At 45.3% G+C, this 53,197-nt stretch carries 47 protein-coding genes; 31 read left to right on the plus strand and 16 right to left on the minus strand.

The window, feature by feature from the left end; translation table 11 throughout:
• Nucleotides 1-107: 107 nt before the first annotated feature.
• The 6 genes from L2755_RS14430 to L2755_RS14455 all read right to left on the minus strand — a co-directional run bounded on the left by L2755_RS14430 (nt 108) and on the right by L2755_RS14455 (nt 5,782).
• Entirely contained in the window at nt 108-1,553 is a 1,446-nt protein-coding gene (locus L2755_RS14430) for a DNA primase family protein (RefSeq protein WP_248981389.1), read from the minus strand.
• A complete protein-coding gene (locus tag L2755_RS14435) occupies nt 1,550-2,563 on the minus strand; it encodes a primase-helicase zinc-binding domain-containing protein (RefSeq protein ID WP_248981390.1) in 1,014 nt (337 codons plus the stop codon). The genes L2755_RS14430 and L2755_RS14435 overlap by 4 nt, the downstream gene beginning before the upstream one ends.
• Nucleotides 2,564-2,565: 2 nt before the next feature.
• Complete coding sequence (locus L2755_RS14440) at nt 2,566-2,796, minus strand: helix-turn-helix transcriptional regulator (RefSeq protein WP_248981391.1); 231 nt, start codon at nt 2,794-2,796, stop codon at nt 2,566-2,568.
• Between the two features lie 101 nt (nt 2,797-2,897).
• On the minus strand, nt 2,898-3,470 hold the full coding sequence (locus L2755_RS14445) for a hypothetical protein (protein WP_248981392.1): 573 nt from the start codon (nt 3,468-3,470) through the stop codon (nt 2,898-2,900).
• A gap of 28 nt (nt 3,471-3,498) precedes the next feature.
• Entirely contained in the window at nt 3,499-4,728 is a 1,230-nt protein-coding gene (locus L2755_RS14450) for a tyrosine-type recombinase/integrase (RefSeq protein ID WP_248981393.1), read from the minus strand.
• A gap of 190 nt (nt 4,729-4,918) precedes the next feature.
• Nucleotides 4,919-5,782, minus strand: coding sequence for a YicC/YloC family endoribonuclease (locus tag L2755_RS14455; protein ID WP_248981394.1), 864 nt, complete (start codon nt 5,780-5,782; stop codon nt 4,919-4,921).
• A 192-nt stretch (nt 5,783-5,974) separates the two neighbouring features.
• Between L2755_RS14455 and rph the strand changes: the two genes are divergently transcribed.
• A complete protein-coding gene (gene rph / locus L2755_RS14460; protein ID WP_202286892.1) occupies nt 5,975-6,688 on the plus strand; it encodes a ribonuclease PH in 714 nt (237 codons plus the stop codon).
• 122 nt (nt 6,689-6,810) lie between these two features.
• Nucleotides 6,811-7,452, plus strand: coding sequence for an orotate phosphoribosyltransferase (gene pyrE / locus L2755_RS14465; protein ID WP_248981395.1), 642 nt, complete (start codon nt 6,811-6,813; stop codon nt 7,450-7,452).
• A 194-nt stretch (nt 7,453-7,646) separates the two neighbouring features.
• Here the strand turns inward: pyrE and folE are convergent, their stop codons facing one another.
• The 5 genes from folE to coaBC form a co-directional block, all read right to left on the minus strand.
• Complete coding sequence (folE, locus tag L2755_RS14470; protein WP_202286890.1) at nt 7,647-8,306, minus strand: GTP cyclohydrolase I FolE; 660 nt, start codon at nt 8,304-8,306, stop codon at nt 7,647-7,649.
• Between the two features lie 216 nt (nt 8,307-8,522).
• Nucleotides 8,523-10,490, minus strand: a complete 1,968-nt coding sequence (locus tag L2755_RS14475) for an alpha/beta hydrolase family protein (protein ID WP_428847800.1) — start codon at nt 10,488-10,490, stop codon at nt 8,523-8,525.
• 145 nt (nt 10,491-10,635) lie between these two features.
• Entirely contained in the window at nt 10,636-11,229 is a 594-nt protein-coding gene (gene slmA / locus L2755_RS14480; protein ID WP_248981396.1) for a nucleoid occlusion factor SlmA, read from the minus strand.
• 99 nt (nt 11,230-11,328) lie between these two features.
• Nucleotides 11,329-11,787 (minus strand): dUTP diphosphatase, encoded by a 459-nt coding sequence (dut, locus tag L2755_RS14485; RefSeq protein WP_248981397.1) that lies wholly within the window; start codon nt 11,785-11,787, stop codon nt 11,329-11,331.
• Nucleotides 11,788-12,981, minus strand: coding sequence for a bifunctional phosphopantothenoylcysteine decarboxylase/phosphopantothenate--cysteine ligase CoaBC (coaBC, locus tag L2755_RS14490; RefSeq protein WP_248981398.1), 1,194 nt, complete (start codon nt 12,979-12,981; stop codon nt 11,788-11,790). It lies immediately after the preceding gene.
• A 150-nt stretch (nt 12,982-13,131) separates the two neighbouring features.
• Here coaBC and radC point away from each other — a divergent pair, with 150 nt between their 5' ends.
• The 4 genes from radC (at nt 13,132) to argA (ending at nt 15,970) form a co-directional block, all read left to right on the plus strand.
• Nucleotides 13,132-13,809, plus strand: coding sequence for a RadC family protein (gene radC, locus L2755_RS14495; RefSeq protein WP_248981399.1), 678 nt, complete (start codon nt 13,132-13,134; stop codon nt 13,807-13,809).
• 128 nt (nt 13,810-13,937) lie between these two features.
• A complete protein-coding gene (rpmB, locus tag L2755_RS14500; protein WP_248981400.1) occupies nt 13,938-14,174 on the plus strand; it encodes a 50S ribosomal protein L28 in 237 nt (78 codons plus the stop codon).
• Between the two features lie 6 nt (nt 14,175-14,180).
• Nucleotides 14,181-14,354 carry a 50S ribosomal protein L33 gene (rpmG, locus tag L2755_RS14505; protein WP_011494790.1) on the plus strand — a complete coding sequence of 58 codons (174 nt, stop codon included), beginning with the start codon at nt 14,181-14,183 and terminating at the stop codon, nt 14,352-14,354.
• Between the two features lie 296 nt (nt 14,355-14,650).
• Nucleotides 14,651-15,970, plus strand: a complete 1,320-nt coding sequence (gene argA, locus L2755_RS14510; protein ID WP_248981401.1) for an amino-acid N-acetyltransferase — start codon at nt 14,651-14,653, stop codon at nt 15,968-15,970.
• A 75-nt stretch (nt 15,971-16,045) separates the two neighbouring features.
• On the opposite strand, the gene rarD is transcribed toward argA, so the two are convergent.
• Complete coding sequence (gene rarD / locus L2755_RS14515; RefSeq protein WP_248981402.1) at nt 16,046-16,933, minus strand: EamA family transporter RarD; 888 nt, start codon at nt 16,931-16,933, stop codon at nt 16,046-16,048.
• 253 nt (nt 16,934-17,186) lie between these two features.
• The gene (locus L2755_RS14520; protein WP_248981403.1) at nt 17,187-17,651 is read right to left on the minus strand and encodes a thioesterase family protein; all 465 of its coding nucleotides are present in this window, start codon (nt 17,649-17,651) and stop codon (nt 17,187-17,189) included.
• A gap of 173 nt (nt 17,652-17,824) precedes the next feature.
• Between L2755_RS14520 and recQ the strand changes: the two genes are divergently transcribed.
• The gene (gene recQ, locus L2755_RS14525) at nt 17,825-19,648 is read left to right on the plus strand and encodes a DNA helicase RecQ (protein WP_248981404.1); all 1,824 of its coding nucleotides are present in this window, start codon (nt 17,825-17,827) and stop codon (nt 19,646-19,648) included.
• An 11-nt stretch (nt 19,649-19,659) separates the two neighbouring features.
• Here recQ and L2755_RS14530 read toward each other — a convergent pair whose 3' ends face one another.
• Nucleotides 19,660-21,408, minus strand: a complete 1,749-nt coding sequence (locus tag L2755_RS14530) for a histidine kinase (protein WP_248981405.1) — start codon at nt 21,406-21,408, stop codon at nt 19,660-19,662.
• A 509-nt stretch (nt 21,409-21,917) separates the two neighbouring features.
• On the opposite strand from L2755_RS14530, the gene leuA reads away from it, so the two are divergent.
• The 7 genes from leuA (at nt 21,918) to glpK (ending at nt 30,719) form a co-directional block, all read left to right on the plus strand.
• Nucleotides 21,918-23,489, plus strand: a complete 1,572-nt coding sequence (leuA, locus tag L2755_RS14535; protein ID WP_248981406.1) for a 2-isopropylmalate synthase — start codon at nt 21,918-21,920, stop codon at nt 23,487-23,489.
• A gap of 71 nt (nt 23,490-23,560) precedes the next feature.
• Complete coding sequence (gene leuB / locus L2755_RS14540) at nt 23,561-24,655, plus strand: 3-isopropylmalate dehydrogenase (RefSeq protein WP_248981407.1); 1,095 nt, start codon at nt 23,561-23,563, stop codon at nt 24,653-24,655.
• Between the two features lie 2 nt (nt 24,656-24,657).
• Nucleotides 24,658-26,058 carry a 3-isopropylmalate dehydratase large subunit gene (gene leuC, locus L2755_RS14545; protein WP_248981408.1) on the plus strand — a complete coding sequence of 467 codons (1,401 nt, stop codon included), beginning with the start codon at nt 24,658-24,660 and terminating at the stop codon, nt 26,056-26,058.
• An 11-nt stretch (nt 26,059-26,069) separates the two neighbouring features.
• Nucleotides 26,070-26,675, plus strand: a complete 606-nt coding sequence (gene leuD, locus L2755_RS14550; RefSeq protein ID WP_248981409.1) for a 3-isopropylmalate dehydratase small subunit — start codon at nt 26,070-26,072, stop codon at nt 26,673-26,675.
• A 511-nt stretch (nt 26,676-27,186) separates the two neighbouring features.
• A complete protein-coding gene (locus L2755_RS14555) occupies nt 27,187-28,500 on the plus strand; it encodes an outer membrane protein transport protein (RefSeq protein WP_248981410.1) in 1,314 nt (437 codons plus the stop codon).
• Between the two features lie 198 nt (nt 28,501-28,698).
• Complete coding sequence (locus L2755_RS14560; protein ID WP_248981411.1) at nt 28,699-29,226, plus strand: nuclear transport factor 2 family protein; 528 nt, start codon at nt 28,699-28,701, stop codon at nt 29,224-29,226.
• Between the two features lie 11 nt (nt 29,227-29,237).
• On the plus strand, nt 29,238-30,719 hold the full coding sequence (gene glpK / locus L2755_RS14565; RefSeq protein WP_248981412.1) for a glycerol kinase GlpK: 1,482 nt from the start codon (nt 29,238-29,240) through the stop codon (nt 30,717-30,719).
• Here glpK and L2755_RS14570 read toward each other — a convergent pair.
• Nucleotides 30,716-31,042: a hypothetical protein gene (locus tag L2755_RS14570; protein ID WP_248981413.1), complete on the minus strand. Its 327-nt coding sequence runs from the start codon at nt 31,040-31,042 to the stop codon at nt 30,716-30,718. The two genes, glpK and L2755_RS14570, sit on opposite strands and share 4 nt — an antisense overlap.
• 576 nt (nt 31,043-31,618) lie before the next feature.
• Here L2755_RS14570 and mraZ point away from each other — a divergent pair.
• The 15 genes from mraZ (at nt 31,619) to lpxC (ending at nt 48,563) form a co-directional block, all read left to right on the plus strand.
• Complete coding sequence (gene mraZ, locus L2755_RS14575) at nt 31,619-32,077, plus strand: division/cell wall cluster transcriptional repressor MraZ (RefSeq protein WP_248981414.1); 459 nt, start codon at nt 31,619-31,621, stop codon at nt 32,075-32,077.
• A gap of 29 nt (nt 32,078-32,106) precedes the next feature.
• Entirely contained in the window at nt 32,107-33,063 is a 957-nt protein-coding gene (gene rsmH / locus L2755_RS14580; RefSeq protein ID WP_248981415.1) for a 16S rRNA (cytosine(1402)-N(4))-methyltransferase RsmH, read from the plus strand.
• An 8-nt stretch (nt 33,064-33,071) separates the two neighbouring features.
• Nucleotides 33,072-33,386, plus strand: a complete 315-nt coding sequence (gene ftsL, locus L2755_RS14585; RefSeq protein WP_248981416.1) for a cell division protein FtsL — start codon at nt 33,072-33,074, stop codon at nt 33,384-33,386.
• On the plus strand, nt 33,383-35,119 hold the full coding sequence (locus L2755_RS14590) for a peptidoglycan D,D-transpeptidase FtsI family protein (protein WP_248981417.1): 1,737 nt from the start codon (nt 33,383-33,385) through the stop codon (nt 35,117-35,119). Before ftsL ends, L2755_RS14590 begins: the two co-directional genes overlap by 4 nt.
• Nucleotides 35,116-36,585, plus strand: a complete 1,470-nt coding sequence (gene murE / locus L2755_RS14595; RefSeq protein ID WP_248981431.1) for a UDP-N-acetylmuramoyl-L-alanyl-D-glutamate--2,6-diaminopimelate ligase — start codon at nt 35,116-35,118, stop codon at nt 36,583-36,585. The genes L2755_RS14590 and murE overlap by 4 nt, the downstream gene beginning before the upstream one ends.
• On the plus strand, nt 36,582-37,949 hold the full coding sequence (locus L2755_RS14600) for a UDP-N-acetylmuramoyl-tripeptide--D-alanyl-D-alanine ligase (protein WP_248981418.1): 1,368 nt from the start codon (nt 36,582-36,584) through the stop codon (nt 37,947-37,949). Before murE ends, L2755_RS14600 begins: the two co-directional genes overlap by 4 nt.
• Nucleotides 37,949-39,031 carry a phospho-N-acetylmuramoyl-pentapeptide-transferase gene (mraY, locus tag L2755_RS14605; protein ID WP_248981419.1) on the plus strand — a complete coding sequence of 361 codons (1,083 nt, stop codon included), beginning with the start codon at nt 37,949-37,951 and terminating at the stop codon, nt 39,029-39,031. The genes L2755_RS14600 and mraY overlap by 1 nt, the downstream gene beginning before the upstream one ends.
• A gap of 14 nt (nt 39,032-39,045) precedes the next feature.
• Nucleotides 39,046-40,362: a UDP-N-acetylmuramoyl-L-alanine--D-glutamate ligase gene (gene murD, locus L2755_RS14610; RefSeq protein WP_248981420.1), complete on the plus strand. Its 1,317-nt coding sequence runs from the start codon at nt 39,046-39,048 to the stop codon at nt 40,360-40,362.
• Nucleotides 40,355-41,575: a cell division protein FtsW gene (ftsW, locus tag L2755_RS14615; protein WP_248981421.1), complete on the plus strand. Its 1,221-nt coding sequence runs from the start codon at nt 40,355-40,357 to the stop codon at nt 41,573-41,575. The genes murD and ftsW overlap by 8 nt, the downstream gene beginning before the upstream one ends.
• An 8-nt stretch (nt 41,576-41,583) precedes the next feature.
• Complete coding sequence (murG, locus tag L2755_RS14620; protein WP_248981432.1) at nt 41,584-42,681, plus strand: undecaprenyldiphospho-muramoylpentapeptide beta-N-acetylglucosaminyltransferase; 1,098 nt, start codon at nt 41,584-41,586, stop codon at nt 42,679-42,681.
• 1 nt (nt 42,682) lies between these two features.
• On the plus strand, nt 42,683-44,152 hold the full coding sequence (gene murC / locus L2755_RS14625) for a UDP-N-acetylmuramate--L-alanine ligase (protein ID WP_248981422.1): 1,470 nt from the start codon (nt 42,683-42,685) through the stop codon (nt 44,150-44,152).
• A gap of 105 nt (nt 44,153-44,257) precedes the next feature.
• Nucleotides 44,258-45,022, plus strand: a complete 765-nt coding sequence (locus L2755_RS14630; protein ID WP_248981423.1) for a cell division protein FtsQ/DivIB — start codon at nt 44,258-44,260, stop codon at nt 45,020-45,022.
• Nucleotides 45,023-45,025: 3 nt separating this feature from the next.
• Nucleotides 45,026-46,261: a cell division protein FtsA gene (gene ftsA, locus L2755_RS14635; protein WP_248981424.1), complete on the plus strand. Its 1,236-nt coding sequence runs from the start codon at nt 45,026-45,028 to the stop codon at nt 46,259-46,261.
• Between the two features lie 31 nt (nt 46,262-46,292).
• A complete protein-coding gene (ftsZ, locus tag L2755_RS14640) occupies nt 46,293-47,465 on the plus strand; it encodes a cell division protein FtsZ (protein WP_248981425.1) in 1,173 nt (390 codons plus the stop codon).
• A gap of 177 nt (nt 47,466-47,642) precedes the next feature.
• Nucleotides 47,643-48,563 carry a UDP-3-O-acyl-N-acetylglucosamine deacetylase gene (lpxC, locus tag L2755_RS14645; protein WP_248981426.1) on the plus strand — a complete coding sequence of 307 codons (921 nt, stop codon included), beginning with the start codon at nt 47,643-47,645 and terminating at the stop codon, nt 48,561-48,563.
• A gap of 7 nt (nt 48,564-48,570) precedes the next feature.
• Here lpxC and L2755_RS14650 read toward each other — a convergent pair whose 3' ends face one another.
• Nucleotides 48,571-49,023 carry a DUF721 domain-containing protein gene (locus L2755_RS14650; protein ID WP_248981427.1) on the minus strand — a complete coding sequence of 151 codons (453 nt, stop codon included), beginning with the start codon at nt 49,021-49,023 and terminating at the stop codon, nt 48,571-48,573.
• A gap of 27 nt (nt 49,024-49,050) precedes the next feature.
• Here L2755_RS14650 and L2755_RS14655 point away from each other — a divergent pair, with 27 nt between their 5' ends.
• Both L2755_RS14655 and secA read left to right on the plus strand, forming a co-directional pair.
• Nucleotides 49,051-49,950 carry a M23 family metallopeptidase gene (locus tag L2755_RS14655; protein WP_248981428.1) on the plus strand — a complete coding sequence of 300 codons (900 nt, stop codon included), beginning with the start codon at nt 49,051-49,053 and terminating at the stop codon, nt 49,948-49,950.
• A gap of 59 nt (nt 49,951-50,009) precedes the next feature.
• Nucleotides 50,010-52,733 carry a preprotein translocase subunit SecA gene (secA, locus tag L2755_RS14660; protein ID WP_248981429.1) on the plus strand — a complete coding sequence of 908 codons (2,724 nt, stop codon included), beginning with the start codon at nt 50,010-50,012 and terminating at the stop codon, nt 52,731-52,733.
• Nucleotides 52,734-53,197: the final 464 nt, after the last annotated feature.

Below are 53,197 nucleotides of genomic sequence, written 5' to 3' on the forward strand. Positions count from 1 at the left end.
CGTCCAATCCGCATGAGAACGTTTAGCCATATTAACTCCTGATGTAATAGTCAGTTGTTAAGATAGAACTTCAAAGCGGTAAGCTGAAGATGTACTTGGCCGGACGGTTACAACGTTCTCTGAGTAATGCGGGTTTCATAATTATAGAACTCACAATATTGCAGGTAGGCGTGAAACAGGTAAATTCGAGGTGATGCTGGGTGCTTGGAGTTGGGGAACCCCCCAACCTGACACCTAGCTTCATCCGCATAATAGAGGTCTTTGGCAAAACCTGTCATAGGATCTGAGTCAGTCAGAATATCTCTAGCATCATCGCCATTGGTCGCATCGGTAAGGATTTTTCTAACCGCACTTATTCCGCCAACCTCTTGTATCCATGCTGTTAGGTATTGAATGATGGCAGGTATCTCTTTTCTTAATTTGGAAATAAAATTAGGATCTCGTTTCCCGATTGGAACAACTTGTCCTAAGAGTAGCAGGACTCTCCTACGCGATATTGCACCGCCATGATCAGTAAAGCGCATTGGGGTATTATTTACGGCAAGTACAATGGCTCTAATGTATGCAGAGAATGCAGGTCCGTATAATCTTCTACAGGACACAGGATCACCACCAGTGATCTTTTTGAGACCCGCTCCCTCACCTTGATAAGTTTCCATATCGGGCAAGTACAGTAGTGCAGCGTTTAAAATATCCACACGACGTTCTGGTGTTTCCAGGTCTTTGGCCTCAATGGTTTTTACACTTGATTGCCCCACCAGCAAACTAATCATTGCAGCAAATGTACTTTTACTTGTTCCCCCTGGACCAACTATTTCAACGAACAGTTGCCAGTCATATTTTCTTAGCAAAACCATAACGAGTATTGCCTTTAGAATCAGCTCTCTATCCGCTGACCTCTGGGATGGCACATCTGGATCGTAACTTCCGCTAATAAAATTAAGGTAGTCCATGAATGTAAGGCAAAAATCAGCACTACCATCTGTAGCTATATAATCAACACCAGTACTGTATCTTGCATAAATATTCTTAACCGAACAGGGAGTAAATACTCCGTTAGATGGATCTAACGTGCCATTTTTGAAAATAATATTTCTGGTGTCGGACTCCGGTATTTTCTCTAAAGTGTATTGGAGCATACTAGCTACTGAGCCGACTTTTGCTGTGTTGAATCCTTCGCTCCCCAAATGCCGCTTTAGCTCTTCGAAAGTAATGTTATCAAGGCACCTTGTTTGCGTTCCATACTGTACCCAAAAACCAACAGAGTCATCCCAGCGGTATATTTCTGACTCCTCACTACTAATCGCATATTTACCTTTGAGCTCTTTGGCTATAAAAGAGGCAATCTTACTGTCCCTGTCCGACGTCGATATAATTGAGTGGGATTCAGGTGGCATTAGCGTGGGGTTAGCATTGCATAACACCTCTTTACTTTCACTGATATTACAGTTAGTTACACTCGTGCTGGTGGGGGTGGTGGGGTTGTAGCTAGTCAAATGTGGTAATTCACCGCTTTGCTGGCCTAATTCATTTTCACTAGATGATTGCTTCATAGATATAGCGCCTCTAAAGTGCGTCTTTCACCATAAATTGCGAAATAATCATTCCAGTCTGTTAACTCCCGTTTTCCACTGGAGCTCACTGGTAACATGTGTTCTGGATTGAATGGAGGGATTTTAATCCTAGCATTGCCATCACTTGCAGCTAAGCGAGCATATTTTATACCTGCTGGATCATCATCTGCAGCAATAGAGATCATTGCCTCACGCATAGAGCAGAAGACTGACGTAGTCACTATATTTAAATTATTTGCAGTAAACGCAATAACTACGGGCTCGCCTGTAAGCTCATATATTGTTGCCCCTGTAGCGAACCCCTCTACTATCCAAATGTGTTTTGCAGACTCAATATCACCAAGTATATATCTGCCATTTTTTCTCATTCCACCAGCTAGACCTTGTTTCATTCCACAGCTGATAAACTCTAAACTGATCAAGTTGTTTTCATGATCCATTATTGGGATGACCAGAGTGCCCGGAGAAAAACAGGTTGCTCCATTTTGTACTGGAGTTACTAATTGCCTAATACCGTGAGGTTTAATTTTTTTAAATCTTAAATAGAGCTGTTCCGGAGAGGCTGGTATAGAGTTTTCCCAAATTTCGGTTGCTCTTTTAGCAGCAGCTCTGCGTTGATTGCGTACTTTTTTAGCTTCCATTTTTCTCTGTCTACTTAGCTTAATTGAATGCATGTTCTCTTCTTCGGCGGTTAAACTAGAGGGCTCAACATTGAGTAGCTCCGCAATCTTTTTAGCCGCATTATATAAAGTGATATTTAATACTTTGCTTACAAGGTCTAAGCCGTCTCCGAAGTTTCGGTCGTCACACTGACGGCAATACCATGTACCTCTGCCAGCTTTATTATCGAAGTGAAACCTATCCTTACCACCGCATACAGGACATGGCCCATGTTTGCCTGAGCTCGGGGCATCTATCCCTAAGTGTGAGAAGATGGATGGCCATTGACCATTGGCTGAGTAAACAACTTTCTGTATAAGTCCTGTCATGATTAAACCTCACTATTTCTGTCAGCAGATACTTCATCAATCCAGGCCATGACTTCAGAAAGTCGCCATACGACGGTTCTATCACCTATATGGATACGTTTTGGGAATTTACCCTCTTTTTCGAGTAGCCAGCGGCGCTGGCGAGATAAGGTTGATGTGTGAGCACACTCAGGTTCGCGAATGAATCTATCTTTTTCGATTTTTGTTTCTTGAGTGGTGTTATGGGGTGACATATGTCCTCCGGTTGTTGTATTTAACTAACGGAGGGCATAATGGCAAAAGGAAAGTGGTATAGGTGAGGGGAAGAGCTTCCCCTCAAGTCTAAAATGTTAACCTAAGCTGTAGGTAGAATCAGTTTGAAATAACAGCCTACCTTGTATTTCTCATTGTGATTTTTATAGGCTTGAGGCATCCATTCCGTTCTGATTGTTAGTTCTTCTGGGGAGTTTTTTCTTGGACATAAATATATGTATAATTCTTTTGCTAGAGCTGATTTTGAGACCCTAGGGTACTTTTTCAGAGTAAGCTTTGCGATTTCTATAGCCTCTTCTTTATGTTCATTTTGGTTCATTTTTCCATTAGATGATTCACTGTTCTTTCTTTTTATCAGCCGGCCAGTGCATATTTTGGCTATAGACTTAATCATTTTGGCAGCAGATTGTAAGTTGTTGAACTTAAGTTGATTTTTACTTAACTTTAGCTCTTGTTTCTTTTGTTGATTAATGACTTCCTGTGTTTCTGCTCTATTTAGGGCTGCATTTAACCTAATATTACCAAAGTAATTTTCTAAGAACTTGGCATCCTCATTGTTGCCTTCAGCAGCCATCGTCTTAAGAATACTTTTAACTCGCAGTACGTTAGGGTCTAGATCTCTTAAACACTGAATTTCGTCATTTTTATTAGTCATTTATCGTGCCTAAATTAGATTGATAAGCCTAGTTGGTATTAATTTCAGGTGATATGAGAGCCGATAGCTTATTCAAGGCCTCTCTTCTTTCTTCTAGATAATCATGGCGGTTATAGATACCCTCTACGCCCTTAATCTTATGGTTGAGGCATCGTTCTGCAATATGGCTTGAGATGCCCAGGTAGGCTAATAAACTTCGACAGGTACGTCGTAAATCATGCACAACGAAATGACTGACACCTTGCTCTTCAAAGTGATTCTTGGTCGGCTGCTTTTTGCTATCCACTTTTTTGCCAAACAGTTTAGCTAAAGCATGATTTAGCGTATCGTCAGAAATATAGCCACGCCTGACACTCGCGCGACGTGAAGGGAAGACGTAGATTGAGCCAGCAGATCTGACTTTAAGTTCGTTAAGCCAGCCTATGACAGCTGTAGGTAACGGGATTGATATTGCTATGCCAGTTTTACTGCGCTCAGAAGGGAGGTGCCAAACCTTATTATCGAAATCGATTTCTTGCCACTGTGCAGCGATTAGCTCACCCTTTCGTACGCCAAGAGTTATCAAGAGTGCACAAGCTAAATAGTTTTCTCTGGTGAATGTATGTGATTGAGAACGCAATACAGAGAACATACGGCTGATTTCATCTAAATCTAAGGCTCTGTCTCTGCTTTTTTCTGCGCCACCAGCATCGGACATAGTAAAGGCTAAGGCTGGATTGTTTTCGACTAACCCCAGTTTTGCAGCATGCCGGAAGAGTTGCTTTGTATACATCAGCGTATCATTAGCTGTTGCTGGTCGGCTGCTTTCAATCACTTTGTGGATGATAGCTCTAACCTGAAGAGCTGTTACATCTTTAAGTCTTAGTTCGCCGATGAATGGTGCGATCTCTTTGGTATAAATTCGGTGCGGGATCTCAGGGTGTTTAAGCCTCTTATTGATATCAGTCTTAAACCAATCATCAAATAGCTGGTGGACGGTTACTATCTCTTCCTGTAGCGCATTCTTTTTTTCTAGTGCTGGATCTTTTCCATGTTTGATATCTCTGAGTAGTAATACTGCATCATGTTTCGCGTCAGCGATGGATAAGTGAGGATAGCTATCGAGTAAGGTAAACCATTTACGTTTGTTATTAATCGTGTAACGGACTTGCCAGCTACAAGTGCCACTTGTCGATAACCGAAAGTATAATCCTCCGCCAATAGCTGTTCGACCAGGGACGCCATCCTTGATTATTTTGTTTAATTGCTTGTTGTTCATAGCTGCACCTTTTTAGTGGTACCAAGAATGAAAAATAACAAGTGTTTAAGAATTCTCATTCAAAATGGTACCACTCTTGGTACCAGTTGGTAGGTGACAGTGTGATACATTAATTTACCGCAGGCAACAAAAAAGCCCCATAATAGGGGCTTCGTCATATTTAACTAACGTTGTATAACTAGGTTTTACATTATTCTACGTTTTGGATCTGCTCACGCATCTGTTCGATAAGCACTTTTAAATCGACTGCGGCAGAAGTGACTTCTGCGCTGATAGATTTAGAGGCTAGCGTGTTTGATTCACGGTTAAATTCTTGCATCATAAAGTCGAGTCTGCGGCCCTGTGCGCCACCTTTTTTCAAGATGCGACGAGTCTCGGCGACGTGAGCGTCTAGTCGGTCCATCTCTTCGGCAACGTCCATCTTTTGTGCCATCAATACCATCTCTTGCTCCATACGTGCTGGATCAAGTTCGCCGGTGATTTCGGCTAAACGGTTGGTTAGCTTATCGCGTTGCCACTGCATAACAACAGGCATGTGCGAGCGAACGACGGCGACGAGATCAACGATTTGATCAAGGCGAGTTTGCAACATAACGTTGATGGCTTCACCTTCACGGCCGCGCGCTTCAATAAATTGGTCGACAGCGGAATCGAATGCCACTAGCAGTTCTTTACCTAAAGAGTCCATGTCCTGCTCTGAGCTAGACATCACGCCAGGCCAGCGCAGTACGTCAACAACATTGAGTTCGCCTTGGCCTGCTTGATCTTTTACCCAGTTAGCGGCGTTGATGATCTGCTTAGCGAGTTCTTTATTGAGTTGCAGTTCGCTACTGCCACCTTCATTTAGGTCATAACGCAGGTTGACTTCAACTTTACCGCGGTTTAAACGTTTACGAAGACGATCTCTAAGCACGGGCTCTAAGCTGCGAAAATGTTCTGGCAGGCGCAAATAAGTTTCAAGGTAGCGCTGATTAACTGAACGGATTTCCCAAGAGGCGGTGCCCCAATCTGCTTTGTGCTCAATGCGAGCATAGGCTGTCATGCTTTGGATCATGGATGATTTCCAGTGTAGTTCGTCTAAGTGAGCTGTGATTATATACTCAATTAGCACGAAGGTGCAGGATCTAGCCGTAATTTACTGTTGAGATTTTAAGGTGAGTTTTATTATTCAGATAGCATACTGGCTCACATATCCCTATAATATGCAGCCAAATTACCCCAATGTTTTTAAATACAGGAATTCACTATGCGCCCGAGCGACAGAACTCCAGCACAATCTCGTCCAGTGACTATTACACGTCAGTTTACCGCTCATGCCGAAGGTTCGGTTTTAGTTGAGTTTGGCGACACTAAAGTGCTGTGTACCGCCAGTTTTGAAGAGGGTGTACCGCGTTTCCTTAAAGGCCAGGGCCAAGGTTGGGTTACCGCGGAATATGGTATGTTGCCACGTTCAACGCATAGCCGCATGAACCGTGAAGCGGCTCGTGGTAAGCAGTCTGGTCGTACTCAAGAGATCCAGCGTTTAATCGGCCGTTCATTGCGTGCTGCTGTTGATATGAAGCTTTTGGGTGAAAACACCATCGTTATCGATTGTGATGTTATTCAAGCTGACGGTGGTACGCGTACTGCTGCTATTACTGGTGCTTGTGTTGCTCTGGTTGACGCGCTTAACTGGGCTCGTGGTAAAGGCATTTTAAAGACTAACCCACTTAAGTTCCTGATTGCTGCTGTTAGTGTTGGTATCTATAAAGGCGAGCCTATCTGCGATCTAGAATATATCGAAGACAGTGCTGCTGAAACTGACATGAATGTGGTAATGACTGAAACCGGTAAGATGATTGAAATTCAAGGTACCGCCGAAGGCGAGCCGTTCAGTCATGAAGAGCTATTAAGCTTATTAGATTTAGCGAAACATGGTATCCGCGAGATCGTTGATATTCAAAAAGCGTCTTTAAGCTAAATCAGATTTTTATTATAAGGGCCCTACGGGGTCCTTTTTGTAAGTGCTTTTTGTCAGCACTTATAATCAATGAAGTGATTAAAATAAATAGAGTTGCCCCTACATTTTTTTAAGGAGATATTGTGAAAGCCTATCAACGTGAGTTTATTGAGTTTGCTCTTGAGCGTCAGGTACTTAAATTTGGCGAGTTTACGTTAAAATCAGGCCGCATTAGCCCTTACTTTTTCAATGCAGGCTTGTTTAATACGGGTCGTGATTTATCCCGCCTTGGTCGCTTCTATGCGGCGGCATTGGTCGATTCTGCTATTGAACATGACTTGCTGTTTGGCCCTGCATACAAGGGCATTCCTATCGCCACCACCACAGCGATTGCCTTGTGTGATCATCACGATATCGATGTGCCTTACTGCTTTAACCGTAAAGAGAAAAAACAGCATGGTGAAGGCGGTAGCTTAGTCGGTAGCGAGCTAAAAGGCCGCGTAATGTTAGTTGATGATGTGATTACTGCAGGCACTGCCATTCGCGAATCAATGGAGATCATTGCCGCGCACAATGCCAAGCTTGCGGGGGTGTTGATTGCACTTGATCGCCAAGAGAAAGGCAAAGGTGAGTTATCTGCTATTCAAGAAGTTGAGCGTGATTTTGGTTGTGAAATCGTGTCGATTGTTAAGCTTGAAGACTTGATTAACTACCTGTCAGAAAAACCGGGTATGGAAACAGAGCTTGCGTCAGTGAGTGCTTACCGTGAACAATACGGGATCTAAAAAATAAGTTCAGATTACTAGAGCGTTCGCAGGCTCACTTCGAGAGCGCTCACAAGTTCACTTCTAGAAAAAAGCAAAAGCTATTAGGTTGGCTTTTGCTTTTTTTGTTTTCAGTTTCTCGCAGCGGTTTGCCGCGTTCTAGAAGAGCCGAAGGCTCGTTCTCGAATCTGCTTTAATATTTTAGAACCTAGAACCTAGTTGCTAAGAAACTCGGCGCGGGTGGCTGGGTTAGATTTAAAAATACCGCCTAATGCTGTGGTGGTGGTTGAGCTGGTTGAATCCATCACGCCTCGGGATTTAACGCAGTAATGTACGGCATCCATCTTTACGGCAACGTCTTTGGTTTCCAGCAAGGTTTGTAGTGCGACTAAAACTTGTTGAGTCAGGCGCTCTTGTACCTGGGGACGCTGAGCGAAGAAGCGTACAATACGGTTGATTTTCGACAGCCCAATAATATTTTTACGCGGCAAATAAGCCACTCGCGCTAGGCCATCAATGGTGACGAGGTGGTGTTCACAAGTACTGGTGAGGCTAATGTCATTAACCTTGACCATCTCGTCGAAGCCCATCTTGTTTTCAATGACGGTGATTTTGGGAAAGTTGGCGTAATCAAGACCTGAAAAGATTTCATCAACGTACATTTTGGCTATGCGACGCGGAGTATCGGCCAAGCTATCATCTCGCAGATCTAACGACATTAACGTTAAGACTTCGCGCATATGATGCTCAATTTTGTCCTTACGCTCTTCAGGAGTAAATTCGCATGGCAGCATCGGGGTTTCAAGCCCGCGCTCAAGTAGCGCAGCTTGTACTAATTGTGCTGATTCACTGAGGATAGCTTCTTTTGATGTCATAAGTTCCTCCACTGTAACGGGTAGTGGTGCTGTCTCTGGTTTTCTTCGTTGCGACTCACAATCTGACTGGTGTCGCTAAACAATAATAGTAGAGTTTAACACTTTGCTTTGACTATAAGAGCAGGGAGGATACAGCGATTTGCTGCAAACATACACCAAAAACCAGCTTGCGATAAGAAAAACCGACCAAATTAGTCGGTTTTTCTATTTGATGAATTACAGCTTAAGATTTGTCTTCAGGAAGGTCAGCATTTCGCTGTAGTATTTTGCTCTATGACTGTCGTTATAAAAGCCGTGACCTTCGTCATCCATGACGAGTTTCTTATATGGATAATTGACGCTTTTAAGGCTGCTTTCAAGTGACTCAAGCTGCTCAATCGGTACCCGCTCATCATCACCACCATGGACCAGTAATAAATTGGCCTGTAACTTATCGACATTGTACGCCGGAGACATGGCTTTAAGCTGGGCGATGTTAGTACCAAGGACTTGATCTTGGTAGCTTTGACCTGAACCAGATTCGGCTACATCGCTATCTTCTTTCCACAGTGGCAAATCGTAGACACCAGCAAAACCGATGGCGCATTTAAATAACTCGGGCTCGATAATGGCGCTTTGTAACGCGCTATAGCCGCCAAAACTACCGCCAGCTATACAGAGCCTATTCTTATCGGCAAAGCCTTGTTCAATAACGTAGCGCGTAGCATCAATAATGTCATATTGAATGTCGGTGCCCCATTTTTGATACCCCGCCTCTTCAAAATTATTGCCGTAACCACCGGAACCACGGAAGTTGACCTGTAGCACAGCGATCCCTTGGCCGGCGAGCATTTGGTTTTGCGGATCAAAACCCCACCAATCTCGAGGACCGTGGGGGCCACCATGAGGAGTCACGACTAGAGGTAAATTCTGTGCTTCTTTACCATGTGGCAAAGTTAAATAGCCGCTAATTTTGACGCCATCACGACTAGTAAAATGGATAGGTTTAACTTCTGCCATAAGCTCAGGGTTGAGCCATTTTTTTTGCGACAGCAAGTACTCCAGCCCCATCTTATCGGTGTCGAAAATATAGTAATCACCTGGGTTTCGGTCGTTAAAAGCCAATATAACCAGCTGGGATGAATCTCGGGTCTCACTGACGATCCTGACCTGGTGTCCAGGCAGGGCGTCAAGTAGTTGTTTTAGCAGTTTAGAGTGTTGTTCATCGGGGTTAACAAAGGCATAGTTTGGATAACCATTTTCAAACTCTACCGCATACAATTGTTTGGTTTTCTGATTTATCCAATAATTGCTCGGATCGACAACATCATCTTGAATGATTTGTTTTTTATCACCTGTTTCTAGGTTGATTTTAAACACACCTAAAGTTTGACCCTGTGCTCGTCCCGCAGCATAAATACTGTTTTTATCGTCGGCAAAAGAAATGGGTGCGAAGTCGGCCAAATTTAGATTGAGTTTATCTGTATTGTGCCAGTCTCCGTCCTTGCGGTAAAAAGCTTTAGTGGTGTTGGTTTTATCCACACCGGCTGCAAAGCGTACTTCACCATCATAATCGGTGAGGAAACGTGTCCGGCCGATGGGCGCGCGCATCAGCTTTTTACGTCTACCTTTATAGACGTCAACCCGGTAAACATCTTGTTTTAAGTCATAATCTAAATTTCTAGAGTTAGTCCAACGAACTGCGTTAACCAACATAAACTGGTTATCATTTGGCAGAGGATCCAAAATATGGGCGGTGGCGCGGATCGCCTTATTTTTCTTAATATGCGAGCCAGTTTGCTGCTCGCCGCCGTTATAGCCAAATAGATAAGTAGACTTAGAACCATCGGCATTAACGGCATACAACTCACCATAATAGACGGGGTGATCCTGCCAGCCTTTCAGATATTCTTTTTGCAATACCAGGCGGTCGTTATTTACCCATTGATAATTACCCACTTGAGCATTACCTGGGAAAAACACTACGTGATGAAGTTTTTTGGTTTTAGCATCTAAAATTAACAATTTATCTTTGCCGTCATGACTGGTTATTGCACCGATAAAGTCGCCGGCCGGAGATATTTTTAGATTACTAAACTCTGCGCCACGGCTGAATTTTTTTGCAATTGATAGGGTGTCTTCAGCAAAAGCTGACAGTGTTGTGCCCATAAGCACAACTAGGCCGATAAGAGGGGAGATCTTCATACTACTTCCTTGTTATATTTGTATCTGTTGCATTTTTAAACAGTTGAAAGGTTAAGGTAAATAGATGAGGGTTTCAATAGATAAATTAAAATTGGAATAAGTGACGGGTTAACCGTCACTTAACTATACGTATCGACCTAAAAGCTTAGCTCTGCAGTAGTTGCTGCTGCACAAATGCCCACTGTTCATTGAAGTGCTTGGTCGGCTTTATCTTGAATTCACTACGTACAAACTGGGCGATTCTACCCTCTGCGATAGCCAGCAGTAAGTTAGCCAGCACGGCTTCGTCGATGTTAAATCCTTGCCCTTCACGCAAGCTTTTCTCACGTAGAATTTGCTTAAGATGAGTTTCAATTTTTGAGAACAGTTGGTTAATACGACTACGTAAACGCTCATTTTCACCGAGCAGGGCATCACCGTTTAATACTCGTGAAATACCGGGGTTACGTTCAGCGAAAACCAGTAGCAGTTGTAACAACTGTTGGCAGCGTTTCATGGTGTCTTTCTCTTCATCCATGATGAGATTGATACGAGAAAGCAGCGACTCTTCGATAAACTCAATCAGGCCTTCAAACATCCGCGCTTTACTCGGAAAGTGACGATAGAGGGCTGCCTCTGATACGCCAACTTCAGCGGCTAATTTCGCCGTGGTGATACGTTGTCCTGGGTTTGTTTCTAGCATGATCGCCAAACATTGAAGAATATGTTCGCGGCGATTTATTTTTGGGCTTGCAGCCATTTGTTAGTCCTTCACTCGATTACTACTGAGCGAGACAGCAAGAAAACGTAGCTCCGTGCTATCTATAAAATGTAGTGATGCGCTTAACGCGGCAATTTATTATTTTGTACCTGAATGACCAAACCCGCCTGCACCGCGGTCTGAGCTATCAAATTCATCAACAAGTTTAAATTCGGCTTGTACGACTGGAACAAACACGAGTTGCGCCAGACGGTCACCAATCTCAATAGTGAAGGGTTCACTACCACGATTCCAGCAAGAGACCATTAATGGCCCTTGGTAATCAGAGTCGATTAATCCCACTAGGTTACCGAGTACGATACCGTGCTTATGCCCTAGACCTGAACGAGGTAATATTATCGCTGCTAAGCTTGGATCTGCCACGTGTACAGCAATACCGGTCGGAATAAGCACTGTTTCACCTGGTTGTATGGTGAGCTGAGTGTCAGTGATAGCGCGCAAGTCCATTCCTGCACTGCCTGGCGTCGCATAGGCTGGCAGTGGAAACTGGGTACCAATACGCGAGTCTAGAATCTTTAATTCAATCGGTGTTTTCATTTATTTTTTTACTTTTTCTGCGATTAGAGTGAGTAATTGCTTGGCTAAAGTGTGTTTGTCGACAGCGGGGAAGTGTGTCGCACCACCGTGCCAAAACACGCTGAGCGCATTATTGTCGCTATTAAAGCCAATGTTACTGTTTGAAACATCATTGGCGGCGATCATGTCGAGTTTCTTACGTACAAGTTTACCTTTGGCGTATTGTTCGACATCGTTTGTTTCTGCTGCAAATCCAACCGTAAACGGACGTTTAGCATGGCTGGCAACGGTGGCTAAGATATCAGGATTTCGCACCAGTGCAAGCTGCATTTCTTGCGCTGATTTTTTGATTTTACTCTCGGCAATATCCGCTATTCGGTAATCAGCGACGGCTGCGCAACCGATAAAAATTTGATGGTTTTCGACTTCGGGGAGCACTGCATCAAGCATCTCTTGTGCTGACTCTACATCAATGCGGGTGACATTCGCTGGAGTGGCTAAATTAACAGGCCCTGCAACAAGTGTCACTTTTGCGCCCATTTCGGCAGCGGCACTAGCAAGTGAAAACCCCATCTTGCCTGAGCTATGATTTGAGATATACCTTACGGGATCGATGGCTTCACGGGTCGGTCCTGCGGTTAGCAACAATGAGACTCCCGCTAATAGCTTTGGAGCAAAGAACTGTTCGCATCGCTCTGCAATGGCAATAGGCTCTAACATTCTACCAGGGCCAACTTCACCACAAGCCTGAGAACCAGAATCAGGGCCCCAAACGGCGATCCCGCGTTGCGCTACGGTCTCCAAATTGGCTTGTGTCGCTGCATTGCGATACATCTGTTGATTCATCGCTGGGCACAGCACGATAGGGGCTTCTGTGGCTAAGCATGTGGTGGTGATGAGCTCATCTGCCATGCCATTACTGATGCGGGCAATTAAGTTTGCCGTGGCGGGGGCGATAATGACTAAGTCAGCCCAGCGGGCTAATTCGATATGTCCCATGGACGCTTCAGCAGTTGGATCGAGTAGATCGGTAGACACCGGGTAACCAGATAAAGCTTGTAGGGTGAGAGGCGTGATGAATTGCTGTGCACTTTGGCTCATAACGACTCTTACGTCAGCGCCACGGTCTTTCAGTTTGCGCACTAAATCAGCAGATTTGTAGGCTGCAATGCCGCCGCTGATCCCTAAAAGGACTTTCTTGTTTTTCAAACCCATAGGTCTATTTCCATGATCATTTTGACGGATTTTAATGCTGTCCGTGCAGTCGATGTTGCGGCCTAAGATATCACAATCCTAATCGAGTTGATGAACAAGTTAGCAAATTCTCGACCATACTCAATTATAACGAATGACAAGGAGGTTATTGTGGCAATTAAAGACTGGCCGCAAGGTGAAGGGCCAAGAGAAAAATTACTGACTAATGGTGCACAGCAGCTATCGGATGCAGAGTTGCTGGCTGTACTGCTCAGAGTCGGTCTTAAGGGATTAAGTGCCGTTGAGTTAGCTCGTATGATGATTACCGAGTTTGGAGGGCTTAGAAGCTTGTTGACGGCTTCTCAAGCACAAGTGTGCCGATTAGATGGTATTGGCCCAGTTAAGTTCGCCCAATTGCAGGCTGCCGTTGAGATCGGTAACCGAATTTCGAAAGAAAATCTAAAAAGAGGCAAGATTTTATCGGATCCTGATTTAACTCGGGACTATTTAATGAGACAATTAGGGGATCGTGCCTATGAGGTGTTTGCTGTTTTACTATTAGATAGCCAACATCGAGTCATTCAATTCGTTGAATTATTCAGGGGCACAATAAATTCGGCATCCGTTTATCCACGAGATGTGGTGAGCTTGGTGCTAGAGAAAAAAGCTGCGGCTGTGATCGTGTGTCACAATCATCCCTCTGGAGTTGCAGAGCCAAGTACAGCCGACAGGCGAATTACTGAGCGATTGAAACAAGCACTACAAACCATCGATGTTTCCCTGTTGGACCATATGGTTGTAGGCGATCGAGAGATAGTTTCTTTCGCTGAACGAGGGTGGATAGATTAATCTAACCCTTGATCTTTGATTTTAGATCCTGTATAAAATGCGCCCTCTGTTGTGTGCCTCAGGCGACGGCCGTGTTCGAGGTACATTAATGCTCGAGCGTTATATATATTGTTTTGGAGAAGTTTGACATGTCAAGAATATGCCAAGTAACTGGCAAGAAACCAATGGTTGGTAACAACCGTTCGCACGCAAAGAATTCTACGCGTCGTCGTTTTTTACCTAACCTACAGAATCACAGATTCTGGTTAGAAACTGAAAAACGTTTCGTTAAGCTACGTATCTCTACTAAGGGTATGCGTATCATTGATAAGAAAGGTATCGAAGTTGTTATTGCTGAACTTCGTGCCCGTGGCGAGAAGGTATAATAAACCATGGCTAAATCTAAAGGTAATCGTGAGAAGATCAAGCTAGTATCTAGCGCTAAAACTGGTCACTTCTATACGACTGAAAAGAACAAGCGTAACATGCCTGAAAAAATGGAAATCAAGAAATTTGATCCTGTTATTCGTCAGCACGTTATGTACAAAGAAGCTAAAATCAAGTAATAACTTGTTTTAAGCATCTTAAAAGCCTCTATTTTTAGAGGCTTTTTTTTGGCTAAAATTCCGCCTATTTCAGCCGTCATCTCTTTTGTTGTGACAACGACTGAATATTCAATCTCCTTATTGTTAACGTAAATCCTATCAAATTTCTTAAATTCACTTGCTTAGCGATAGTATATTTATACGCCAAAGTGACAATAAATGCTGTTTTAGTGAATTAAAATGCACTATCATCGTTAGTGTTTATCAATAAAGTCAATTATTGTGACTGTCTATTTAGACTAGAAGGTGGATTCAGCGTGCGTACTACAGAACTTGTCGATGGTTTTCGTCACTCAGCTTCCTATGTCAACGCGCATAGAGGCAAAACATTTGTCGTTATGCTGGGTGGCGAAGCGTTAGCGCAGCCGCAGTTTAAAGCGATTATCAATGATATTGCGCTATTGCATAGCTTAGGGATCAAGATCGTTCTTGTGCATGGCGCTCGGCCACAAATCGATGAAGCGCTAGCTCAGCAGCGCTTAACTCCCGAATATTACAATGGTGTGAGAATAACCGAAGAAGATACCTTAAAAGTGATCAAGCAAGTGGTGGGGGCGTTGCAGCTCGACATTACTGCAAGGTTGTCGATGAGTTTGAGCAATACCCCAATGCAGGGCGCACAAATTAATGTGGTTAGTGGCAACTTTGTCATTGCGCAGCCATTAGGGGTTGAAGATGGTGTGGATTACAGCCTTAGCGGCAGAGTGAGGCGGATTGACACCCAGGGGCTCAAGCGGCAGTTAGACTGTGGTGGCATCGTTTTACTAGGCCCTGTGGCGGCCTCAGTCACTGGAGAGAGCTTTAACTTAACGGCTGAAGAGGTTGCGACGCAAATAGCGGTTAAGTTAAAGGCTGACAAGATGATTGGCTTTAGTGCTCACAAAGGGATTATGGATGAAAAGGGCGAGGTGCTAGCGGAGTTGATGCCGACTGATGCCCAAAGCATCCTCAATAACTTACCTGAGCAAGCGCCGCTCTGTTTAGGAGCTAAAGCATTTTTACAGGCCAGTATTGATGCCTGCCGTAATGGGGTGAGTCGTTGTCATTTTGTCAGTTATTTAGATGATGGTGCGCTACTGCAAGAGTTGTTCTCTCGGGACGGCATCGGAACGCAAATTGTCACTGAAAGTGCAGAGCGCTTGCGCCGTGCTTCTATCAGAGATATCGGCGGTATTTTAGACCTCATTCGTCCGCTCGAGGAGAAGGGTATTTTAGTACGCCGTTCCCGTGAGCAGCTCGAAGTGGAAATTGAGCAGTTTATGCTGATCGAGCGCGATAGTTTAGTGATCGGCTGCGCTGCATTCTATCCTTTTGAGGAGGACAATGCGGGCGAGTTTGCCTGCTTAGTGGTGCATCCAGAATATCGAGATGCAGACCGTGGCAGCTTGCTGCTGCAAAATATCATTAGTCAGGCCAGTGTGAGAGGCTACTCAAGATTATTTGCCCTAACGACTCGCAGTATTCATTGGTTCTTAGAGCACGGCTTTAAGATTGTTGAAGTTGATGAGTTACCGGGGAAAAAGCAGCAGCTGTATAACTATCAACGTAAATCTAAGATTTTAGCCTTGGACTTATAGGGAGTTAACTCCAGCGCTGCGTTAAACGTAAAAAGCGAACCTATTGAGGTTCGCTTTTTACGTTTTATCAGTTGGCTATTTTTTTCGCTTGCGCTTATAGAACATATCGATGGTAAACAGGGCTAATGCAGCCCAAATAAAGGCGAAGGTAATGCCTTTCTCCATATCAAAGGGTTCGTTAAACAAGTTTACCGCGAGGATAAACATGATGCTGGGCCCTATGTACTGAAAAAATCCGAGCATCGTGAAGGGGATCCGTACTGCTGCGGCGGCAAAGCATAACAAGGGTATCGTGGTCACTATACCTGCTGCCAACAACAATAGGTTGAGATGCATATCGTTGTTTAGCAGATGTGTCATTGAATCACCCATATTGCTCAGCAGGTAAATCAGTGCCACCGGCATTAAAATGGCTGTTTCAACGAGTAGGCCGGTTTTGGCGTCGACGTTGACCTTTTTACGCAGTAAGCCATAACAAGCAAAAGAGCCAGCTAAGGCAAGCGACACTAGCGGTATAGAGCCAAATGATATGAGCTGCACCGACACACCAATGGCGGCTAAAGAAACCGCTGCCCACTGGAGTTTACGTAAGCGCTCACCGAGGAATAACATGGCCAGAAATACATTCACCAGCGGATTAATAAAATAACCTAAACTGGCATCTAGCATATGGTCGTTATTGACCGCCCATATAAATAACAACCAGTTGGCGGCGATTAATAGTGAGGTTATACACAAAACGATTAATTGTTTGGGTTTTTTTAATAGCTGTCTGACACGACTAAAGCCGCCAAAAAGGCTCATTAACAGCCCCATGAAAACAAATGACCAAAGTACACGGTGCAGCAAGATCTCAGCTGAAGACACATCAGTGAGCAGTTTAAAGTACAGGGGAGCGAAGCCCCATAGTGTGTAAGCGCAAATGGCAAATGCTATGCCTCTACGGTGTTCTATATCTTGCATTGGAATGTGCTAAAAGGAGGGGGTAGGCCAAGTGTAATCCTGTCGCAGCACAGACTCAAGCGAGTCCTAGTGTTTATGTAGGTGCTAGCGTGCTAGGAAACAGTGACAGCGAGGAAAGAAACAGTTCCATATGAGGCTGAGTCAGGCGGAAAATCATCTTAAGACATAATTGTTGCTCTCGGCGTTGACAAGGGGGATTTTGATAGCGTAAAAGCGATGCGTGAGATGGTACGCATCGCTTGTCATGCTTTGATCAGCCCACCATGTAAGTGCCTGTACCGAAAGCAATGTGATCACCTTTTTCATTGTGCAGTTCCATTCTGGAGACTGACACCCGATTGCCCGCGCGAATGACCGTACCGGTACCGGTAAAGATCTCGCCTCGCCCTGGACGTAAATAGTCGATTCTAAGATCGATAGTGCCTAAGGTTTGAATACGTTTCTCTAACTCTTCAATGCTCCAATCATCACGGCTGGCAACTAGGCCAGAAAAAGCCGTTAACCCGCCTACCACGTCCAGTACGGTGGCCGTGACGCCGCCATGGAGTATTTGTTGATGGATATTGCCAATTAATTCCGACTTCATTTTTACGACGACTTCAATACCATCGACATCATAACGTTTGATATCCATGCCGAGTAGATTGTGAAAAGGCACGTGTTTGTCAAAAACCTCAGCGACCCTGCGTAATGTTTCTTGTTGAATTATATTACTCATATAGCTCCCTGCTAGTTCCTTTTAGGATCAATCGCTTAGTTTTAGAGCATTTAATCTATCGCTAATAGAGCCTATGTTGCAAGTTTAAATTTTAATCGATAAAACGTTTGGGGAGAGACAACAGCAGTTCGCTCCATTAGAATGGTCGGCCTTATATTTAACACAGGTTTACTATGGATCAGGCGGCAATCGAACAACCAGTCGATCAGTTATCTGCAAGCCTGCAGTCTGTCTTTGGATATCGCACCTTTAGAGAGGGTCAGCGTGAGGTCATTGAACAGATCTGCGCTGGACAAGACTGCTTAGTGATCATGCCGACGGGAGGGGGGAAAAGCCTGTGTTATCAGCTGCCCGCATTGCAACTGTCTGGTTTAACGATAGTGGTATCACCACTGATCTCGTTAATGAAAGATCAAGTCGATAGCCTGATTCAGACTGGGGTGGCGGCGGCATATCTCAACTCGTCTCAACCTCGGGAAGTGAGCCAGCAGATTTTGCAGCAGATGCATTATGGCGAGCTTAAGTTACTTTACGTTTCACCAGAGCGATTACTGCAAGCCAGTTTTATTGATCGACTCCATGAGCTGAATATCTCCTTGTTTGCCATTGACGAAGCCCATTGTATTTCACAGTGGGGACATGATTTTAGGCCTGAGTATGCGGCGCTTGGTCGATTACGGCAGCAGTTTCCGCAAGTGCCTATCATGGCATTAACGGCCACCGCGGATAATGCCACGCGGGTGGATATCTGTGATCGACTGACAATCAAACCATTCTCGTTACTCACCAGTTTTGATAGACCCAATATTCGCTATACCGTTGCTGAAAAGCTAAATGCTGTCAATCAGTTACGCCAGTTCATTGATGCGCAAAATGGTAACAGTGGTATCGTTTACTGCAGCAGTCGCCGCCGAGTCGACGAAGTCGCCGAGCGTTTGCGTCTGCAGGGGCATCAGGCCGAAGCGTACCATGCCGGTCGAACTCAAGAAGAGCGCGCCGATGTACAAGATAGATTCCTAAAAGATCAACTGGATATTGTGGTCGCAACTGTGGCGTTCGGCATGGGGATCAACAAGTCCAATGTGCGTTACGTGGTGCATTACGATATTCCAAAAAGTGTTGAAGCTTATTACCAAGAAACCGGCCGAGCTGGCCGAGACGGTCTCGATTCCGAAGCGCTGATGTTGTTTGACCCTGCTGATATCGGCAGGGTTAGGCATCTTATTGAGCAATCGGAACCTGGGCCGCAGCAGCAGGTTGAGTTTCATAAACTCAACACTATGGCTGCCTTCGCCGAGGCGCAGACATGCCGCCGTCAAGTGTTGCTGCATTATTTCGATGAAAGCGCATTAGAACCCTGCGGTAACTGCGACATATGTTTGGACCCGCCTAAAAAGTATAATGGTATTCAAGATGCCCAAAAAGTGCTGTCGTGCATCTATCGACTAGGGCAACGTTTTGGGGTGAATCACCTAATTGAAGTGCTCAGAGGCTCTAAGGCAGCCACTGTGATGGAGCGAGGACACAACAAACTATCAACTTGGGGCATAGGCAAAGAGAAGAGTCATGAACATTGGTTAAGTGTTATTCGCCAGCTTATTCATCTAGGCCTTGCTAACCAAGATATCACTCGTGGCTCATCCGTGACCCTTAACCCTTCAGCGCGAACAGTATTGAAAGGAGAGGTTGAGTTATTACTGGCTGAACCACGAATCGTTATTCAAACCACTAAGCGTCGTGGGCATAATCCTAAAGCACCAATCAATTATGATCGTAAACTCTTTGCCAGACTTAAGTTATTAAGACGAACCTTGGCCGAGGAGCTAGATGTGCCGCCGTATCTGGTATTTAACGATGCCACTTTAGCTGAGATGGCGTCTATTTTACCTACCAGTCCAGGCGAGTTACTGGCGGTTAACGGGGTTGGTGAGCGCAAACTGGAGCGCTTTGGTGGCGAGTTTTTAGATGAGATCGAAAACTACTTAGCCGAAGGTTAATGATGACTGTTTTAACTGATTTTCAGTTTCCGCAGTTGGCTAATGTTGGCGCGCTTGAGCATCGATTGTAGATTATCGAATTGCTGCATACATGACAGACCTATGTTCACTTTAATGTCTTCTTGCCACACTGAAATAGTGCTTGAGAGCTGATTGATCACATTGATGGCACCTTGTTCTGACGTATGGGGTAGCATGATAATGATCTGCTGATCCGCTTGCTGTAACAACACATCCTGTTCTCTTAACTTGGTGTTTAATTGCGCAATAACAATGGGCACATCGGCAGCCAAAATATACTTGGGGTTAAAGACTAATAACGACAAAGGATAACCCGCTTGCTTGCTGAGATTTAGCAGGTTTTCAAGAGCGTTGTTGTTATCGGCCCTTGTTGCAAAATTAACAATGACAGGCTCCACAGGTTGCTGTTGTGGTGTCCTTCTTTGATACCAGGTGACAAATATAATTAGGCCGATGATGACTATTGCGATCGGAAAGAAAGAGCTGGGTATCATCCCATTGGGTATTGTTGCCGCGATCATAAGAGGGGTCGTAGGGGCGATTTGTTCTTTGCGGCTTAAATCAGCTTTTAACTGTGACATCCAAATATGCTTGATAGAACCTGTTTCATCTTCGAGTGCATCTAATTGTTTTAGTTGATATTGAAATGCCAATGAGAACTTTCCTTGCGCTGAAAAATAAGTTGCCAATGTGGCGTAGCAGTTCTTTAAGTCTGAGTAACGAGCATTTTCTTTAGCCAAAGATATAGCTTGCTCCATTAGCGTCAAGCCCGCAGCTTCATGATTTTGTTTTAGCTTAATTTTCGCATTTAACCATAAAACGCTAATGGTGCTAATCGCAGCCGCTTCCTGACGAAATGTATTTAAACTTAGGTTGATGAGCTGCTCTGCACTGCTGTATTTGCCACTATTAAACTCAATCAGCGCAATCGCTTTATAAGCTATCGCAAGCTCTAGTGGTGTACCCAGCTCGGCGAGTTTAACTCTGGCTATCTGCGTATACTTATCTCGCAGGTTTGGCTGCTGGTTTTGCTGAGCAAACTTAGCCATATCAAGAGCAATAAAAAGGTGGATCTTTCCCAGCGTTGTATCTTCATTCAACGCCTTTTTAAGTTTGATCTCCGCCTCTTTTGGCTCGCCTATAACTGCCAACTGTTTGGCCATTGATGAGTACAAGTAACCTTTAGGTGGCCAGATCCAATTTTGCTTTTGCTGAGTAATGTCAGGGTAGATGTCGAGGGCTAATCGCAGATCTTCAATGGCCGCGTTATTGTGGTTAACATTGGCGTTAAGCTGGCTTCTTAGCCATAGACCACTGATCAATGCTTGCGGCTGTTTTAGCTGGCGTGATAACGAAATTGAAGTGTATAACAGCGGTAATGCTTGTTGATAGTCACCGAAGTTTGCATAAGCTTGTGCCATACAGTTTAAAAAGTAGGGTCGAGCTTGCTCAAGCTTTAACTGTTTCGCCCTAGCTTCGCTTAAACGTGCAAGGTTGATTGCCGCCGAATTTTCGCCAAGTTGAATGTAGGATTCACATTTAAGCGCGCTTAAGCGCATTCGTGTTGAGTCTGATCTAGCTATACCTACAACGTTGCTTTCAAGCGTATTAATTTGTGACAGTGCTTGACTTGGATATTGAAATACAAGGGTATTTAATTGATCCAGTTGTTCCAACGTACTCGCCAAGACTGGCGAAATCCAGAATGTTAGACAAAGTACGATGATCCTAAAATCCATTTTTAGCTCCAGTGCGACTCTTCAATCCGCTTTCCATTAGCAGAACGGCGCTATTATAACCATTTTATCTAAAAATATGCATAAAAAAGCTAAGCAGTTGAGAATATTGCGACACAACTCCATTTTGAGCACGGCTTAGCAATAATATCTCGTTAACTTGTTATGTGGCGGGTTTAATCACTATAGTTCAGTTTTAAGTGAGCAATGTTCGGCTTGATAAATGCTAAAGTTGAGCAATTTAGGCTTGACACTGGTGGCTACTCGCGTTAAAAATTAACCTTAGCAGCAACTCATGCTGGAATATTTATTTAATAAAGATGAATAATAATTGATGAAACATACAAGCACACTATTCCGACTCCTCATTCTCGCAGTGACTGCGCGGCGGATATAGTGCTCCACGCTTGAGAAAGCCTGCATTTATAAACCCCGCGCACAAGACGCGGGTTTTTTGTATTTAAATTGCCTGAAAGATTAACTGAACGCTCGAAGTTCAATGGAGATAATAGATGTCTGACCGCGTGATTATATTTGACACGACGCTACGTGATGGCGAACAAGCATTAGCTGCCAGTTTAACGGTTAAAGAGAAGCTCCAAATTGCCTTGGCATTGGAACGTCTTGGCGTAGATATAATGGAAGTGGGTTTTCCGGTGTCATCACCGGGTGACTTTGAGTCGGTACAGACCATTGCTAGAACCGTAAAGAATAGCCGAGTCTGTGCGTTATCACGAGCCCTAGAGAAAGATATAGACGCAGCGGCACAAGCATTATCGGTGGCCGATCAGTTCCGTATCCACACCTTTATATCAACCTCAACGATTCATGTTGAAAGTAAGCTTAGGCGCTCTTTTGATCAGGTATTGGAAATGGCCGTTGCTGCTGTTAAGTATGCGCGCCGATTTACCGATGATGTTGAATTTTCCTGTGAAGATGCCGGACGTACGCCGATTGATAACCTTTGTAGAATGGTTGAAGAGGCGATTAAAGCCGGTGCTCGCACCATTAATATTCCTGATACTGTCGGTTATACGGTACCGAGTGAATTTGGTGGCATTATTCAGACACTGTTTAATCGTGTGCCGAATATTGACCAAGCGGTTATTTCGGTTCACTGTCATGATGACCTTGGTTTGTCGGTGGCCAACTCGATTACTGCAGTGCAACACGGTGCCCGCCAAATTGAGTGTACCGTCAATGGTATTGGTGAACGTGCCGGTAACTGTTCGTTGGAAGAGATCGCGATGATCTTGTCGACCCGTAAAGGCGCGTTGGGGTTAGAGACTGGCATTAATGCCAAAGAGATCCACCGTACCTCGAGCTTGGTAAGCCAGCTTTGCAACATGCCAGTACAGGCAAACAAGGCGATTGTGGGGGCTAACGCCTTTACTCACTCTTCTGGTATTCATCAAGATGGCATGTTAAAGGCGAAAAACACTTACGAGATCATGACACCAGAAAGTATCGGTTTGAACCGCAGTAATCTGAACATGACGTCACGCTCTGGAAGGCACGTGATTAAGCACCGCATGAGCGAACTTGGCTATGGTGAGCAAGATTACGATATGGATGTGTTGTATAACGATTTCTTGGTGTTAGCGGACAAAAAAGGCCAGGTATTTGATTACGACTTGGAAGCGCTAGCCTTTATGGAGGCGCAAGCGGAAGATGATGATCATTTTAAGTTGCAACAGTTAGTGGTGCATTCAGATTCTACCGAAGGCAGCGCAACTGCGACGGTTAAAATTGAAGTCAATGGTCAAACGGCTACCGAAGCCGCTATTGGTAATGGCCCTGTCGATGCAGCTTATAAAGCGGTTGCACGTGCGAGTGGTTGCGAGATAGATATCACAAGCTACCAGCTCGGCGCGAAAGGCGAAGGGCAAAATGCACTGGGTCAGGTCGATATTACCGCCAGTTATCGGCAGCAGAATTTCCACGGTGTCGGACTTGCGACAGACGTTGTCGAAGCCTCGGTTAAAGCCCTGATTCATGTTATGAATCTGACATGGAGAGCCGATAAAGTCGCCGATTGTAAGCAGAAGATTAAACAGAATAAGCAAGAACTAGGCTGTGTTTAGGCTTTAAGCACAGTAATGGTTTGATGTAGCCGATTTGAATATAAGAAAAAATTAAAGGAGTTAGTTGTCGTATGAGTTATCAAATAGCAGTGTTGGCTGGAGATGGTATTGGTCCTGAAGTCATGGCAGAAGCCCGTAAAGTACTTACGGCTATTGAGGAACGCTTTGCGCTTTCTATTGAATATACTGATTACGATGTTGGCGGCGCCGCGATTGATAATCAAGGTTGCCCGCTACCGGACGCCACTCTAAAAGGTTGTGAAGCCGCTGATGCCATTCTTTTTGGCTCGGTTGGCGGTCCAAAATGGGAACATTTAGCGCCAAATGATCAACCGGAACGTGGTGCATTATTGCCTTTGCGTGGCCATTTTGAACTGTTCTGTAATATGCGCCCGGCAAAACTGCATGCAGGCCTTGAACATATGTCACCGCTACGCAGCGATATTTCATCGCGCGGCTTTGACATACTTTGTGTACGCGAGCTCACCAGCGGTATTTACTTTGGTAAGCCTAAAGGCCGTCAAGGTGAGGGCGAGAACGAAGAAGCCTTTGATACCATGCGCTATAGCCGTAAAGAGATCACGCGTATCGCGAAAATTGCCTTCGAGACAGCCCAAGGTCGTCGCAAAAAAGTCACCTCAGTCGACAAGGCTAACGTGTTGGCTTGTTCTGTACTATGGCGTGAAGTGGTTGAAACGGTCGCCAAAGATTATCCAGATGTTGAGCTGGAACATATCTACATTGATAACGCGACCATGCAGCTACTGCGTCGTCCAAACGAATTTGATGTGATGCTTTGCTCTAACTTATTTGGCGATATCATCTCGGATGAAATTGCCATGTTAACCGGTTCTATGGGCTTACTATCTTCTATCAGTATGAACAGTTCAGGTTTTGGTTTATATGAACCTGCAGGTGGCAGTGCGCCGGATATTGCGGGTCAAGGCATCGCTAACCCAGTGGCGCAGATTTTGTCTGCTGCACTATTACTGCGCCATAGCTTAAAACAAGAAGCCGCCGCTACGGCGATTGAGTCTGCGGTAAGTAAGGCACTAGGAGATGGTTACTTAACCGGTGAATTACTGCCGAGTGAAGAGCGCCACAATGCGAAATCAACCCGTGAAATGGGCGATTATATTGCTCAGCTTGTAAGAGAAGGTGTTTAACAATGGCTAAGACGTTATATGAAAAGGTATGGGATGACCATATTGTGGTTGCCACCGAAGGCGAAGCACCGATTATCTATGTCGATAGGCATCTAGTCCATGAAGTGACCTCGCCGCAGGCATTTAGTGGTTTGCAAGTGGCGGGTCGCAAAATGCGCGCCCCAGAAAAGACCTTTGCCACCATGGATCATAACACTTCCACTACCAGTGCCAGCCTAGATGCCTTAAGTATTATGGCGCGCACTCAGGTGCAGACATTGGAGCGCAACTGTAAAGAGTTTGGTGTACGTCTTTATGATATTCACCATAAAAACCAAGGTATTGTGCATGTAATTGGCCCTGAGTTGGGTATTACCTTGCCAGGAACCGTTATTGTGTGTGGTGATTCTCATACTGCAACCCATGGTGCTTTTGGTGCCTTAGCATTTGGTATCGGTACGTCGGAAGTTGAACATGTGATGGCAACGCAAACATTACGTCAGCTAAAAGCCAAGACCATGAAGATTGAAGTGCGTGGCCACGCTGCTGATGGCATTACTGCAAAAGATATCGTGCTGGCGATTATCGGTAAGATTGGCATGGACGGCGGTACCGGCTACGTGGTTGAGTTTTGTGGTGCAGCCATTGAATCACTTACCATGGAAGGCCGCATGACCGTGTGTAACATGGCCATCGAGATGGGCGCCAAAGCGGGCATGATCGCCCCTGACGCTACCACTGCTGAGTACTTAAAGGGGCGTGAATTTTCCCCGAAAGGCGACAATTGGGATCAAGCCGTTGCGGCTTGGGAGGAATTGAAAACAGACACTGATGCAGTCTTTGATGCGACTGTGACGCTTGAAGCGGCCAATATCGCGCCACAGCTAACTTGGGGAACCAACCCTGGGCAAGTTGTGGCGATTGATCAGTTGGTGCCTAATCCAATTGATGCCAGCAATCCAACGGTTCGTTCGAGTATCGAGAAAGCACTTGCGTATGTTGATTTGAGTGCAGGTACCTTAATGACTGATGTCGATATTAATAAGGTGTTTATCGGTTCATGTACCAACTCTCGTATTGAGGATCTTCGCGCTGCCGCAGTGCATGCTAAAGGGCGTCAAGTAGCCCAAGGGGTGACAGCGATAGTGGTACCAGGTTCTGGGCTTGTGAAAGAGCAAGCTGAAGCCGAAGGCTTAGATAAGATATTTTTGGATGCAGGCTTTGAGTGGCGTCTTCCTGGTTGTTCTATGTGCTTAGCCATGAATGACGATAAGTTAGAAGCAGGTGACCGCTGCGCCTCGACCAGTAACCGTAACTTTGAAGGTCGACAAGGGCGAGGTAGCCGTACTCACTTGGTGAGTCCCGCTATGGCAGCTGCTGCAGCTATTGCAGGTCATTTTGTTGATATCCGTAAACCTTACTAGAGAGTTAAGTTATGCAACCATTTATTGCACACACAGGGCTTGCGGTTATCATTGATAGCGCAAATATTGATACCGACCAGATTATTCCAAAGCAGTTTTTGTCAAAAGTGACTCGTGATGGCTTTGGTATTCACCTATTCCATGACTGGCGTTATCTTGATGATGCTGGCGATCAACCCAATCCCGATTTTAGTTTGAACAAACCCCGTTATAAGGGCGCTTCAGTCTTAGTATCCCAAGAGAACTTCGGCTGTGGTTCTAGTCGTGAGCACGCCCCATGGGCGCTGGCTGATTTTGGCTTTAAAGCCATTATCGCTCCAAGCTTTGCCGATATTTTTTATGGTAACTCAATCAATAATGGCTTATTGCCTGTTAAGTTGACTGCGGCTGAAGTTGACCAGTTGATCGCAGAGATTGAAGCGCAGCCAGGCGCCGAGGTGAATGTTGATCTGCAAGCATTAACCGTGACCTCGCCGTCAGGGGCGGTGTTTAGCTTCCAGATTGCAGGCTCTGCCAGGCATAATTTGTTGAATGGTTTGGATGCGATTGGATTGACGTTAGCTCAATCTGAAGCCATTACAACATATGAAGCAAGCCTCCCGGCTTGGCGAGTTTGATTGATGGGTTAAGATGTAAACTTTAAGCGTACAGCTGTACCAAGCTGTTGTTTTAAGATGGCCATTTAGGTTTAAACCTAAATGGCTTTTGTTTTAAATGTAACCCTGTAATAGTTAAGGTGTTGTAATTAAGTAGTAAGTTAATATTTCATGTAGATTGCTGAGTACTGCATTATTTAGTCTAGTGATTTGTGCTGCTAGAAGCCTACTTTTTTAGTGAACATTTGTTCTTTTGTTTTTATGCTTATATCTTTTTGTATTTACTGCTTTTATTTTTAAACTCTCTATCTTTAATATCCACTTCAGCGACGTTTTTCACCTGTTTGTATCCTGTTGTTAGTATTTAAGTGTGATCTGTGATCCATTTTTACAGTGAAACGCTTCTTTGTATGGTGTTTTGTGCTGTTTTTCTTAAAAGGCTTGTAAAGATATTCTGTGCTTGTAAAATCCGCTGCACTTTTAAGTGGAGTGATTACTCTACTTGTTGTAATTACATAATTAGAGAATACAAATGAATAAGCGTTTATTAACACTTGCCGTTAGCACGGTACTTTTGGGGAATGTGACACAGGTTCAAGCCGCTGGATTTCAGCTAGCAGAATACTCGGCTACGGGCCTTGGTCGTGCATTTGCTGGTGAAGCGGCAATGGCTGATAACGCTGCGGCGCAGTTTCGTAATCCAGCAATGCTTACCTATTTATCGGGTACCCAAATGACGGCTGGCGCCATTTTGGTTATGCCGAATATCGATATCAATGGCGAAGTGACCTATACCGATGGTACTAACCCTACCTCGGCAATGGATATTGCTGACGATGCTGTTATTCCAAACTTCTATGTATCTCACCAGATAAACGAACAATGGTTTGTCGGCTTAGCACTGGGCAGCAACTTTGGCATGGCGACCGAGCTTGATGATGATTTTCGCGGTACTCAATTTGGTAATGAAGCATCTGTCACCACAATCGAAATTAACCCGAATGTGGCTTACCGTATTAATGAGCAATTTAGCATAGGTGCTGGAGTACGTTTTGTTATTGGCGAAGGCAGCATTGGTGCCCAAAGCTCTGCTGATACAGTTCTTCCGACGCCAGTTGGTAACTTGCCTGTGCCGAAGGGAACAACGCTTAAGTACATGGAAGGCGATGATACTGCGTGGGGTTGGCAGTTAGGTGGTGCGTGGCAGATCAATGCCGATAACCGTATCGGATTTAACTACCGCTCAGCAGTGGATCAAAATCTAGAAGGTGATGCTAAAGGTTTGGCATTTAACCCTATGGATCCAAATATGAACATGGCAGGCTCTATGGAGTTGTCATTGCCAGCAACTGCTGAACTTGCTTCATTCCATCAATTGAATGAGAAGTTAGCGATTCATGCCAGCATCAACTGGACGGATTGGAGCTCGTTTGACAAGCTTGAAGCGGTTATTCCAGCGTTATCTGAGCCGACTCAGCTAGTGAAGCAAGAAAATTGGGAAGATAACTATCGTTTTGCACTGGGTACCACCTACCAGCTAAACGATACTCTTAGCATGAGAGCGGGTATTGCTCTTGATAAGTCAGCAGTATCAGATGCAAACCGTACTTTAACGATTCCAGAAATGGATCGTCTCTGGTTGAGTGCCGGTATGGGTTACCGCATTAGCGAAAACTTCGATATGGATATTGGCCTGACTTATATCTTTGCTGATGAATCTCCAGTGGTTGAGCCTCGTCCTGGTATCCCGTCAGATGATTCATCTGCACATTTTGGTGGTACTTTTACCGGCACGACTAGCGGCAATATTTTACTTATCGGTATTCAAACCAGTTACCGTTTCTAAACAGATAATATCGTTAGCGGTATGACATTATCAAAGCGATAGTGTTGTCCGCTAAAAAGTAAAAGCCTCGCCATTGCGAGGCTTTTTTCTTTCTATTGGCGTTGGATTATTAGCTGGGCTTCGTGGTAAAAAGGTAAAGGGTTAATCCATCTAAGATTTAAGTCGGCTCAAACTAATAACAATAATAAGAGGAACAATATGAGTGCTAAAACGTTGATATTGTCATTAAACGCACTGCTTATCGGTATATACCCTTTATATGCCATTGCTGAGAGCGATGTGCCAATGAAACCCACCACTAGCGCCTCGGTGGCGGTTGTCGAAAAATTTGTCCAAGCATTCAACGACCATAGTGTCGAGAGGCTGCTAGCGTACACTACAGATTCAGTGCATTGGTTTAATCTATCGGGTACAAAAATGCTGACCGAGACCTCGTCAAAAAATGAACTCGGCGCGGCGATGGCAGATTATTTTGCAACACTCGCCGATGCCAAAGCGACGCTGACTCAAGTGGTTAGCTCTGCAAATTATGTCAGCACGGTTGAGAAGGTTACCTGGAGTGATGAAGGTGAATTGAATAGCCAATGTAGTTTAGGCGTTTATGAGCTGCAGCAAGGCAAGATTAATGCGGTGTGGTATTACCCTGCACATGCGTGTGAACCGTCAGTGGCTAATGATCCTATCGTGCAAGCAGAAATCGGTTTGTTACAAGATACACGTCAATAAGGAAGTTTTTTGTGTCAAAGAAATATGTCATAGCGCTTGATCAAGGCACCACCAGTTCGAGAGCCATCGTGTTCGATCATGACGCCAATATGGTGGCGAGCTCTCAACGAGAGTTTGGCCAAATTTATCCTAAACCGGGTTGGGTAGAGCATGATGCCATGGAGATATGGGCTTCTCAAAGCTCAACGCTAATAGAAGCACTGGCAAGAGCCGATATCCATAGTGAGGATGTAGCAGCTATTGGGATCACCAATCAGCGTGAGACTACCGTCATTTGGGATAGAGTGACAGGCAAGCCAGTTTATAACGCCATTGTGTGGCAATGCAGAAGAAGCAAAGCGATATGTGATGAATTGAAAGCCCAAGGGCTGGAAGATTATGTTAAAGATACCACTGGCTTGCTGTTAGACCCTTACTTTTCCGGCACCAAAATTAAGTGGATACTAGACAATGTTGCTGGCGTAAGAGCCCGTGCTGAAAGAGGTGAGCTATTATTTGGCACCATCGATACCTGGCTTGTCTGGAAACTGACTGAAGGTAAAGTCCATGTCACCGATCCGACCAATGCCTCACGTACATTATTGTTTAATATTCATCGCCAAGAGTGGGATGAAAAGCTGCTTAAGGCGCTGAACATCCCACGCTCACTGCTTCCTGAAGTTAAACCGTCGTCAGCTATTTATGGTCATACTCGTATTGCGGGTGAGGGCGGTAGTATTGCTATTGCAGGGATCGCCGGCGATCAGCAAGCTGCACTGTTTGGTCAACTGTGTATTGACGAAGGTATGGCAAAAAATACCTATGGTACTGGTTGTTTTTTATTAATGAACACAGGCACTGAAGCGGTGAAGTCTAAACATGGTTTGCTCACGACCATTGCGGTGGGGGCAAAAGGCGAAGTCAATTATGCACTTGAAGGTTCAGTGTTTATGGGCGGCGCGACTATTCAATGGCTGCGGGATGAATTAGGCCTTATTCGAGACGCGCAAGATACTGAGTACTTTGCCTCGAAAGTAGAAGACACCAATGGCGTGTATCTGGTGCCCGCATTTGTTGGATTAGGTGCCCCTTACTGGGACCCTGACGCCCGTGGTGCATTAGTTGGACTCACGCGTGGCGCCAATCGCAACCATATTATTCGTGCAGCGCTGGAAGCTATTGCCTATCAGAGTCGAGATCTGCTCGATGCCATGAGCAAAGACAGTGGTGTGCAACTTAAGCAGATTAAAGTCGATGGTGGCGCGGTTGCTAATGACTTTTTAATGCAGTTTCAAGCCGATATTACCAATGTTGAAGTATTGCGTCCTGAGTTAACTGAAACCACGGCTATGGGAGCTGCATTCTTAGCGGGATTAGCGGTCGGTTTTTGGCATTCGACAACAGAACTAAAACATAAAGCAGGTATAGAACGACGCTTTAAACCGCAACTAAATGATGATGCTAGGGCCGTCTTATATGATGGTTGGCAAGAGGCTGTGGCTAGAACGCGTTAAATATTGACGTCTATGTGCGGAAAGGGCGAGTCATCTTCATTATCCGGTGGGGTATGTCGCTCTTCATCATCACGCCTATCTTCGGCGTCGTTGTTTCGTCTTTCTAATGAGGGTTCTAATTGACAAAGATCCACTGGGTTTTTACGTCGATCTTCTCGGGATTGACGTCTCTCTAAATTCGGCGGTAGTTTTGTTTGCGGTTGTTCATGGCTATCCGCCGCAATCGCGGCACTATTATCCACCGGCTTAACGCCATTTTTCTGTTTAATCTCACGCACCGGTGGCCGCGCAAGCATGGCATACACACTGTCTAAACTGATCATATAGCCATCCTTTAGTAAGTTATTGATACCTTATATATCGGCAGGCATAGATTAAAATTTAGTCAATTATAGTGTTTTATAGAAATGGGTGGTGGTTAAAGTCGAAGATCGATGTTCTTCAGTGCTTTAACCATAGAGTTAAGTCTTGGCGTAGCATTGCTGATGATTACATTGCGACTCAGTGCTTAGCGCTGTTATTGGGTTAAATATCGTTAACCTTATCTTGTCATTTTTTTTGAAAGTGGCTTTTTTCAAATAATCAGCCTAATTTAGACTTTATTAATGCAGCGGTGATGGGCAAATACACCACTAAAGCACTACCGCAGATCCGCTCTATGACTCTCTACTGTCTGTTTTTTCTACTTATTAGCATCGTTGAATGACCTTGCTCCCACAAAAATCCCTATTTGTGCACTCGATTGCAATTAGATTAAAATGGGCTGCTAACCCGCTTGGTTACTGGAGTTTAAATAGAGTTGACCCCTTGACAATTCTTGTGTTCTGTCCATAAACTTAGCAGTTGTGGGGAATTGTGGATATTTGTGGATATTAAAGAAATAACAAGGATGACTTAAGGTGTTTTCTGGGGCGAGTGCTATTAACTTAGATACTAAAGGACGAATCGCGATGCCGAAGCGGTACCGTGAGCCTTTGCGCGCCCATCATAACAGCCAATTAGTGATTACAGTCGATATTAAATCGCCTTGTTTACTGCTCTATCCAATACAAGAATGGCAGCTAATTGCCGCTAAACTATCCCAATTATCAGATACTCAGCCAACCGAGCGTGGGATCAAACGCATGTTGCTTGGTTATGCCCATGAATGTGAATTAGACGGCAATGGCCGCGTTCTGCTGCCGACACCTTTACGCCAATACGCCAATTTAGAAAAGCGGGCGATGTTAGTCGGCCAGCTCAATAAATTTGAGCTGTGGGACGAAGCTGCATGGCAGCAACAGATTGAAGAGAGTCGCATTGCGATTCTTAATGAAGATTTAGCAGCTAACCCACGTTTAGCTGACTTTTCGCTCTAACGAGTGATAGCAACCAATAGAAGACGAACATGACACAATCATTTGAACACCTATCAGTCTTGCTGACAGAAACCGTCGCAGGACTCAATATACGGGAAGATGGCATCTACATTGATGGTACCTTTGGCCGCGGTGGTCATTCAAGGAAAGTACTTGAACAGCTAGGGCCTAACGGTCGTTTAATCGCTATCGATAGAGATCCACAAGCGATTGTGGCAGCCGAGCAGTTTAAAGACGATAGTCGCTTCCAAATCGTCCATGGTGGTTTTGGCCAGTTAGCGCAATACGTAGAGGAGCTAGATCTCAAAGGCAAAATCGATGGTGTGTTACTAGATTTTGGCGTGTCTTCACCTCAACTAGATGACGCCGAGCGTGGCTTTAGTTTCTTGCGCGACGGTCCTCTTGATATGCGCATGGATAATTCACAAGGCCAAACTGCGGCTCAATGGATTGCCCGTGCTGAAATTGAAGATATGGCATGGGTATTTAAAACCTACGGTGAAGAGAAAAACTCGCGACATATTGCCCGTTGTATTGCGGCCGATCGAGAGAAAGAACCATTCTTGCGAACCAAAGCATTAGCCGATCTTATCGCCCGTATAACCAAGAATAAAGAGCGTAATAAACACCCCGCAACACGGGTGTTTCAGGCGATTCGAATTTATATCAACAGTGAGCTAGAGCAAATTGATCAAGCACTTGAAGGGGCATTAAAGGTACTTGCGCCAGAAGGACGTTTGTCAGTGATCAGCTTCCACTCGCTAGAAGACCGCATGGTTAAACGCTTTATTCGTCGTCATAGCCAAGGGATAAGCGTGCCGCACGGCCTGCCTATTACCGAAGCGGAAATTAATAAGACACGTAAGTTGAAAGGCATAGGTAAAGCCATTAAGCCATCAGCGGAAGAGGTTGAACGAAACGCCAGATCGCGAAGTTCAGTACTGCGTATTGGCGAGCGCTTACCTTATGATATTGAGTCACTGTAGAGCCTAGGGTGAGTAAATCGCAGTTGAACTTGCCCCGTATTGTGCTGTTAGATTTATGGCATCACAAATGGGTCATGATTGTCGCACTGTTAGTCATGCTCAATGCGGTTGCTGTGGTGTATACCAGTTATGAAGGCCGCAAATACACTAGTCAGTGGGAGTTGTTGTTACAAGAGCGAGACCGATTAGATATTGAATGGCGAAATCTGCTACTTGAAGAGCAGTCTCGCTCGGAACATAGCAGGGTAACCAGAATGGCGACTAAAGAGCTCAATATGAGGCGTCCATTACCTAGAGAAGAGGTGGTAGTAAGAGTGCCATGAATAAACAGGCGAAGCGTAAACAAAAACCACAATTAATCCAATGGCGTTTATACGTTGTTGTGGCGTTTGTTTGTCTGTTATTTACCAGCCTGATTGGCCGAGCGGCTTTTATTCAGATCATTGAGCCAGAAAAGCTGCGTCGTGAAAGTGATATGCGCAGCTTAAGAACGACTAGCCGCGAAGTTCAGCGTGGTTTAATCACCGACCGTAATGGTGAAATGCTAGCCGTTAGCGTACCCGTCAAGGCAGTTTATGCCGATCCTAAAGTGGTGCACGATGAAAACGGTTTCGAAGATATGCGTCGCTGGCAAGCATTAGCCGATGTATTGCATGAACCGAAAGATAAAATCCTCAAGCGAGTGCAAGCAAATCCGCGCAAACGCTTCACCTATCTAAAGCGTCAAGTCAGCCCCGCGGTTGCTGACTATATCAAAAAACTTAAACTGCCTGGTGTCTACCTAAAGCCGGAGTCCCGTCGTTATTATCCTACTAGTGAGATATCGGCACAGTTAGTGGGTATTACCAATATTGATGATCTTGGTATCGAAGGCATTGAGAATGCCTACGATGATTGGCTAACAGGCACGCCGAGTAAGCAGAAAGTACGCAAATCTCGCGATGGCCACGTCGTTGAACGACTCGATATGGTGCAAGAGGGTGAGAGCCCGAATGATCTGGTATTAAGCATCGACCAACGTATTCAGCAGTTGGCATACCGAGAGATAAAAAAAGCCACCGAAGCTAACCAAGCAACATCTGCATCGATTGTGGTGCTTGATGTGAATACCGGTGAAGTACTTGCGATGGCCAATACGCCATCATACAACCCTAATTCCCGTGAAAACTTACAAAGTTATCGGATGCGAAATCGTGCGCTTACTGATGCCTATGAGCCAGGTTCTACCATCAAGCCCTTCGTGGTTGCAGCTGCGCTAGAGGCTGGCACGATTAAGATTGATGACATTATTAAAACCAGCCCTGGTCGCATGCGTATTGGTGGCAAAATAGTGCGTGATACCCGTAATTATGGTGACCTTTCTCTTAGCGGTATTCTGGTGCATTCAAGTAACGTCGGCATGAGTAAAATAGCCTTATCAATGCCAGTGCAAGAGTTATTAGGCTCTTATCAAGCGATGGGATTAGGTAACTATTCGGGAATTAACCTCGGAGGTGAGAGTTCAGGTCTAATCCATGACCGTAGACGCTGGTCGGAGTTTGAGCGTGCAACCCTGTCTTTTGGCTATGGCTTAATGGCGACGCCTTTGCAGATCGCCAGAATGTACGCCACTCTCGGCAGTAAAGGGGTGCTGTATCCAGTATCAATTTTAAAGCTCAAACAAAAACCAGAAGGCACTCAAGTCATATCTGCTGAAGTAGCCCAGAGCGTGATGGAGATGCTCGTTGGTGTCACTGAGAAAGGCGGTACTGCGCGCAAAGCACATATCGAAGGTTACCCTGTTGCAGGTAAGACGGGGACAGCACGTAAAGCGGTTGCCGGTGGCTATGGTGAAGATTATGTCGCAATTTTTGCGGGAGTGGCGCCAGTACATAATCCGAGGCTTGCCATTGCCGTGGTGGTTAATGAACCCAAAGGCGACCGATATTATGGTGGCGACATCGCCGCCCCTGTCTTTGCATCCGTGATGTCTGCGGCGTTGCAAATGTTGAATGTAGAACCCATTTCTCGCCGCGAAAAAGTTCGTTTGGCTACTTTATCTAGGAGTGCAGAATAATGCTAATTCGAGATCTCCTTGCTCCTTGGTTCCACTATTCAGGAATCGAAGTTTTTAATGATCTAACGCTTGATAGCCGTGCGCTAAAAGCGGGAGACCTATTTGTTGCTGTACCTGGTTATCAGGTCGATGGACGACAGTATATTAAGGCTGCCTTTGAAAAGGGAGCGGTGGCAGTGTTGGTACATACTGACTCTCCGGAAGAGCATGGCAGCATTACCTCTGAGGCTGGATTACACATTGCTTTCTTTCAGCTAAATCGACAAGTGTCAGCGCTTGCTGCGCAGGCTTATCCAATGTCGAGCCAGCGTCCGCATGTTATTGGCGTGACGGGAACGAATGGAAAAACATCGGTAACCCAGCTCATTGCCCAGTTACAACAGCTTCAATCTAAACAAACTGCCGTTATGGGAACCTTAGGCAATGGTTTGTGGGGCCAACTGGTCGACAGTGGCAATACTACAGCGGATGCGATTACCCTCATTAAGCAGTTGCAAGGTTTTGAGCATAGCCATGCTGATACCTGTGCTATGGAGGTTTCTAGTCACGGTTTAGTGCAGGGTCGAGTTGAAGCTGTACCGTTTGATGTAGCCGTATTTACTAATTTGAGTCGTGATCACCTTGATTACCATCACACGATGGAGGCTTATGGTGCGGCAAAGCAGCGTCTGTTTCATTTTAGCTCTCTGCGTGCTGGACTGATCAATTGCGATGACGCAACAGGGGCATCATGGTTAGCACAAACCTTAGCTGCTAAAACGTTAGGATTCAGCATCAAAGGCGATACCAAAGCCGATATTTATGCCAAGCATTGCCAATATCATGATGGCGGAGTGTCTTGCACTTTAGTGTGGTCTGAAGGTGAAGCCAAGTTGGAATCGCCATTGCTGGGCGATTTTAACCTGTCTAATTTAGTGGCTGCGTTAGGTGCGCTATATCTAGTGGGTGAAGATATGGCCGCGCTTATTAAGTTAGCCTCTAAGCTAACACCGGTTGCAGGACGGATGGAGCGCTTCACGACGACTAATAACGTCACGTTAGTGGTTGATTACGCCCATACCCCCGCTGCGATTGAGCATGCGTTGCAGGCATTGAGAGTGCATTGCAAAGGCCAGCTTTGGTGTTTGTTTGGTTGTGGTGGCGATCGAGATTCTGGTAAACGGCCGATGATGGCTCACAGTGCTGAGCAGTTTGCAGACCACGTAATGGTCACCAGTGATAATGCCCGCAGCGAAAATCCTGAAGAGATTATCGCAGATGTATTTGGCGGATTTACTGAACCACAAAAAGCACTGTCACAAGTTAATCGAAAAACAGCGATCAGAGAGGTCGTTGCGCTGGCGAAAGCGGGTGATATGGTTTTACTCGCCGGTAAAGGGCATGAAACCTACCAAGAAGTGAATGGTGAAAAATTGAATTACGACGAACGCGCCTTTACTCAGGCGATAGCGGCTGGCAACACATGATCACGCTATCGTTAGCTGAATTAGCTCGCCACCTCGGCGGCAAACTTCATGGCGAAGACATGTCGATTGAGCATGTGTCTAGTGATAGCCGCTCAGTGTGCGGCAAGACCCTTTTTGTTGCATTGAAAGGCGATAGCTTTGATGGGCATAACTTTGTCGCGTCAGCTGTAGATAATGGCGTGAAAGCGGTGTTGGTTGAACGTCTTCTGCCTGTAGCGGTTGCGCAAATTGTTGTTGAGAACAGTCAGCGGGCAATGGGCGAGATAGGCGCGTATGTGCGGCAAAAGTTAGCGCCTGTTTGTGTGGCGTTGACCGGTTCAAATGGCAAAACAAGTGTTAAAGAGATGCTCGCGACAATATTGTCGCAGCATCATCAAGTACTTTATACCGCGGGCAACTTTAATAATGAGATTGGCGTGCCGCTGACGCTATTGCGTTTGCAGGCTGGAGACCAATTCGGTGTCTTTGAGTTAGGTGCCAATCATGCTGGCGAAATTGATTATACCTCTAGCTTAGTTAAGCCAAGCGTTGCAATGGTCAATAACGTGGCTTCGGCGCATCTTGAAGGCTTTGGTTCTTTAGCTGGTGTCGCCAAGGCAAAATCAGAAATATTCAACCACGTGGCAGCAGATGGCACAGCGATTATCAACGCTGATGATGAATTTGCCGCGGTGATGTTAGCTGCGTCGAAGCATTTGGCGCAAGTAACGTTTGCTATTGATGCTGATGCCAACGTTAAAGCGACAGAATTACAAGCGGATAAAGGCGGTCGATACCGCTTTAATATCGCATACGCAGAGCAAAAAGAGTCGGTGGCATTACCGCTTGTAGGACGTCATCAAGTGCTTAATGCATTAGCGGCCTCAAGCATATGCTTGGCGCTAGGGCTGACATTAAATGATATATGCCAAGGGTTAAGCTTACTTCAACCAGTAAAAGGCAGAATGTTGCCAACCAGTCTAGGGCGCGTAACCGTTATTGATGATAGTTACAATGCTAACCCAGCCTCGGTCGGTGCTGCGATTGACTGGTTGCAAAAAATTCAGGGGGATCGGTGTTTAGTGCTGGGCGATTTAGGGGAATTAGGCGACAATGCCGCCCTTTTGCACGCTGAGCTAGGCAAAGAGGCCAAGGCAAAAGGTGTTGATGCACTGTTTTGTGTTGGTGAGCTAAGTGAAGGTGCAAGTGTTGCTTTTGGTACTACACACTATAAAGATATCAAGGAACTGGTTGTAGAGTTAATCGCTTATATTAATAAGCTGCCTGGAGATATCACCATATTAGTCAAAGGTTCTCGCAGTGCGAGAATGGAACGTGTAGTTGAAGCTTTAACAATGGCCTTTGGTCGCGGGGAGTTTGTTTAATGCTGGTTTACCTGGCGGAGTATCTAACCCAATTTTACAGTGGGTTTAACGTATTTTCTTATGTCACTTTTAGAGCCATTCTTGGCTTGATGACGGCATTGGTGTTCAGTCTTTGGTGGGGACCAAAGATGATCGAACGTTTACAGTTATTGCAAATTGGCCAGGTCGTACGCAGCGACGGTCCAGAGTCACACTTTAGTAAGAGTGGAACCCCGACCATGGGCGGTTTACTTATTCTTGCCGGTGTCTTCATTAGTGTATTGCTTTGGGGTGATTTAGGTAGCCGCTACGTGTGGGTGGTGCTGTTTGTCTTAGCCAGCTTCGGAACCATTGGTTTTATTGATGATTATCGCAAAGTCGTCCGTAAAGACACCAAAGGTTTAATCGCAAGATGGAAGTACCTGCTGCAGTCTTTGGCTGCCATTTTGATTGCATTTTACCTCTATGCTTCGGCTGAAACTGCGGGGGAAACCCAGTTAGTGGTGCCTTTCTTTAAAGATGTGATGCCACAACTTGGTGGTTTCTTTATCGTACTGGTGTATTTCACTATCGTGGGCACTAGTAACGCGGTGAATTTAACCGACGGACTCGATGGCTTGGCTATTATGCCAACGGTGATGGTCGCTGCTGCATTTGCATTGATCGCTTATCTTTCAGGCCACGTGCAATTCGCAAGCTATCTACATATCCCTTATCTCCCCGGGGCGGGTGAACTGGTGATTGTCTGCATGGCGATAGTGGGGGCTGGCTTAGGTTTTTTATGGTTTAACACCTACCCAGCACAAGTCTTTATGGGCGATGTTGGCTCGTTATCTCTTGGTGCAGCACTCGGCGTAATAGCGGTACTAGTACGTCAAGAGATCCTGCTGGTCATCATGGGCGGCGTTTTCGTCATGGAGACAGTGTCGGTTATTTTGCAAGTGGGTTCATACAAATTAAGGGGCCAGCGAATTTTCCGTATGGCACCGATACATCATCATTATGAGTTGAAAGGTTGGCCTGAACCACGAGTTATCGTGCGTTTCTGGATCATATCCTTGTTCCTAGTTCTGCTAGGACTAGCAACATTGAAGCTTAGATAATACGGACATATAACATGGCGCAGCAGTATTCACACATCGTTTTAGGTTTGGGTGCAACAGGGTTATCTGTTGTGCGCTACTTGTGTGAGCAAGGGATCACGCCCTTGGTGATGGACAGTAGAATGCAGCCTCCTGGGGCTGACAAGCTCGCAGCTAACTATCCTCACGTTGAGTTGATTACAGGCGGCTTTGATTGCCGTTACTTAGTCCAGGCATCGCAGATTGTTATTAGCCCTGGTATTTCGGTTGCTACGCCTGAGGTTCGTGCTGCATTTGATATGGGCATTGAGGTCATTGGTGATGTTGAGTTATTTGCTAGAGCGTTAGCGAGCGCGCCTGCTTGTGTTATTGCAATCACGGGGTCCAATGGTAAATCGACTGTCACCACCTTAGTAGGAGAGATGGCTGCTGCAGCAGGTCTGTCTTACGCCATGGGCGGTAATATCGGTATACCGGTGTTGGATCTGTTACTGGAGCCGAAAGCGCTGTATGTACTTGAGCTGTCGAGTTTCCAGCTGGAAACAACCCATAGTCTCAACTGTATAGCAGCGACATGTTTGAACATTAGTGAAGATCATATGGATCGTTATCGTGATTTGGAGTCGTACCGCCAAGCCAAATTGAATCTTTATGATCAAAGTAAAAGCGTGCTGTTTAATCGAGAAGATCTGCTGACGTTACCGAATAGTCCAATGAAGCAGAATAGTTTTGGTTTAGATGCTCCAGAAGTGGATGCCTGGGGCGTGGTAGAGGGGCAAATTGTACATGGCAGTAGCCAGATAATGGCGATTGCTGATGTTGCCTTAGTGGGGAGTCATAACCATGCCAATTTAATTGCGGCAATGGCATTGGCGACAGCGGCAGGTATAGAGCGTCAATACCTTATTGAAGTGGCTCAGCAATTTAGTGGGCTGGCACACCGTTGTGAAGTGGTTGCTGATATCGCTGGCGTTTCCTATGTCAATGACTCAAAAGCCACCAATGTCGGTGCTACCGTTGCCGCTATTGAGGGCTTAAGTGAGCATTTAGGCGAGTTGATTCTAATTGCTGGCGGTGACGGTAAAGGCGCTGATTTTTCTGCGCTGGCAACCGCATTAGAAAAGGTGAGCAGCTTAATAACCCTTGGTCAAGATGGTGACAAAATTGCCGCTTTAAAACAGGGAGCATTAACCGTTAAAACGATGGCTGAAGCGGTTGCGTTAGCAAATGAGCTATCAACCGCGGGCGATATTGTGATTCTGTCTCCAGCATGCGCCAGCTTAGACATGTACAGCAATTTTATGGCTCGTGGTGATGATTTTCGTGCTGAAGTTGGTAAGTTAAATGCCTAGCTCGGAAAAGCAGCTCAGTCTGTTTAGTAACCGTTTTAAATGGTCGCTATCAAACTTGTTTAGCGATCGTTCTGCGCCGGGAATGCAGTTATATGATCGCGCATTGCTGTTTGCGGTGTTGTCGTTAATTTGCTTTGGCTTTGTGATGGTGATGTCGGCTTCGATGCCTGAAGCGCAGAGCCTAACGGGTAACCCATTTCACTTTGTTTGGCGCCACAGCGCCTATTTGGTGGGTTGTGTTTTTATTGCTGCCGTTGTATTACGAATAGAGATGCGTCATTGGCAAAATTTCAGTCCGTTTTTACTGCTGATTGTCGGCATCATGTTAGTCGCTGTGCTATTTGTCGGAACGACGGTAAATGGCGCGACGCGGTGGTTATCCGTCGGTCCGATTCGAATACAGGTAGCGGAGATAGCCAAGTTCGTTTTTGCAATATATATGGCGGGCTATTTAGTTAGACGCCACCAAGAAATCAGAGAAAATGCTAAAGGGTTTTATAAACCAATAGCAGTATTTGCGGTGTATGCATTTCTTATTTTAATGCAGCCCGATCTCGGTACCGTAGTGGTGCTGTTTGTCGGAACGGTTGGGTTGTTATTCTTAGCCGGTGCACGGCTACTCGACTTTTTCGCGCTGATTTTGACGGGAGTACTGGCGTTCGTAGCGTTGGTCGCATTAGAGCCTTACCGTATGCGCCGAGTCACTTCATTTTTAGACCCGTGGCAAGATCCATTTGGCAGCGGTTATCAGTTAACGCAGTCGCTCATGGCTTACGGCCGAGGTGACTGGTTTGGCCAAGGGCTAGGAAATAGTATTCAGAAACTTGAGTACTTACCTGAGGCTCATACCGATTTTATCTTTGCCGTTATCGGAGAAGAACTCGGGTTTGTTGGCATTGTTGTTGTCCTTGCGGTGCTGCTATTCGTCGCGTTGCGAGCAATAAAACTGGGTAATATGTGCCTTGCTCTTGAGCGAGCATTTGATGGCTATCTTGCCTACGGTATTGGTATCTGGATGTGTTTCCAAACTGTGGTCAATGTCGGCGCGAGTATCGGCATGTTACCTACTAAAGGGTTAACCTTGCCGTTTATCAGTTATGGCGGCAGTAGCTTATGGGTAATGACCGCAGCGGCAATGATGTTGATACGAATTGATTATGAAAGAAGATTAAGTGTGATCCAAGCTGTAGAAGGCCGAGGTCAAAAACAATGAGTGAATTAATGACTGAGCAAGCACGAGAAAAGCGTATTTTAATTATGGCAGGTGGCACTGGCGGTCATGTCTTTCCGGCGCTTGCCGTTGCTAAATATCTCAGCCAGCAAGGCTGGAAGGTGCGCTGGTTAGGCACAGCAGACAGAATGGAAGCAAGGTTAGTACCTCAACATGGTTTTGATATCGACTTTCTTGATATTAAAGGAGTGAGAGGTAACGGTTTACTGCGCAAACTTGCAGCGCCTTTTAAAATTATACGCTCTGTTATGCAGGCTCGAGCAGTGATCAAAGACTTTCATCCTGATGTGGTAATGGGCATGGGCGGCTTTGCCAGCGGTCCTGGCGGTGTTGCCGCTAAGCTATCAGGGATCCCATTAGTATTGCATGAGCAAAATGCGATCCCGGGGATGACGAATAAGTTGTTATCTAAGGTAGCGAGTGAGGTGCTATGTGCATTTCCTGGCACCTTTACCGATGTAACGGCAGACACTGTTGGTAACCCTATCCGTAAAGAGTTAATTGCTCTTGGCGGCAATCGAGATACAGTGTGCGAAGAGGATGCGCTTAAAGTCTTAGTTGTTGGCGGTAGCTTGGGTGCAAAAGTATTTAATGATGTGATGCCAAGTGTCCTCGAGGGCGTGAGTAAAACACACTCTATGACAGTATGGCATCAGGTTGGACGCAATAATTTAGCGTCGGTAAAAAGCGAATACCAGCATCTAGGGCAAGATGGTAGCGTTAAAGTGGCGGAGTTTATTGATGATATGGAATCGGCGTATCGCTGGGCTGATGTTGTTGTTTGTCGCTCTGGTGCGTTAACGGTTTCAGAATTAGCCGCGGTAGGATTACCGAGCTTATTGGTGCCTTACCCACACGCTGTTGACGATCACCAAACCAAGAATGCTCAAGTATTAGTTGAAGCTGGGGCAGCATTTCTGCTACCGCAACCGTTGGTCGATAGCAGTAAATTGATCAGCAAACTGTCGATGCTGGCATCAGACAGAAAAGAGTTATGCAAGATGGGCGAGCGAGCCCGAGATGTGGCAGTGCTTGATGCAACACAAAGAGTCGCCGACGTCTGTATTAAATTAGCGGAAAAGGGTTGAGATGAGTAACAAAGCAGAGAAGTATTCGCAGCTAAGAACCATGATCCCCGAAATGCGTAGGGTCAAGCACATCTATTTTGTTGGAATAGGTGGTGCAGGTATGGGTGGCATAGCGGAAGTGCTTGTTAACGAAGGATACAAGTTGAGTGGCTCAGATATCGCTGAAAATGCGGTCACAGAGCGATTGGCGCAGTTAGGTGTCGTTATTCATATTGGTCACGATGCCAGTCAAGTGAAAGATGTGGACGTTGTGGTGGTCTCTACCGCGATTGGTGCCGATAACCCAGAGCTGGTTGCTGCCAAGGCGCTACGTATTCCGGTAGTACAGCGTGCTGAAATGTTAGCCGAGTTGATGCGCTATCGTCATGGTGTGGCTGTCGCAGGTACTCATGGTAAAACCACTACCACAAGTTTAATTGCCAGCGTATATGGTGAGGCTGATCGCGATCCTACTTTTGTCATCGGTGGCTTGTTAAATAGTGCGGGCACCAATGCTCGCCTAGGCCATAGTCGCTATTTAATTGCCGAAGCCGATGAAAGTGATGCGAGCTTTTTACACCTGCAACCTATGGTCAGTGTGGTGACCAACATTGAAGCCGACCATATGGAGACCTATGGTGGTGATATCGAAAAGTTAAAGACGACATTTGTCGATTTCATCCATAACCTGCCTTTTTATGGGGTGGCGATAGTGTGTATCGATGATCCTATCGTACGTGAGCTATTACCGCGTTTTAGCCGGAAAATTGTAACCTATGGTTTCAGTGAAGAAGCTGATGTACAAGCAACTCATTTCTCGCAAACGGGTTATAGCAGTCAATTTACCGTTAAACGTAATGGTGTAGCAGATCTGCAGCTGTCGGTAAACCTGCCTGGTGAGCATAATGTCCTCAATGCATTGGCGGCGATTGCTGTGGCAAGCGAAGATGACATAGAAGATGAAGCAATTATAAAAGCATTGGCAGAGTTTCAAGGCATTGGGCGCCGTTTTCAACAAGTTGGTGATTTTAAAACAAGCAAAGGTGAGATTAAACTAGTCGATGATTACGGTCATCACCCTAGTGAGGTAGCAGCCACTATTAAGGCCGCTAGACAGGGATGGCCGGAGCGAAGATTAGTGATGATCTATCAACCACATCGTTACAGCCGTACTCGCGATCTGTATGAAGATTTTGTTGAAGTACTGTCCCAAGTTGATTGCTTGTTATTGCTTGATGTATATGCCGCTGGCGAAGCGCCTATACCTGGCGCTGATAGTCGTGCATTATGTCGCTCTATCCGAGTCCGTGGACAGCTTGAACCCATTTTTGTTGCCAGTGCGGAGCAGTTGCAAACGGTATTGCCGGAAATACTTCAAAACGGTGATCTACTTCTCACTCAAGGCGCCGGCAACATTGGCTTGTTATCGCGAAATTTGGCACAGTCAAATTTGGGCTTTGATTCGAAAGAAGCTGAAGCGAAAAATGGGTAACTTAGAAATATATACAATGAGTTACGTGGCAAATTTTGACCCTCAGAATAAGCTCTATATAATGGCCGACTTTCTGTCTTTGCGACTTAAAAAGAGGACATGAAGATGTCTTGGAGCGATAAAGGCCAACGTGTTCGGGTTTTGCTGTTAAAAACCGACTGGTATTTATGCTTTGGGGTAGTGTTTTTGTTGTGTGTTTTAATCGGGCTTTCAGCTGCGGCTTTTAAACTCAATGCCGTATTGAATGATGCGGATGCATTGCCGATAGAGACCGTTGCGATTAAAGGCGAGCGGCGTTACACCGCAGATAAAGATATTCAAGTTGCATTGCAAGATTTAATGCAAAGAAGTTTTTTTTCTGCAGATGTAAATCAAGTGCAACAGGCTTTGGAAGCTTTGCCATGGGTTTATCGAGCATCGGTTAGGCGAGAGTGGCCTGCCAAGTTAAAAGTGTATTTAGTTGAACAAATCCCAGTTGCCCAATGGAACGGCGATGCTTGGCTCAATACCTATGGCGAGGTATTTGACGCTCCAGTGAAAGAAGGCATTCCGAGTTTACCTTCGCTCACAGGGCCTGAAACCCAGGGTAAATCAGTGTTAACAACCTACCAGCAGCTGGGGGAGTTGTTAACTATCAATGGCTTTAGTTTGAAGAGTTTGAGCTTAAGTGCAAGGCATGCATGGCATGCAGAGTTAAACAACGGAATCAAGCTAGAGCTTGGCCGTGAAGATAGTATGGCAAGGATACAACGATTTATTTATGTCTACCCTAAGCTTGCTGCGCAAGATAGAAAGGTAGGGATGGTGGATTTGCGCTACGACACCGGACTGGCCGTAGATTGGGATGATGCACAAACAGAGAGCCGTTAATTAATGACTAAGAATCTAGATAGAAATCTGATCGTTGCTTTGGACATAGGGACTTCGAAAGTTGCTGTGATCATTGGCGAAGTATTGCCTGATGGCGAGATCAGTATTGTCGGCCTAGGTAACCATCCTTCGCGAGGCATGGATAAAGGTGGTGTAAACGATCTCGATTCTATTGTACGCAGCGTGCAACGAGCACTCGATCAAGCGGAATTAATGGCAGATTGCCAAGTCTCTTCTGTTTACCTGAGTATTTCAGGCAAGCATATCGAATGTCAGAACGAAAACGGCATGGTATCGATTAATGATGAAGAGGTGACCCAAGAAGATGTCGACAACGTTATCCATACGGCGCGCTCAGTAAAAATCCCAACGGAAAGACGTATATTACACGTGTTGCCGCAAGAGTATGCCATCGACGTCCAAGATAGTATTAAGAGTCCTATTGGTATGTCTGGCATGCGTATGGAAGCCAAAGTGCATATCGTTACCTGTGCTAATGATATGGCTAAGAATATTACTAAGAGTGTCGAACGATGTGGGCTAAAAGTCGATGACTTGGTATTTTCTGCCATCGCATCAGCAGATTCAGTGTTGACAGATGACGAAAAAGATCTGGGTGTTTGCTTAGTCGATATCGGCGGCGGTACCACGGATATCGCGGTTTATACCAATGGTGCATTGCGCCATTGTGCAGTGGTTCCGGTTGCCGGTAACCAGGTGACCAACGATATCGCCAAGATTTTTAGAACGCCGTTGTCCCATGCAGAACAGATCAAAGTGCAACATGCGAGTGCACGTAGCTCTATGGTCAGCCGTGAAGACAGTATTGAAGTTCCTTCAGTGGGTGGGCGTCCGTCACGAAGTATGTCACGGCATACTTTGGCTGAAGTGGTAGAGCCAAGATACCAAGAACTATTTGAATTGATTTTAAAGCAGCTGCGCGATTGCGGACTTGAAGATCAAGTGGCAGCGGGCATTGTACTGACAGGCGGAACGGCTTCGATAGAAGGGGCGGTTGATATTGCTGAGGCAACATTTGGAATGCCGGTACGAATGGCAAAACCATTGCCAGTCAAAGGATTATATGAATATGTGGATCAGCCTATTTACTCAACTGGAGTTGGGCTGCTTCATTATGGAGCGCGCAGAGTAATTGAACGTCAATTTGAACGTCCTGAGCGACAAGGGGTAACCAGTCTTTGGAATAGGGTCCAAAGTTGGTTTAAAGGCGAATTTTAATTTAGTAACGCAGGCAAACGGAGAAAAGACCATGTTTGAGATCATGGATAGTCATACAGATGAAGCGGTGATCAAGGTCATCGGTGTTGGTGGTGGTGGCGGTAACGCTATTGAGCATATGGTTAAGCACAATATTGAAGGTGTTGAATTCGTAGCGACGAATACGGATGCGCAAGCATTACGTAAGTCATCTGCTGGCACCACTATTCAGCTAGGTCGCGATGTGACCAAAGGTTTAGGCGCTGGCGCTAACCCTGAAATAGGTCGTTTAGCAGCAGAAGAAGACAGAGAAAGTATTCGTAATGCAATTAAGGGATCTGACATGATCTTTATTGCCGCGGGTATGGGAGGAGGAACGGGTACCGGTGCCGCGCCAGTGGTTGCTGAAATCGCTCGTGAAGAGGGGATCTTAACGGTAGCGGTTGTCACCAAACCTTTCCCATTTGAAGGGAAGAAGCGTATGACTTACGCTGAACAAGGAATTGAGCAGCTTGCTAAGAACGTAGACTCGTTAATCACTATTCCAAACGAGAAGCTGCTTAAAGTATTGGGTCGTGGTACATCGCTGCTTGATGCTTTTGCTGCTGCTAACAATGTACTGCTAGGCGCTGTGCAAGGTATTGCTGAGTTGATTACTCGTCCTGGTCTGATTAACGTCGATTTCGCCGATGTGAAAACCGTGATGTCAGAAATGGGTAATGCCATGATGGGAACAGGTGTAGCAAGTGGTGAAGATCGTGCTGAAGAAGCTGCTGAAGCTGCTGTAGCCAGTCCATTATTGGAAGATATTGATCTCGCTGGCGCCCGTGGCGTACTGGTTAATATCACCGCGGGTATGGATATGAGCATTGAAGAGTTTGAGACAGTGGGTAACCACGTGAAAGCTTATGCTTCTGATAATGCGACAGTGGTAGTGGGGGCGGTAATTGACCCTGAAATGTCAGATGAATTACGTGTAACAGTTGTAGCAACAGGTATTGGTGCTGAGAAAAAGCCTGATATCCAGCTAGTAACCAAACCCGTTTCACGTCCAGAGCCGATAGTGCCAGTGGAAAAATTTGATACGCAAGATCCTATTTCGGCTACGTTAACACACGGTAATGCTGCTGCGGCAACTCAACCTGCTGTAGCACCAGCGGTTGAGAAAAAGAACGACCTTGATTACTTAGACATCCCAGCATTTTTGCGTAAACAAGCAGATTAAAACGAATGTTAATATAGTGTTACGCGATATAAGGCTATACTAATCTATTGCTTGAAAGCGGAGTCGTTTTTGGTGAATTCGCAAATATATGCTAATATCTGCAACCAGTAATGTCCATGCATGGTTAAAAAATGTGTGGTTCATGCTCTTTTGTTGAGCGAGTAAACGGGTAAATACATGATTTTTCAAAGAACAGTCAAAGAAATAGTTAAAACTACTGGTGTTGGATTGCATTCCGGCAACAAGGTAACTTTGATCGTTAAACCCGCACCAGTTAATACCGGCATTATTCTTGTTCGTACGGATCTGACTCCAGCTGTTGAAATTCCAGCGGTAGCCGATCAAGTTCGTGAAACAACAATGTGTACAGCATTGGTTAATGACGATGGTGTTCGTATATCGACTATTGAGCATCTGTTTGCGGCTCTTGCAGGCTTGGGTATTGATAACGCTATTATTGAAGTTGATGCGCCTGAAATACCCATTATGGACGGTAGTGCGAGTCCTTTTGTATTCCTGCTGCAATCAGTGGGTATTCAAGAGCAAGCCGCTGCTAAGAAATACATCAAGATCACTAAACCCATTCGTGTCGAAGACGGTGATAAGTGGGCTGAGCTAAAACCTTTCAAGGGCTTTAGAGTTGATTTTGAAATTAATTTCGATCACCCCGAGATTGCCCGCAGTCAACAGCACATTGTCATGGATTTTTCATCAGCTGCCTTCATCAAAGATATTAGTCGAGCTAGAACCTTTGGGTTTATGCGAGACATTGAATATTTAAGAGCTAATAATCTTGCTCTTGGTGGCAGCATGGAAAACGCCGTAGTACTTGACGAATATCGAGTTCTCAACCCCGACGGTCTGCGTTATGAGGATGAGTTCGTTAAGCACAAGATTCTAGATGCATTTGGTGATCTGTATGTAGCCGGTCACGCTATTCTTGGTGAGTTCTGTGCGTATAAAACAGGTCATGCGTTAAATAATCAGTTAGTACGTGCAATGCTTGCCCAGCAAGATGCATGGGAAATCGTCAGTTTCGAGAAAGAAGCTGACGCTCCAGTAAGCTTCACAGTACCTTCGGGTGCCGTATTCGCTTAATTGTAAATTAAGATTGCCTTGAACGGCTGGCTAATGCAGCCAGCCGTTTTAGTTTTACCGCTAGTGTTCCTTCTGCATGTTCCGCTAACGCTTCAATGTGAGCCGCCGCAGTTTCGCTGATATGGTTGTGAGCGGGTTTGGGTTTTGTTGCATACATTAACAAGCTTGGGTTGACTTTGACTTCGATAGCGGTAAGCATGGGTAGCGTTTCGGCTTGCAGTGTTTGCAGTATCTTGGGTTTTTGGAAGTTTATTCTAGCAGCCCAAGCAGCCGTTGTTGTTTCAATCACCAAGATACCTTGGCGTAGATTGGCAACTTTTAGCTGCTCTATCACCGGACCAGTTAGCACTTTTTTTACGTAGTGATCTAAGTGTAATAGCAGTTCTGCTTTTTCAGCCAAGTTGGGCATGTTCCCTTGCTGATGCAGTAATTGACTGAGATCCTGTGGGGGCTTTTTCATATGATAATAAAATGGCTTAATTAGGCTATGAGTGTAACAGTTTTTATTCAAGGTCGAAACGGTGCCACACGCTGGCAACCAGGAAAGCGTTGGTTGATTTTACCTATATTGCTCATTGCAGCAGGTACAGGTCTTTATCAGCACAATGCCAAGCAGCTTATAGAGCAACAGACTAATACTGACAATGAACGCTTAGCTCGTGAAGAGCAAAAAAGTGAGTTGATCTCTTTAAAGAGCGCAACTGAAACTCAATTGTCGATGTTAGTCGCCCACGTTGCGCGTATGCAAGCTAAGCTCACTCGTTTAGAAGCGTTTGGCCAGCAAGTTGCTTTAAACAATCAATTAGAAGATCAATTTGATTTCTCTTCAGAAGTCGGTGTTGGTGGTATCGGTGAATTAGGTACTAACATCGAACTCGATCAGCTCATTGCCGATATGGATGCGCTGGTGTCAAGAATGGATAATAATAATGTTCAGCTATCACTACTTGAAACGGTAGCATCTAATCTCCATATAGATGAAGAACGTTATATATCTGGGCGACCAATTAAAAAAGGTTGGTTATCCTCGCCCTATGGTTTACGAAATGATCCTTTTAACGGTAAACGAACGATGCATAAAGGCATCGACTTTGCTGGAGAAGAGGGCGTCGACGTAATCGCTACAGCAGGTGGTGTTGTTACGTGGGCGGAGAAGATGTTTGGTTATGGTGAGCTCGTTGAAATTGATCATGGTAATGGTCTACGAACTCGTTATGGCCACAATAAAGCTTTGTCAGTAACTGTAGGCGACGTGGTCGCTAAGGGCGAGAGAATCGCTGTTATGGGAAGTACTGGGCGCTCAACCGGGCCTCATGTGCACTATGAAGTGTTGCGTGCTGGGCGGCAAATTGATCCGCAAAAATACGTCTACCGCAAGGCAGGTTAATCTAAATTAGGCTTTCAGGTTCTCAAAAGGACTTGGCCAACAACATAGAAGTGGTTCAGATGTTTGGTAAATTACTGACAAAAATATTTGGTAGTCGCAACGATCGTACGCTTAAAGTTTTCGGGAAAGTCGTTAATGAAATTAATGGTTTCGAAGAAGAGTACGCGCAGTTATCAGATGAAGACTTAAAAGCAAAAACAATACATTTCCGTGAACGGCTTGATGCAGGGGAAACGTTAGATTCTGTTTTGCCGGAAGCGTTCGCAACTGTCCGTGAAGCATCAAAGCGTGTATTCGAAATGCGTCATTTCGATGTGCAGATGATTGGCGGCATGATCCTAGATAGTAACCGTATTGCAGAGATGCGCACCGGTGAAGGTAAAACGTTAACTGCGACTTTGCCTGCATACCTAAATGGCCTGACGGGTAAGGGTGTGCATGTCATTACCGTGAACGATTATCTCGCTGGGCGTGATGCAGATAATAACCGTCCTCTTTTTGAGTTTCTGGGGTTAACCGTTGGTATTAACGTAGCGGGTCTCGGCCAGGTAGAAAAGAAAGCGGCCTATGACGCTGACATTACTTACGGAACCAATAACGAATTTGGTTTTGATTACCTGCGTGACAATATGGCGTTCTCGCCTGCAGAACGTGTGCAGCGCCCTTTACATTACGCTCTTATCGATGAAGTCGATTCAATCCTTATTGATGAAGCGCGTACACCACTGATTATTTCAGGTGCTGCCGAAGATAGTTCAGAGCTTTACACTAAGATTAATACCCTTATTCCAAATCTAATTCAGCAAGAAAAAGAAGATACTGAAGATGAAATAGGTGAAGGTGATTACTCTATCGATGAAAAAGCAAAACAAGTTCATATGACAGAGCGCGGCCAAGAGAAGGTCGAAGTTCTGTTGACTGAGGGGGGCATGTTAGGCGAAGGCGATTCATTATATTCTGCAGCGAATATCTCGTTACTGCACCATGTCAATGCAGCGCTACGTGCTCACACCCTATTTGAAAAAGATGTTGATTATATTGTCCAAGACAATGAAGTGATCATTGTTGATGAACATACTGGCCGTACGATGCCTGGACGTCGTTGGTCTGAAGGTTTACATCAGGCGGTAGAAGCGAAAGAGGGGGTTCATATTCAAAATGAAAACCAAACTTTGGCATCTATCACTTTCCAAAACTTCTTCCGTCAATATCAGAAGCTTGCTGGTATGACGGGTACAGCTGATACTGAAGCGTTCGAATTCCAGCATATTTATGGACTCGATACCGTAGTTGTACCAACTAACCGTCCTATGGTCCGTATCGATAATCCAGACTTGGTTTACCTTACTACTGACGAAAAGTATGCCGCTATTGTTAAAGACATCATAGGCTGCCGTGAACGTGGGCAACCTGTGTTAGTGGGTACTGTATCGATCGAGCAATCAGAACAGCTGCACAATTTATTGAAGAAGCAAAAAATCCCCCATGAGATATTGAATGCTAAGTTCCATGAACGTGAAGCAGATATCGTTGCACAAGCGGGTCGTACAGGCGCCGTAACAGTGGCGACTAACATGGCCGGTCGCGGTACCGATATCGTGTTAGGCGGCAACTGGAATATGGAAATTGAAGCCATTGCGAATCCAACTGCAGAGCAGAGAGCGACGATTAAAGCTGATTGGCAAATTCGTCATGATGAGGTTGTTGAAGCCGGTGGTTTACATATCCTCGGTACAGAGCGTCATGAATCTCGCCGTATCGATAACCAGCTACGTGGTCGTTCTGGTCGTCAAGGTGATGCCGGTTCATCTCGTTTCTATCTCTCTATGGAAGATAGCTTGATGCGTATCTTTGCTTCTGACCGCGTTTCTTCAATGATGAAGAAGCTTGGTATGGAAGAGGGTGAGGCCATTGAGCATCCATGGGTATCTCGCGCTATTGAAAACGCACAGCGTAAAGTAGAAGCACGTAACTTTGATATTCGTAAGCAATTACTTGAGTTTGATGATGTCGCAAATGACCAACGTCAGGTTGTTTACGCTCAGCGTAATGAATTAATGGATGCCGAGAGTATTAAAGACACGATTACCAATATTCAAACTGATGTCATTCAAGAATTAATGGATCAATACATTCCGCCTCAATCTGTAGAGGAGTTATGGGATGTACCAGGTCTAGAGCAGCGCTTGCAGCAAGAGTATTCAATGAGTCTGCCTGTGCAAGAGTGGTTAGATAAAGAAGATGACCTTCATGAGGAGACATTACGCGAGCGTATTGTTGATACATGGATTAACGCATATAAAGCAAAAGAAGAGATGGTCGGTGAGTCAGTACTGCGTCAATTTGAAAAAGCAGTCATGTTACAAACCTTAGATGGACTGTGGAAAGAGCATCTTTCTGCCATGGATCATCTACGTCAAGGGATCCATTTGCGCGGCTACGCGCAAAAGAATCCTAAGCAAGAGTATAAGCGTGAGTCATTTGAATTGTTCCAGCAATTGCTCGAATCACTTAAGCATGACGTGATTAGTATTTTGTCTAAAGTACAGGTACAAGCGCAATCAGATGTCGAAGAGATGGAAGAGCGTCGTCGCCAAGAAGATGCAAAGATCCGTCGAGACTATCAGCACGCAGAAGCAGAAGCTTTAGTGGGTGCTGAAGAAAGTGCAGCGCTAGCAGCAATGCAGCCACAAGTGCGCGACGGCGAGAAAGTAGGCCGAAACAATCCTTGCCCTTGCGGTTCAGGTAAGAAGTATAAGCAGTGCCACGGTAAACTAACTTAAGAGTGCTAGCCGCATGAAGTAATAGAAGGGTGACTGAGAAGTCGCCCTTTTTTTTATTGTCTGAATTTTTATACTAGTCCTTTTATCACCATAGCATCGTACTTCATTAGGTAGGCTCATGACGATAGTAAGGGTTTAGCCCATTTTTCTGGAGTAAGGCGCCTAAATTACATCTCTACTGCTATCTTGCACATCTTTGGAACCGGATTAAATATGCGGTGTTGTATGTTAAATCGACGTTCTATCTAACGTTTGTGGATAACTCTGAGGGTAAGTAGTGGCTAAACTGTGTTTAAGTAAAAACATTGAAAAAAGGGCTTTTTTTCTTGAAAAAACCCTTGCGCTTGCTCAGGAATTCCCTATAATTCGCACCCACTGACACGGCACAGCAGGCCAACTAACTTACCGCAAGGTTAGATAGTACGGGACTTGCAGCGGTGTTAGAGAGTTAAATTTCTCACGAG

Source organism: Shewanella abyssi, from assembly GCF_023284025.1.
Lineage (GTDB): Bacteria > Pseudomonadota > Gammaproteobacteria > Enterobacterales > Shewanellaceae > Shewanella > Shewanella abyssi.

What these genes read in the sequence shown, in the direction of transcription:
- L2755_RS14530 (WP_248981405.1), bottom strand. Translation starts at nt 21,408, where the DNA reads ATGGATTTTAGGATCATCGTACTTTGTCTAACATTCTGGATTTCGCCA.
- L2755_RS14475 (WP_428847800.1), bottom strand. Translation starts at nt 10,490, where the DNA reads ATGAAGATCTCCCCTCTTATCGGCCTAGTTGTGCTTATGGGCACAACA.
- folE (WP_202286890.1), bottom strand. Translation starts at nt 8,306, where the DNA reads ATGACATCAAAAGAAGCTATCCTCAGTGAATCAGCACAATTAGTACAA.
- L2755_RS14435 (WP_248981390.1), bottom strand. Translation starts at nt 2,563, where the DNA reads ATGACAGGACTTATACAGAAAGTTGTTTACTCAGCCAATGGTCAATGG.
- secA (WP_248981429.1), top strand. Translation starts at nt 50,010, where the DNA reads ATGTTTGGTAAATTACTGACAAAAATATTTGGTAGTCGCAACGATCGT.
- L2755_RS14560 (WP_248981411.1), top strand. Translation starts at nt 28,699, where the DNA reads ATGAGTGCTAAAACGTTGATATTGTCATTAAACGCACTGCTTATCGGT.
- leuC (WP_248981408.1), top strand. Translation starts at nt 24,658, where the DNA reads ATGGCTAAGACGTTATATGAAAAGGTATGGGATGACCATATTGTGGTT.
- dut (WP_248981397.1), bottom strand. Translation starts at nt 11,787, where the DNA reads ATGAAAACACCGATTGAATTAAAGATTCTAGACTCGCGTATTGGTACC.
- rpmG (WP_011494790.1), top strand. Translation starts at nt 14,181, where the DNA reads ATGGCTAAATCTAAAGGTAATCGTGAGAAGATCAAGCTAGTATCTAGC.
- L2755_RS14650 (WP_248981427.1), bottom strand. Translation starts at nt 49,023, where the DNA reads ATGAAAAAGCCCCCACAGGATCTCAGTCAATTACTGCATCAGCAAGGG.
- L2755_RS14450 (WP_248981393.1), bottom strand. Translation starts at nt 4,728, where the DNA reads ATGAACAACAAGCAATTAAACAAAATAATCAAGGATGGCGTCCCTGGT.
- L2755_RS14455 (WP_248981394.1), bottom strand. Translation starts at nt 5,782, where the DNA reads ATGATCCAAAGCATGACAGCCTATGCTCGCATTGAGCACAAAGCAGAT.
- recQ (WP_248981404.1), top strand. Translation starts at nt 17,825, where the DNA reads ATGGATCAGGCGGCAATCGAACAACCAGTCGATCAGTTATCTGCAAGC.
- rarD (WP_248981402.1), bottom strand. Translation starts at nt 16,933, where the DNA reads ATGCAAGATATAGAACACCGTAGAGGCATAGCATTTGCCATTTGCGCT.
- leuD (WP_248981409.1), top strand. Translation starts at nt 26,070, where the DNA reads ATGCAACCATTTATTGCACACACAGGGCTTGCGGTTATCATTGATAGC.
- L2755_RS14440 (WP_248981391.1), bottom strand. Translation starts at nt 2,796, where the DNA reads ATGTCACCCCATAACACCACTCAAGAAACAAAAATCGAAAAAGATAGA.
- leuA (WP_248981406.1), top strand. Translation starts at nt 21,918, where the DNA reads ATGTCTGACCGCGTGATTATATTTGACACGACGCTACGTGATGGCGAA.
- rsmH (WP_248981415.1), top strand. Translation starts at nt 32,107, where the DNA reads ATGACACAATCATTTGAACACCTATCAGTCTTGCTGACAGAAACCGTC.
- murC (WP_248981422.1), top strand. Translation starts at nt 42,683, where the DNA reads ATGAGTAACAAAGCAGAGAAGTATTCGCAGCTAAGAACCATGATCCCC.
- L2755_RS14555 (WP_248981410.1), top strand. Translation starts at nt 27,187, where the DNA reads ATGAATAAGCGTTTATTAACACTTGCCGTTAGCACGGTACTTTTGGGG.
- L2755_RS14430 (WP_248981389.1), bottom strand. Translation starts at nt 1,553, where the DNA reads ATGAAGCAATCATCTAGTGAAAATGAATTAGGCCAGCAAAGCGGTGAA.
- ftsZ (WP_248981425.1), top strand. Translation starts at nt 46,293, where the DNA reads ATGTTTGAGATCATGGATAGTCATACAGATGAAGCGGTGATCAAGGTC.
- ftsW (WP_248981421.1), top strand. Translation starts at nt 40,355, where the DNA reads ATGCCTAGCTCGGAAAAGCAGCTCAGTCTGTTTAGTAACCGTTTTAAA.
- mraY (WP_248981419.1), top strand. Translation starts at nt 37,949, where the DNA reads ATGCTGGTTTACCTGGCGGAGTATCTAACCCAATTTTACAGTGGGTTT.
- murG (WP_248981432.1), top strand. Translation starts at nt 41,584, where the DNA reads ATGACTGAGCAAGCACGAGAAAAGCGTATTTTAATTATGGCAGGTGGC.
- L2755_RS14590 (WP_248981417.1), top strand. Translation starts at nt 33,383, where the DNA reads ATGAATAAACAGGCGAAGCGTAAACAAAAACCACAATTAATCCAATGG.
- ftsA (WP_248981424.1), top strand. Translation starts at nt 45,026, where the DNA reads ATGACTAAGAATCTAGATAGAAATCTGATCGTTGCTTTGGACATAGGG.
- L2755_RS14630 (WP_248981423.1), top strand. Translation starts at nt 44,258, where the DNA reads ATGTCTTGGAGCGATAAAGGCCAACGTGTTCGGGTTTTGCTGTTAAAA.
- slmA (WP_248981396.1), bottom strand. Translation starts at nt 11,229, where the DNA reads ATGGCTGCAAGCCCAAAAATAAATCGCCGCGAACATATTCTTCAATGT.
- lpxC (WP_248981426.1), top strand. Translation starts at nt 47,643, where the DNA reads ATGATTTTTCAAAGAACAGTCAAAGAAATAGTTAAAACTACTGGTGTT.
- L2755_RS14655 (WP_248981428.1), top strand. Translation starts at nt 49,051, where the DNA reads ATGAGTGTAACAGTTTTTATTCAAGGTCGAAACGGTGCCACACGCTGG.
- leuB (WP_248981407.1), top strand. Translation starts at nt 23,561, where the DNA reads ATGAGTTATCAAATAGCAGTGTTGGCTGGAGATGGTATTGGTCCTGAA.
- L2755_RS14445 (WP_248981392.1), bottom strand. Translation starts at nt 3,470, where the DNA reads ATGACTAATAAAAATGACGAAATTCAGTGTTTAAGAGATCTAGACCCT.
- rph (WP_202286892.1), top strand. Translation starts at nt 5,975, where the DNA reads ATGCGCCCGAGCGACAGAACTCCAGCACAATCTCGTCCAGTGACTATT.
- rpmB (WP_248981400.1), top strand. Translation starts at nt 13,938, where the DNA reads ATGTCAAGAATATGCCAAGTAACTGGCAAGAAACCAATGGTTGGTAAC.
- L2755_RS14570 (WP_248981413.1), bottom strand. Translation starts at nt 31,042, where the DNA reads ATGATCAGTTTAGACAGTGTGTATGCCATGCTTGCGCGGCCACCGGTG.
- L2755_RS14600 (WP_248981418.1), top strand. Translation starts at nt 36,582, where the DNA reads ATGATCACGCTATCGTTAGCTGAATTAGCTCGCCACCTCGGCGGCAAA.
- L2755_RS14520 (WP_248981403.1), bottom strand. Translation starts at nt 17,651, where the DNA reads ATGAGTAATATAATTCAACAAGAAACATTACGCAGGGTCGCTGAGGTT.
- murD (WP_248981420.1), top strand. Translation starts at nt 39,046, where the DNA reads ATGGCGCAGCAGTATTCACACATCGTTTTAGGTTTGGGTGCAACAGGG.
- coaBC (WP_248981398.1), bottom strand. Translation starts at nt 12,981, where the DNA reads ATGGGTTTGAAAAACAAGAAAGTCCTTTTAGGGATCAGCGGCGGCATT.